The sequence below is a fragment of the Myxococcota bacterium genome (genome assembly GCA_039030075.1).
Classification (GTDB): Bacteria; Myxococcota_A; UBA9160; order UBA9160; family SMWR01; genus JAHEJV01.
The window spans coordinates 1-57,671 of record JBCCEW010000030.1 but is presented as its reverse complement, the minus strand read 5'-3'; the positions used below and the strand labels follow the sequence as shown (position 1 = coordinate 57,671).

General features: G+C 69.1%; 47 protein-coding genes. 25 read left to right on the top strand and 22 right to left on the bottom strand.

Translation table 11 applies throughout. The features are described from left to right. The first annotated feature begins 188 nt into the window (after window positions 1–188). Window positions 189–1,694, top strand: a complete 1,506-nt coding sequence (locus tag AAF430_23280; protein MEM7413172.1) for a lipopolysaccharide biosynthesis protein — start codon at window positions 189–191, stop codon at window positions 1,692–1,694. 15 nt (window positions 1,695–1,709) lie between these two features. Here the strand turns inward: AAF430_23280 and AAF430_23275 are convergent, their stop codons facing one another. After that, window positions 1,710–2,381, bottom strand: coding sequence for a class I SAM-dependent methyltransferase (locus tag AAF430_23275; GenBank protein ID MEM7413171.1), 672 nt, complete (start codon window positions 2,379–2,381; stop codon window positions 1,710–1,712). A gap of 10 nt (window positions 2,382–2,391) precedes the next feature. After that, complete coding sequence (locus AAF430_23270) at window positions 2,392–3,141, bottom strand: sulfotransferase (GenBank protein ID MEM7413170.1); 750 nt, start codon at window positions 3,139–3,141, stop codon at window positions 2,392–2,394. 80 nt (window positions 3,142–3,221) lie between these two features. Here AAF430_23270 and AAF430_23265 point away from each other — a divergent pair, with 80 nt between their 5' ends. Beyond that, window positions 3,222–4,232 (top strand): polysaccharide pyruvyl transferase family protein, encoded by a 1,011-nt coding sequence (locus tag AAF430_23265; GenBank protein MEM7413169.1) that lies wholly within the window; start codon window positions 3,222–3,224, stop codon window positions 4,230–4,232. On the opposite strand, the gene AAF430_23260 is transcribed toward AAF430_23265, so the two are convergent. Continuing rightward, a complete protein-coding gene (locus AAF430_23260; GenBank protein MEM7413168.1) occupies window positions 4,229–4,564 on the bottom strand; it encodes a hypothetical protein in 336 nt (111 codons plus the stop codon). The two genes, AAF430_23265 and AAF430_23260, sit on opposite strands and share 4 nt — an antisense overlap. A gap of 73 nt (window positions 4,565–4,637) precedes the next feature. On the opposite strand from AAF430_23260, the gene AAF430_23255 reads away from it, so the two are divergent. After that, window positions 4,638–4,970, top strand: coding sequence for a DUF4156 domain-containing protein (locus AAF430_23255; GenBank protein MEM7413167.1), 333 nt, complete (start codon window positions 4,638–4,640; stop codon window positions 4,968–4,970). Window positions 4,971–4,973: 3 nt separating this feature from the next. On the opposite strand, the gene AAF430_23250 is transcribed toward AAF430_23255, so the two are convergent. Beyond that, a complete protein-coding gene (locus AAF430_23250; GenBank protein ID MEM7413166.1) occupies window positions 4,974–5,900 on the bottom strand; it encodes a GNAT family N-acetyltransferase in 927 nt (308 codons plus the stop codon). Between the two features lie 111 nt (window positions 5,901–6,011). Here AAF430_23250 and AAF430_23245 point away from each other — a divergent pair, with 111 nt between their 5' ends. After that, a complete protein-coding gene (locus AAF430_23245; protein ID MEM7413165.1) occupies window positions 6,012–6,857 on the top strand; it encodes an SMP-30/gluconolactonase/LRE family protein in 846 nt (281 codons plus the stop codon). Here AAF430_23245 and AAF430_23240 read toward each other — a convergent pair. Together AAF430_23240 and AAF430_23235 are read right to left on the bottom strand one after the other, a co-directional pair. Continuing rightward, a complete protein-coding gene (locus AAF430_23240) occupies window positions 6,854–7,621 on the bottom strand; it encodes an HAD family hydrolase (GenBank protein MEM7413164.1) in 768 nt (255 codons plus the stop codon). The two genes, AAF430_23245 and AAF430_23240, sit on opposite strands and share 4 nt — an antisense overlap. 4 nt (window positions 7,622–7,625) lie before the next feature. After that, a complete protein-coding gene (locus AAF430_23235; protein ID MEM7413163.1) occupies window positions 7,626–8,528 on the bottom strand; it encodes an MBL fold metallo-hydrolase in 903 nt (300 codons plus the stop codon). 142 nt (window positions 8,529–8,670) lie between these two features. Between AAF430_23235 and AAF430_23230 the strand changes: the two genes are divergently transcribed. From AAF430_23230 to AAF430_23215, 4 genes are all read left to right on the top strand, one after another. Continuing rightward, the gene (locus tag AAF430_23230) at window positions 8,671–9,129 is read left to right on the top strand and encodes a PaaI family thioesterase (GenBank protein MEM7413162.1); all 459 of its coding nucleotides are present in this window, start codon (window positions 8,671–8,673) and stop codon (window positions 9,127–9,129) included. Next, window positions 9,126–9,632, top strand: coding sequence for a hypothetical protein (locus AAF430_23225; protein ID MEM7413161.1), 507 nt, complete (start codon window positions 9,126–9,128; stop codon window positions 9,630–9,632). The genes AAF430_23230 and AAF430_23225 overlap by 4 nt, the downstream gene beginning before the upstream one ends. 134 nt (window positions 9,633–9,766) lie before the next feature. Next, a complete protein-coding gene (locus tag AAF430_23220; GenBank protein MEM7413160.1) occupies window positions 9,767–10,882 on the top strand; it encodes an MBL fold metallo-hydrolase in 1,116 nt (371 codons plus the stop codon). Next, window positions 10,879–12,432, top strand: a complete 1,554-nt coding sequence (locus AAF430_23215) for a VCBS repeat-containing protein (GenBank protein MEM7413159.1) — start codon at window positions 10,879–10,881, stop codon at window positions 12,430–12,432. The genes AAF430_23220 and AAF430_23215 overlap by 4 nt, the downstream gene beginning before the upstream one ends. Before the next feature lie 169 nt (window positions 12,433–12,601). On the opposite strand, the gene AAF430_23210 is transcribed toward AAF430_23215, so the two are convergent. After that, window positions 12,602–13,663 (bottom strand): hypothetical protein, encoded by a 1,062-nt coding sequence (locus tag AAF430_23210; GenBank protein ID MEM7413158.1) that lies wholly within the window; start codon window positions 13,661–13,663, stop codon window positions 12,602–12,604. Between the two features lie 136 nt (window positions 13,664–13,799). Here AAF430_23210 and AAF430_23205 point away from each other — a divergent pair, with 136 nt between their 5' ends. Continuing rightward, window positions 13,800–14,396 (top strand): HD domain-containing protein, encoded by a 597-nt coding sequence (locus tag AAF430_23205; GenBank protein ID MEM7413157.1) that lies wholly within the window; start codon window positions 13,800–13,802, stop codon window positions 14,394–14,396. Between the two features lie 28 nt (window positions 14,397–14,424). Here AAF430_23205 and AAF430_23200 read toward each other — a convergent pair whose 3' ends face one another. The 4 genes from AAF430_23200 to AAF430_23185 all read right to left on the bottom strand — a co-directional run bounded on the left by AAF430_23200 (window position 14,425) and on the right by AAF430_23185 (window position 19,991). After that, the gene (locus AAF430_23200) at window positions 14,425–15,627 is read right to left on the bottom strand and encodes a sigma-70 family RNA polymerase sigma factor (GenBank protein ID MEM7413156.1); all 1,203 of its coding nucleotides are present in this window, start codon (window positions 15,625–15,627) and stop codon (window positions 14,425–14,427) included. Window positions 15,628–15,958: 331 nt separating this feature from the next. Continuing rightward, window positions 15,959–18,535 (bottom strand): FtsX-like permease family protein, encoded by a 2,577-nt coding sequence (locus AAF430_23195; protein MEM7413155.1) that lies wholly within the window; start codon window positions 18,533–18,535, stop codon window positions 15,959–15,961. Window positions 18,536–18,537: 2 nt separating this feature from the next. Further along, window positions 18,538–19,200, bottom strand: coding sequence for an ABC transporter ATP-binding protein (locus tag AAF430_23190; GenBank protein MEM7413154.1), 663 nt, complete (start codon window positions 19,198–19,200; stop codon window positions 18,538–18,540). After that, on the bottom strand, window positions 19,197–19,991 hold the full coding sequence (locus AAF430_23185) for an arylesterase (protein ID MEM7413153.1): 795 nt from the start codon (window positions 19,989–19,991) through the stop codon (window positions 19,197–19,199). The genes AAF430_23190 and AAF430_23185 overlap by 4 nt, the downstream gene beginning before the upstream one ends. Between AAF430_23185 and gcvP the strand changes: the two genes are divergently transcribed. Both gcvP and AAF430_23175 read left to right on the top strand, forming a co-directional pair. Then, window positions 19,990–22,893 (top strand): aminomethyl-transferring glycine dehydrogenase, encoded by a 2,904-nt coding sequence (gene gcvP / locus AAF430_23180; GenBank protein ID MEM7413152.1) that lies wholly within the window; start codon window positions 19,990–19,992, stop codon window positions 22,891–22,893. The genes AAF430_23185 and gcvP overlap by 2 nt on opposite strands. Window positions 22,894–23,304: 411 nt before the next feature. After that, window positions 23,305–24,441 (top strand): hypothetical protein, encoded by a 1,137-nt coding sequence (locus AAF430_23175; protein ID MEM7413151.1) that lies wholly within the window; start codon window positions 23,305–23,307, stop codon window positions 24,439–24,441. A 6-nt stretch (window positions 24,442–24,447) separates the two neighbouring features. Here AAF430_23175 and htpX read toward each other — a convergent pair whose 3' ends face one another. Together htpX and AAF430_23165 are read right to left on the bottom strand one after the other, a co-directional pair. Next, complete coding sequence (gene htpX, locus AAF430_23170; protein MEM7413150.1) at window positions 24,448–25,323, bottom strand: protease HtpX; 876 nt, start codon at window positions 25,321–25,323, stop codon at window positions 24,448–24,450. Window positions 25,324–25,541: 218 nt separating this feature from the next. Further along, window positions 25,542–26,132, bottom strand: coding sequence for a hypothetical protein (locus AAF430_23165; protein ID MEM7413149.1), 591 nt, complete (start codon window positions 26,130–26,132; stop codon window positions 25,542–25,544). Window positions 26,133–26,204: 72 nt separating this feature from the next. On the opposite strand from AAF430_23165, the gene AAF430_23160 reads away from it, so the two are divergent. From AAF430_23160 to AAF430_23115, 10 genes are all read left to right on the top strand, one after another. After that, window positions 26,205–27,344, top strand: a complete 1,140-nt coding sequence (locus AAF430_23160; GenBank protein ID MEM7413148.1) for an aldo/keto reductase — start codon at window positions 26,205–26,207, stop codon at window positions 27,342–27,344. A 118-nt stretch (window positions 27,345–27,462) separates the two neighbouring features. After that, complete coding sequence (msrP, locus tag AAF430_23155) at window positions 27,463–28,422, top strand: protein-methionine-sulfoxide reductase catalytic subunit MsrP (protein MEM7413147.1); 960 nt, start codon at window positions 27,463–27,465, stop codon at window positions 28,420–28,422. Between the two features lie 9 nt (window positions 28,423–28,431). Then, window positions 28,432–29,019: a protein-methionine-sulfoxide reductase heme-binding subunit MsrQ gene (locus AAF430_23150; protein ID MEM7413146.1), complete on the top strand. Its 588-nt coding sequence runs from the start codon at window positions 28,432–28,434 to the stop codon at window positions 29,017–29,019. A gap of 55 nt (window positions 29,020–29,074) precedes the next feature. Further along, complete coding sequence (locus tag AAF430_23145; protein ID MEM7413145.1) at window positions 29,075–30,286, top strand: TraB/GumN family protein; 1,212 nt, start codon at window positions 29,075–29,077, stop codon at window positions 30,284–30,286. Beyond that, the gene (hslO, locus tag AAF430_23140; protein ID MEM7413144.1) at window positions 30,178–31,200 is read left to right on the top strand and encodes an Hsp33 family molecular chaperone HslO; all 1,023 of its coding nucleotides are present in this window, start codon (window positions 30,178–30,180) and stop codon (window positions 31,198–31,200) included. Before AAF430_23145 ends, hslO begins: the two co-directional genes overlap by 109 nt. Before the next feature lie 4 nt (window positions 31,201–31,204). After that, window positions 31,205–32,323, top strand: coding sequence for a glycosyltransferase (locus AAF430_23135; GenBank protein MEM7413143.1), 1,119 nt, complete (start codon window positions 31,205–31,207; stop codon window positions 32,321–32,323). Then, the gene (locus tag AAF430_23130) at window positions 32,320–33,273 is read left to right on the top strand and encodes a Gfo/Idh/MocA family oxidoreductase (GenBank protein MEM7413142.1); all 954 of its coding nucleotides are present in this window, start codon (window positions 32,320–32,322) and stop codon (window positions 33,271–33,273) included. The genes AAF430_23135 and AAF430_23130 overlap by 4 nt, the downstream gene beginning before the upstream one ends. Further along, a complete protein-coding gene (locus tag AAF430_23125; GenBank protein ID MEM7413141.1) occupies window positions 33,270–34,490 on the top strand; it encodes a radical SAM protein in 1,221 nt (406 codons plus the stop codon). The genes AAF430_23130 and AAF430_23125 overlap by 4 nt, the downstream gene beginning before the upstream one ends. A 1-nt stretch (window position 34,491) precedes the next feature. Beyond that, complete coding sequence (gene waaF, locus AAF430_23120; protein ID MEM7413140.1) at window positions 34,492–35,556, top strand: lipopolysaccharide heptosyltransferase II; 1,065 nt, start codon at window positions 34,492–34,494, stop codon at window positions 35,554–35,556. Window positions 35,557–35,595: 39 nt separating this feature from the next. Further along, window positions 35,596–37,320, top strand: coding sequence for an ATP-binding protein (locus AAF430_23115; GenBank protein MEM7413139.1), 1,725 nt, complete (start codon window positions 35,596–35,598; stop codon window positions 37,318–37,320). A 64-nt stretch (window positions 37,321–37,384) separates the two neighbouring features. Here the strand turns inward: AAF430_23115 and AAF430_23110 are convergent, their stop codons facing one another. The 4 genes from AAF430_23110 to AAF430_23095 are packed head-to-tail and all read right to left on the bottom strand — an operon-like array spanning window position 37,385 to window position 40,700. After that, entirely contained in the window at window positions 37,385–38,116 is a 732-nt protein-coding gene (locus AAF430_23110) for a tyrosine-protein phosphatase (protein MEM7413138.1), read from the bottom strand. After that, entirely contained in the window at window positions 38,116–38,823 is a 708-nt protein-coding gene (locus tag AAF430_23105; GenBank protein MEM7413137.1) for a Crp/Fnr family transcriptional regulator, read from the bottom strand. The genes AAF430_23110 and AAF430_23105 overlap by 1 nt, the downstream gene beginning before the upstream one ends. Window positions 38,824–38,840: 17 nt before the next feature. Next, a complete protein-coding gene (locus AAF430_23100; GenBank protein ID MEM7413136.1) occupies window positions 38,841–39,761 on the bottom strand; it encodes an LLM class flavin-dependent oxidoreductase in 921 nt (306 codons plus the stop codon). An 18-nt stretch (window positions 39,762–39,779) separates the two neighbouring features. Then, window positions 39,780–40,700 carry an alpha/beta hydrolase gene (locus AAF430_23095; GenBank protein MEM7413135.1) on the bottom strand — a complete coding sequence of 307 codons (921 nt, stop codon included), beginning with the start codon at window positions 40,698–40,700 and terminating at the stop codon, window positions 39,780–39,782. A 60-nt stretch (window positions 40,701–40,760) separates the two neighbouring features. Between AAF430_23095 and AAF430_23090 the strand changes: the two genes are divergently transcribed. From AAF430_23090 to AAF430_23075, 4 genes are all read left to right on the top strand, one after another. Next, complete coding sequence (locus AAF430_23090) at window positions 40,761–42,521, top strand: gamma-glutamyltransferase (protein ID MEM7413134.1); 1,761 nt, start codon at window positions 40,761–40,763, stop codon at window positions 42,519–42,521. A 55-nt stretch (window positions 42,522–42,576) separates the two neighbouring features. Continuing rightward, window positions 42,577–45,429 (top strand): excinuclease ABC subunit UvrA, encoded by a 2,853-nt coding sequence (gene uvrA / locus AAF430_23085; protein MEM7413133.1) that lies wholly within the window; start codon window positions 42,577–42,579, stop codon window positions 45,427–45,429. Next, window positions 45,426–47,045 carry a glucose-6-phosphate isomerase gene (pgi, locus tag AAF430_23080; GenBank protein ID MEM7413132.1) on the top strand — a complete coding sequence of 540 codons (1,620 nt, stop codon included), beginning with the start codon at window positions 45,426–45,428 and terminating at the stop codon, window positions 47,043–47,045. Before uvrA ends, pgi begins: the two co-directional genes overlap by 4 nt. A gap of 125 nt (window positions 47,046–47,170) precedes the next feature. Further along, window positions 47,171–51,673, top strand: coding sequence for a protein kinase (locus tag AAF430_23075; protein ID MEM7413131.1), 4,503 nt, complete (start codon window positions 47,171–47,173; stop codon window positions 51,671–51,673). Between the two features lie 193 nt (window positions 51,674–51,866). Here AAF430_23075 and AAF430_23070 read toward each other — a convergent pair whose 3' ends face one another. The 5 genes from AAF430_23070 to AAF430_23050 all read right to left on the bottom strand — a co-directional run. Beyond that, on the bottom strand, window positions 51,867–52,493 hold the full coding sequence (locus AAF430_23070) for a PEP-CTERM sorting domain-containing protein (protein ID MEM7413130.1): 627 nt from the start codon (window positions 52,491–52,493) through the stop codon (window positions 51,867–51,869). Window positions 52,494–52,782: 289 nt separating this feature from the next. Further along, complete coding sequence (locus AAF430_23065; GenBank protein MEM7413129.1) at window positions 52,783–53,988, bottom strand: metallophosphoesterase; 1,206 nt, start codon at window positions 53,986–53,988, stop codon at window positions 52,783–52,785. 94 nt (window positions 53,989–54,082) lie between these two features. Next, complete coding sequence (locus AAF430_23060) at window positions 54,083–55,159, bottom strand: type IV pilus twitching motility protein PilT (GenBank protein MEM7413128.1); 1,077 nt, start codon at window positions 55,157–55,159, stop codon at window positions 54,083–54,085. A 15-nt stretch (window positions 55,160–55,174) separates the two neighbouring features. Next, the gene (locus AAF430_23055) at window positions 55,175–56,749 is read right to left on the bottom strand and encodes a PilT/PilU family type 4a pilus ATPase (GenBank protein ID MEM7413127.1); all 1,575 of its coding nucleotides are present in this window, start codon (window positions 56,747–56,749) and stop codon (window positions 55,175–55,177) included. 84 nt (window positions 56,750–56,833) lie between these two features. Beyond that, on the bottom strand, window positions 56,834–57,671 hold an 838-nt coding region (locus AAF430_23050), incomplete at its 5' end, for an alanine racemase (protein ID MEM7413126.1).

Below are 57,671 nucleotides of genomic sequence, written 5' to 3'. Positions count from 1 at the left end.
CTCCAGGGGCAGGAAGGCTAGCGCCGAGGCCCGACCCGGGCCGCTCTCTCCGCGGTCCGGCGTCAATGTGCCCCGCGGGGAAAACGAGTCGGCCGGGCCCGCTCAACCTCGGGTCCCTCGGCGTCGATCGGAACAATGCCGTCTTTCCCCCAGACGTCACCGGAGTTCCTGCCCCCCGGCGGAGAATCATGGCGCCGCGATCCGAGCCGCCGGCCAGCACGCTGCTGCCGACCCCTCGCGCCACCGAGTTGGCTTCCACCGCCTCGCGCGGCAGTGCCTGGGTGCTCGCTGCCCAGGGTGTGCGGGGCGTGGCACAGGTCGGATGCGTCATCGCACTCGCGCGCTGGGTCGAACCCGCGGAGTTCGGACGTTTCGCGATGGCTCTCGTCTGCGTGGGCGCGCTCGGGCTGTTCGCCCAGTCGGGCCTCGCATGGAAGACGCTGGAACGCGACGCCCTGTGCGAACGCGAAGCCTCCCATCTGTTCTGGATCAACGCCCTCTCCGGCCTCGGGCTCGGCGTCGCGTTGCTCGCGCTCGGTCCCACGCTCGCGCGCTTCTTCGGTGAGCCCGCGCTGGGAGATGCGCTCGCCGCGCTCAGCCTCGGTTTCCCACTGCAGGGGGTCGCGGTGCAACCGCTCGCGCTCCTGCGACGCGGCGGACGTTTCGGTCGGGCCAGCGCCGTCGAGACGGGTGCCGCGCTCGCGGGTTTCGCGGTAGCGATCGGAACGGCCCTGGCCGGTTTCGGCCTCTGGGCACTCGTCGCCGGCCACGTGACGACGGCCGCGACCACCGCGTGTGGCGCATTCGCCGCCAACCCGTGGCGACCGAGCCGCCCGGCCTTCGACATTGCGCCGGTGAACGCGCTCCGCTTCGGCGCGGAGCTGACCGGCGCGAGCTTCGTGAACTTCCTGGCGCGCAACCTCGACGATGTCCTGATCGGACGCGTCTTCGGTGCCGCTTCCCTCGGCTTCTACGGCCGCGCCTACGCCCTGCTCCTGCTCCCGCTGTCCCAGCTCGTGGCGCCCCTCGCCCAGGTCGCGATCCCGACGTTGGCGCGTCTTCGCGACGACCCCGAGCGCTTCGAACGGGTCTACCTGCGCTTCGTCCAGGCCATCGCTTACCTCTGCATGCCGGGTTGTGCCCTGCTGGTGGTGTGTGCGGAAGACGTCGTGGCGCTCGCACTCGGGCCCGGCTGGGAAGCGACGGCTCCTCTGTTGCGCTGGTTGGCGCTGGCGGGTTTCTGGCAGCCGATTGCGAGCACCGCTTCCTGGTTGCACCTCGCGTACGGCCGAAGCAGCCGCCTTCTGGGCTGGTCGGTGCGCGGCGGTAGCCTCGTGATCGCTTCGATCGTGCTTGGCTTGCCCTTTGGACCCCGCGGCATCGCCGCGAGCTACGCGATCGCCGTGTGGGCCCTGGTGGGGCCCCAGCTGCGAGCGGCCATCGCCGACACGCCCGTCGGAGCAGAGCGATTGCGATCGGTCGTGCTGCGGCCCGCGTTGCTCGCGCTCGCGGTGGCGCTCGCGGCGGCGGTAGCGCGCCAAGCGGTTCCTCTCCCGCCCAGCGTGGCGACCGCGGCGGCGGGTGCGGCGGCTGCGCTCGTGACGGGAGTGGTCCTGGTCTGGGCGTGGCCCGCGGGCCGGCGCGACGCCGCCTCGCTGTGGGCGAGCGCGCAGCTCCTCCGCCGTACTTCTTGAACGCGGGCGGATCCGCTAGCCGTGGGTCTCGCGCTTGCGGAAGATGCACGCGCGGTCGGGCTGATCGAGTCGCCGGTGCTCCCGATCGAACTGCGCGATCGTGCCGCTCGCCGCGATCGCAGGCGGCGTGACGTCGACGAAGTCTTCCGACGCGAGCGTGTCCTGGAAGCGGAAAGTCGTGTTGTAGAGCACGAGCAGGCCCCCGGGCGCCACCCAGTTCGCCAGTCGCGCTGCCGCTGTCTCGAAGCGCTCGAACGGATAGACCCGCGCACAGTTGTCGACGTGGCGCGTCTCTTGATGCCGGCACAGGACCGACAACGCGAAGACGATGTCGTAGGGACCGAACGCCGCGACCAGGTCGTCGCGGCTCGGAACGATTACGACGGCCGGGTTCTCGTCGGCGATGCGCTGGGCGCGCGCGCGCATCCGCGGGCTGATGTCCGTCCCGACGACGCGCGCTCCGGGGAACTGCTCGGAGAGTGACGCGCACTCTTCTCCCGAGGAGCATCCGAACGAGAGGATGTGCGGGCGCTCCAGGCGTTCCTGCTCTGCGACGCGGCGCACTTCGCGGAACAGCACCGGGTAGCGATGCCAACCCGTCACATGGGAGCGTTGGTGGACGCCGGGCCGCAGGCGATTGCGCAGCCGGTCGATCGACAGGCTCATGCGAAGCGGGAGTGCTCTCACGATCGCCGCCTCATTGACCTGCGGCGGCCGCGCCGTGCGCCACGCGTGCGATCGCGTCGCGTTCTTGATCCCCGAGCCTCGCGCGCCATTGGTGCAGCGATTCCCTTCGGGCCGGTCTCGGCCGCAGGGGGGATTCCAACTCCAAAAATTGGGAGAGGTCGGCGAGAACCGCAACTCCCGGTTCGTGCAGCGCCTCGTAGTCGATGGCGAAGAAGCGCGCGGGATCCTGGTGCTCCCAGTGGGCGATGCGCTCGGCGTGAGCGCGCCAGCGCAGGGCAAGCCGTTCCGCGATCGGAGCCCGCGCGTAGGTCGCGGCCGTCTCGCGCCGCACCCCGAGGAACCGGTTGGGGAGCGGGTAGCGCTGCCACTGCTCGCACCAGCGCCGCACGCCGGGGTGCTCGAGCATGCTGGAAACCGTGGCGTAGGGGTCCCGGCGGATCGCCACGAAGCGGGCGTCGGGGAAGGCGAAGCGCAGCCGATCGACGAGCCAGAGGTTCGGGTGGCATTTGTCGACCAGTCGCAGCGGCGCAAAGCGCCGAACCGCGTCTCGGTAGCGGCGCAGGAGCCGCGGGAGCAGATCGTTCTCGCGACGCGGGTCGAGCGCGAGCTGGGTCACGTCCCCGAAGACCGATGGATTTTCACCCCAGCTGTGGAGCTCCGGGTGGGCGTCCAGGGTCTCGGCGAGCCAGTGGGTGCCCGAGCGACCGCAGCCGACCACGAAGATCGGTGCGGGACTTCCGGTGTGAACGACTCCCTTCACGACACCCCCTGTATCGGCGGGCGGCTGGGCGGACTTTTGCGCGAAAGTGAGGGGCCACCGCGGCCGATGCAGCGAGCACGATGACGGGATTCGCCCTCCGCTCCGCGCTCGGACGGCCCTTGGCGCCGAGCGCCCGGCTCGAGCGGGGTTCGGCCTTCGATCGCCGCACCCGCTTCCGGGACGTGTCGCGGGTGCGCCCCACCGGCGCGCTGCGCGGCCCCGCCGTGCTGCAGTTCTATTCGGCCGTTCCGAACATCGGGAACTTCACGGCTGCGCTCGGAGTGCAGCACCTGCTCGGCCAGACCCTCGAGGTCTGGAACGCCCATCAGCGGCCCATCGATTGGGAATGGATCCACCGGCGCTACCGCGCCGTGATCGTGGGAGGCGCCGGGCTCCTCCACCCGGCCTTCGAACCCTTCTGGCAGGAGCTCGACCGCGCGTGCCGCTTGCCGCTGATCCTTTGGGGCATCGGAGGTTGTTGGCCCGATGCTGGCGCCGCATCTCCTCGCTGTCCCTCGGCGGTGAGCGTCGGTACACGCGCCGCGCTGGTGCACGTGCGCGACGAACGCAGCGCCGAGTTCCACGCCTGGTGTCATGCCGAAATCGGCGACTGTCCGACGGTGCCGTTCGTCCAACATTCGGTGCAGCGCGCCCCCTCGGATCGCACGCTCCTGGCCGTGCACCCCGAGCTGCTGAGCGCCGACGAGCAACACAAGCTGTTGCGATTGGTGAGTCGCGAGCAGCGTCCCTGGTCGACGGACCACACCGAGACGCGCTGGTGGGGACTGCGCGACCTGCTAGGTCGGCGCTACGCCCGCGCGGGACGCGTCGTCACCACGCGGCTGCACGGCGCGATCATCGCGGCGAGCCTCGGCATCCCGTGGATCGCGTTGGCACGCGACGAGAAGCTGCGGGCCTTCGCGGCGCGCAGTCGCACGGGCGTCTGCGTCGATGACTGGGATGCGCTGGGGGGTGCCCTCGACCAGGCACCGGTTCAGGCGCGGCGCATCGATGCGGCCCCACTCGTCGCCTTCGCGGAGCGCGCGCGCGACGCATTGCACCATTGGGGCGCCTGGGGCGAGGCGAGCTAGCGAAGCAGCGGCGCCGATGGCGCCGCGCCGTCCTCACATCGGCCCGGTTCTACCGCCATCACGGCGGAATCACTGCAGGCCGAGCATGCGTTCCCATAGGTCTTGCGCTGGGCTGCGGTACACGGCGGTGCCGCACACCGGTGACCGCAAGCCGGCCGGTAGTCGTGGGTGCAGGCTTCGGGACGCGGGTCTTCGCAGGCCGTGAGCGATGCGGGAAGCGGGGTCGGCTCGCCCGGTGCGCTCGCACAGCTGTTTCCGAGCATCAGCAGACCGGCGACCGCCAGGACGAGAACCTGCCCGCGTCGCCACGAAGTGTGCACGATCGATCGCATGCCCGAAGGCTACCACCCTTCCTGTCCGAAGCGGCTCTGGTACCCTGCGTCGCGTTGTAGGGGGGAAGACACGTTGCGCGTACCGCTCTCGAAGCTCACCACCGGACTCGCCATCACCATGCTCCTCGGCACGGCCGCGTGCACCTGGGTGCCCTTGACCGACGGCGGCGGCGGTGTGCGGTTGGCCCAGACCGCGGACGTGTCCGAATGCACGCAGCTCGGTGCGACCCACGCGAAGACCAGCGACCGCGTCTGGATCTTCGCACGCAGCCTCGAAACCGTGGACGACGAACTCGAAGCGCTTGCGCGCAACGAGGCGGCCGAGATGGGTGCCACCGCCATCGTGCCCCAGGGCCCGTCGGCTGGGGGGCGACGCTCGTTCGACGTCTACCGCTGCGACGGCTGAGGCCTAGCGCTCCGGCTCGAAGTCGCGTGAGCGCGTGCGGAACGCCTGCCAGGCGATTCCGAGCGCGCCGAAGCAGGCGACGCCCGCCAGGCTGTAGGCGAGATCGACGAGCGAGAAGCTGCGCAGCGGGATCCACTGCTGCACCGTCTCCTCCACGATCACCACCCCGACGACGAGGGTGAGCGCGCCGGTGGGCGTGAACTGGACGCTTCCGATGCGACGACCCGTGAGCGCCAACACCGCCACGAACGCCAGGCCGCCCATCAACAGGAAGTGCGCCGTCTTGTCCCGCCCGGGCAGGAGACCCACCGCCTCGATCAGCGCACGGGCGCGGCGGCTCGCCATCATGCTGAGTCCCACCATCGCCAGCAGCCAGAACCCCGCGAACCAGGCCAGCGCGTCCTTGCGCCAGCCGACCCGACGCCGCATGGCGACCCGGCGACCGGGATCGAGACCGCTCGCCGCCTCCTCTTCCATGTGCGCATCGAGCGCGGCAGTGCGCTCGCCCGTCGCGAGCACCCGGAACCCTCGGCTCGCGTAGAACGGTGCATTCCAGGGAATGTCGGAGAAGGTGGTCAGCGTGAGGTGGTCGTAGCCGCGATGCTTCGCGATCTGGCACGCGGCGTCGAGCAGCGCGGTGCCAACCCCGCGCCCGCCGTGTTCGGGGTCGACGTCGATCTCCTCGAGGTGCGCGCCCCACGCTTCTTCGGTCAGGAGGGCGAACCCGACCGGGTGGTCCTGGGCGTCCGCGGCGACGCAAAGCAGCCCCCGTTTCCAACCCGTACGCAAGTCGTCCGCGGACGTCGTCGACGCCAGGACTTCGGCCGACAGCCCCTGCCCTTCGAAACGGGTGCCTGCCCGCTTCTCGAGAGCCGGCAGCAGCGCCAACTCCTCTTCCTTCGCCGAGCGCAGCCGGTAGCCGGCCTGCATGGACTCTCGCAACCCCCCGATGAGCCGGTCGTCCGGCGGGGAGGGTAACGCGAACCGCGAAGTCGCGCGGGACCACTCGTCGCCGCCGGGCGTGAGGCGTATGGTGATCCCATGAGCGAATCACTCGAAGCGCGCGTCGATGGCCTGACTTTCGCCGAGGGGCCGCGCTGGTACGACGGCGCACTCTGGTTCTCGGACATGCACGACCATTGCGTGCGCCGGCTCGACGCGACCGGCACGTGTTCCGTGGTGCTCACGCTCGATGACGAGCCGTCGGGGCTGGGCTGGCTCCCCGACGGCACCCTGCTCGTCGTTTCGATGACGGCCCGCCAGATCCTGCGCTGGGACGGGAACCGCTTGTCGGTGCATGCGGACTTGTCGGCGTTCGGCGCGCAACCCTGCAACGACATGGTGACGGACGCGGCCGGGCGCTCCTACGTCGGGAACTTCGGGTTCGATCTCCACAAAGGTGAGAAGCCCCGCACGACCCACCTGACCCTCGTGACGCCGGACGGAGAGAGTCGCGTCGTCGCCGACGAACTCGCGTTTCCGAACGGTGCAGTGATCACTCCCGATGGGAACACCCTGATCGTCGGAGAGTCGTTCGGCGCCCGGCTCACCGCCTTCACGATCGCGGACGATGGCTCCCTCACCGACCGACGCGTGTGGGCGAGCCTAGAAGGGGCGGTTCCCGATGGCATCGGGCTCGATGCGGAGGGTGCGGTGTGGGTGGCTTCGCCGGTGAGCCACGAGGTGCTGCGGGTCCACGAGGGCGGCGAAGTCAGCGAGCGCATTCCCACCGGAGACCAGGCCATCGCCTGCGCACTCGGCGGTGACGACCGTCGCACCCTGTTCGTCTGCATCTCGCCGACCATCGACCCGGAGGCGTGTCAGCGGGATCGTGCCGCGCGCATCGTGTCCAAGCGCGTCGCGGTCCCCGGCGCAGGGTTTCCCTAGGACGCGCCCGCGAGCGACCGGACCAGAGTGGGAAGCTCGTCGAGGTCCTGGATCACGAAGTCGGGCTCGGGCCCCTCGTGTTCCCGGAGTGCCTTGTCGTGATCGGAGATCCGTCGCGTGATCCACACCGTTCGGATCCCCAGCGGGCTCGCTCCCCCGACGTCGGCGCGCAAACTGTCGCCGACGTGCAGAGTTTCTTCGGGCGCAACACCGAGTGGGTCGAGCGCGGCTTCGAAGATCTCCGCTCGCGGTTTTCGCAGGCCGAAAGCGTCGGACACGATGATCGATCCCGGGGAAAAGCGGTCCCGCAGGCCGGCGTTTTCGAGCACCGACAGTGCCGTCGGCGAATGACTGAAGTTCGAGCACACCGCGAGGGAGACGTGTTCTGCAAGCCGATCCAGCACGGCCGGGTGGTGCGGGAGGTTCTCGACGGCGCTCTGCAAGACCCCCATGTGGAGTTCGGTCAGTTCGTCGGCCAGGCCGGCCGCCTCGATCTCGAGCTCCCGGAGAAGTGCCCGGAAGCGGAGTGGGGTCGGTACTTCCTTGTCCTGCGCATAGTGGGACCGCGCGAACCCCTGGGCGTTCGCGCGCATCGCCTCCATGAACGCGTCCATCGGCAGGTCTTGTTCTCGCGCCACTCGCTCGTAGAGCACCTGGGACGAGCCCGGGATGCGCTTGCCGTCGTGCTCGACGACGGGAAGCCGTTCCCAGCGCAGATCGACCAGGGTGTCGAAGAGATCGAAGACGATGGCGCGTATGGTCAAGCGCTCACCGCCGTCTCGCGAGATCGGTCGCGACCGTGCGCGTGAACGCCTCGGCGTCGACGAAGCCCTGCCCCCAGCGTGGAGCGAGCTCGGCCAGAGGCGATGCCGCCACTGCGGCTTCGACGTCCTGCATCTTGTTGTAGGCCGCCTCTACGCGATTCTTCGCGTCCTGGAGCATGGCTGCGTACTCCTTCAGATCGGCCGCTTTCGAGAGGGGTCCGTGCCCGGGAATGATCGATGTCCTGGGGTTGGTCAGGGCGAGGACAGCTTCGAGACCGGCAATCAGGCCATCGATCGATCCGCCGCTCTCGAGGTCGATGAAGGGGAACCCGCCCGCAAAGAAGAGGTCGCCCGTGTGGATCACGTTCGCGCGTCGGAAGTGCACCACGGCGTCTCCGTCGGTGTGGGCGGCGGACAGGTGCAGCGCGTGAATCTCGTCCCCATTCCAGTGCAGCGTCACATCGTGCCCGAAGGTGACGACGGGCAACGCGTCCGGCGGTGAAGCCGGGATCTCGCGGCCCCGGATCCGCTGGAGCTGACTCATGCGCGCACGGACGTTGTCGTGGGCGAGGATCGTGGCGCCCATCCCTGCGAAGTTCTGATTGCCGCCGGTGTGGTCGAAGTGCCAATGGGTGTTGAGCAGAAAACGCGGAGCGCCTCCGCCGAGCGCTTCCACCGCCGCCCGGATCTTCGGAGTGAGCGGCGCGAACTGATCGTCGACCAACAGCACCCCGTCCGCCCCGGTCGACACGCCGATGTTGCCGCCGCGGCCGATCAGCATGTGAACGCCATCCGCGACGGGGAGGGTCCGGATCTCGACGGTGGCATCCTGCGCCCAACTCGGCAGGGCCATGGACAGAGCGAGCACGAGCCACGCTGCTCGCCCCCCGCCTGTGCGCTTTGCCATCCGCGACCCTCCCGTTGGCACGCTGCGGTGCGAAGTGTACACGCTGGGCTCAACGCCATCGGAGTCGATACCGTAGGGGCCTTATGTGGCTCTCGGCCGATCTCGTCTTACGCTCGCCGAATCCGACGCGGATCGCGGCTCCGTGTTGAAGGACGTCCCGCTCGAAGAATGGGCGAAGGCCTGGTCGACCGAGGACCCCGAGCGCCTGGTCGGCCGCGGCCACCCGGTGGGGGACTTCCTGGCCGCCGATCGCTGGGTCGTCCTCGAACGCGAACCCGGTCGGCTCCGGGTGCGCTGCGCGCTCGTCGAGGCGGTGCGCAATCCCAAAGGAGAGCTCTTCGGCGGGTTCACTCCGACCTATGTCGACTTCTTCGCGCTCTTCGTCTTCCACCAGTCCCGGGCGGCAGACGAGCCGCGCCAATGGCTGGCCACCACGCACCTTCGTGTCGACTACTTCGCGCCCGTGCAGGGTCCCGAGTTCGAGATGGCAGGCCACGTCGTCCACAAGCGGGACCGCAGCGCCCACGTGGAGATCCGCTTCGAAGCGGGCGAATCGCTGTGCGCGCTCGCCCATGCGACGCTGCTCGAAAGGAAGTCGTGAACGCCCCGACCGCCCTGCCCCCTCCCTGGACGCCCGGCGACCTGCGGCGCTTCCTCGACACGTTCTTGTACCGGGACGAGATCTTCTTGATCGACGAGATCTCGCGCCTGGACGCCGATGCGGGGCGCATCGAGGCCCGGCTCGACACGACCCAGGAGCTTCCCATCGCGCGCTTTCAGCGGGTCGATCGAGGCCATCCGGCCCATGTGTCCGCGGCAGACATGCTCATTCTGACGGGAAACCTCGGTTGCCTGCACGCCTGGTTCTTTCACGGCTGCAAGTGGGACGAAGGATGGTCGGGGTTCGGGAACCGGATCCACCGCGCCGACTTCAAGCGGCTGGCACGACTCGGGCCACCGCTCCACCTCGAGAGCCAGGAGACCCGCAAGCGCATCGGTCCGAAGCGCGTGGTGCTCCGCTACGAGTTCCACTTCCTCCAGGAGGGCGACCTGGTCTACCAGGGCGACCAGTCCGCCATGTTCTTCAAGGACGCGGAACTGTGACGGATCCCGCTCCTCGCCCCAGCGCGGACGGGCAATCTCGGCGCCCAGCGTTAGTCTCCATGCCCGCCGGGGCTTCGTCTGCTTTGCCAGGCAGCCCCCCTCCCCACGGCGCGCCCCGGAGGAGACCGTTGCCCTTGCGAATCGGAGCCTGGGGGCTCGCCTTCGCCGCCGGTTGGCTCTTCGCGGCCCACGCCGCGCCTTCGAAACCGGTGGGTGTGCCGATCGGCACCCCGGTCGAGGCGCAGTCGCTCTACCTCGCCCATGGCGACCCGGAGGACGGGTTCTTCGTTCCGTGGTCGGAGGATCCGAAGACGACCTGGCGTCTCGTGCAGTGGCTCTTCAGCCCGAACGAGTTCGACACCAGCCGCCCCCTCGAGATTCCGATCGTCGAGAACGACGGGGCCTACCTCGCGGGTCACGCCGCCGACCCCACGATCACCTGGGTCGGCCATTCCACGTTCGCGATTCACGACGGGGACGACGTGATCCTGACGGACCCCCACTGGGGGCCGCGAGCACTGATCCCTGGGCGCGAGTCGCCGCCGGGGATCCCGCTCGAAGCCGTGCCCGACGACGCGTTCGCCGTGCTGTCCCACAACCACTACGACCACCTCGACGTCGACACGGTCGAGCGTCTTCCCGCGAGCGTGCGCTGGTTCGTCCCCCTTGGGCTGGCCGATTGGTTTCGCGAGCGCGAGCGCCCCAACGTCATCGAACTCGACTGGTGGGAGAGCGCGCGCTTCGGCCGCTGGACCATCACCTGTCTTCCATCGCAGCACTGGTCGCGCCGGATCGAACAGGGCACCAACGAATCGCTCTGGTGCACCTGGTTGATGGCTTCCGGTGAACGGAGCTACTTCTTCGGCGGCGACACGGGCTACTTTCACGGCTTCGCCGAGTTTGGCCGGCGCTTCGGACCGATCGACGTGGCGATGCTGCCGATCGGCGCGTATGCACCACGTTGGTTCATGAAGTGGCAGCACATGGACCCGGAGGAGGCCGTGCAGGCACATCTCGACCTGGGCTCCCGCGCGATGCTCGGAATGCACTGGGGCACCTTCGACCTCACCGACGAACCCGTCGACCACCCGCCCGTCGAACTGGCGAACGTGATCGCGCGGACGGGCGTCGATTCGGACCGCGTTCGGGCACTCGCGGTCGGGGAGCGCTGGCCGGTTCCGTCCTCCACCCAGCCGAAACCGGCCCCGCCGGTGCGCGAGGCGCGGTCGCGGCCGAGGGAACGCGAGTGAAAAAGCTGTTCGCGCGTGCGCGGGCCCAGGTGGCCCGAGCCACCGGAATGGGCGTGGCGCTCTGCTTCGGCGTCTCGGCGGCGCTTGCCGATGACGACCCTTTCTTCGTGCAGGATCTCCGGCTCGAAGGCCGAGTGGTGCAAGCCGATCTCGCGGATCTCGATGGAGATTCGCGCGGGGATCTGCTCTGCGTCGTAACCAGCGGACTTCCGCCGAACGAACGCCGCGAGATCCATGTCTTCTTCCAGGGAGACGATGGGAGCTTCGCCGCCAAGCCCGATTGGAAGGGCCCATTGCCGTCGGGTGCGGCCGCCTACGACCTCGCCAACCTGGATGACTCGCCCGCTACCGAACTCGTACTGCTGCGGCGCGATCGCCTGACCCTCTTCTCGATGCCGGGACGCAGTCCGTCCTTCCGCGATCTTCCGCTCGGGATCGAACCCAGCATTGCCGTGGTCGTCGACGAGCGTGGCCTCGACCGGATGATGCTGGTGCGCGAAGGCCTCGGGGACGGCCCGCGCCTGGTGGCGCCGGGCATGAGCTGGACCGCGGTGTTGGATCCCGGCGGCGAAGTGCTCGGCCTGCTCGAGGTCGGCGCCCGAGCCAACTACTACCTGCCCCAGCGTCCCGGACCCCTCGTGTCCGAGAGTGAGGTCGAGATCTATCTGGACCACCCGCGGCTCTCGATCGGCGACGTGAACGGAGACGGCCGTGGCGACGTCATCAGCGCCAACCGCCATGAGCTGAAGGTCTTCCTCCAGAACGCGCAGGGTCGTTTTCCGGCGAAGCCGAGTCGCAGCATCGCCTTGGGCCGTGTGACGCCGGAGGACCACGTCCGCAACTCGGGCCTCGTCCGCGTAGACGGCTCCGACCTGAACGGGGATGGCCTGGTCGACCTGCTCGTGTCGACCTCGTCCGGGAGCGTGTTCGACGCCACGACGGTGGTCGGCTTCCACTTGAACCAGGGCGGTCAGTGGAACCTGGACGCGCCGGACCAGGTCTTCCGAACGGTCGGCGGCATGAACGCCAACATGCTCGTCGACATCGACGGCGACGGCGCCGTAGAGCTGATGGAAGTGCGCGTCCCGACGGGCGTCCTGGAGATCGTCGAAGTGCTGGTGACGCGCGCCATCGATGCGAACGTCACGCTGCACCGACGCGCGGATTCCGGACTCTTCGAGACCGAACCCTGGCACTCGCGCAAGCTCGGCGTGGCGTGGGATTTCGAGACGTTCCGGTCGAAGGGCTTCGTGCCGACCCTCTCGGCGGACTTCAACGGGGACGGCATGCTCGACATGCTGAACTCGGGGGACGGAGACCAGCTCGAGGTCCACCTCGGCAGCAACACCGATGGCTACGGCGCGCGCCACGCGACCCAGACCCTCGACACCAGCGGTCGTATCCGCTTCGGGGACCTCGATGCGGATGGGCTCTCGGACTTCGTGCTCTACTCGCCGCGCCGGCCCGAGCTCCCGGTGCGCGTGGGAACGAACCGCGGCGTGCTGCCGGGTACCCGTCGCGAGACCACCCTCGAGGCGTCTGGCGGCTGACGCGCGCCATCCTCACGGAAGCCCGCGTCGAGACGCGAGTCGCCGCCCGGGCGTCTCACCGATCGATTCGACCTTGGGGGGCCACGGCAGCGAGAGCGCGGGGGGCCGACGCCTGGGGGGCGAGCGGCGACTCACCCCGGAGGCTACGGCCTGGCTGTGACGGATCCGGTCACGCGGAGCGTTCGTGAATCAGAACGCTCTGCCGCTCCTCGTCGAACCGGACCCGGATCTTGCCCGGCCCCGCGATCCCCTGAACGACGCCGGTGCCAAGCTTCGGGTGATCGATGCGATCGCCAGCGCTGTAGCTGTCTCCGAAGTTGTAGGTGCGCACCGGCCGTGAGAGGTCGGCTTCGACGACGGTCTCGACCGGTTCCGTGCGAGCGCGCGCGCGCGGACGCGGCTTCGGCTTGATCTTTCCGGCACCAGGCTCCCACGCAGGCAGGAGCCGAGGCATGCCGTCCAGCAGCGGACCGGTCTCATCGTATTCCCAGCCCGGGTCCGAGTTGAGACGGAGCCCGAGGAAGCGCACGGTCACGCCGAACGACTCCTGGGCCTCCTGGGTGATGCGCTCGAGCTCGCGAATCCAGGCAGCGCCTTTCTGGGTCGAGCGCTTCCGACACAACTCCCAATAGCGCTGCGTGGCGCACATGATCAGATGCGGCGGTTCCGTGCTGAGCGTGCGGCCGAATCGCTCCTCGACTTCCTTCGCCAGCGCGTCGTGGTTGGACTGGGCGATCGCGGCATACGCGAAGCCTTCGAGCAGCTGTCGGAGCGGGGTATCGCCCACACGGCATCGCGTGTCGGACGGCGCTGCGTAGCGCAGACAAATCACCGCGAGGCGATCGTCGGGTCCGATCGCCAACAGATCGAAACGCGTGATCCCCTTGGTCGCAGGGTCATCCGCGGGACCGGTCTTCGCGCGCACCTGGTAGTCGAGGAGATGCAAGAACCCCTCGTCGTCGGGCAGCTCGAGGCCCTTCTCACCCTGAACGCGCAGGAGCGCCGCGCCGAGATGCTCCTCATCGCGGTTCTTCTTCCGCTCATTTGCCGGCTTCCCGGTGCGCTTGACGAAATAGGTGCGGCCCGCGTCGTGAACACTCGGTGCGTTGGCGCGCTCGGTCTCGAAGGCTGCCGCGAGACGCTCGGCCGTAATCTCCGCGGCCGCGTTCTTGAACTCGGCGGCCTGCTTCACGGCACGATCGTTCGAGAGCTCGATCAGCGGTTGGCTCAAGAATTCATACCCCCCACAAAGCGCCATCCGGGCCGGCCCGGCGCTTGTGTGACGTTTCGAAGGGGAAGACGGCGACCCGCGGGAAAGCTATCACATCCCTCGGCAGGCGGCGGTGGGGCACAGCGTGGGAGAAAGCGTGACAGCAGCGGATCAAGCGCGGTTGGTCGAGGCACTTCGTTTCGCGCTCGCGGCCCACGGAGACCAGACCCGCAAGGGTTCCAGCATCCCCTACGCGAGTCATCTGTTGGGCGTAGCAGCGCTCGTCTACGAAGCAGGCGGTGACATCGTGCAAGCGGTCGCAGCGCTGCTCCACGACACCCTGGAGGATTGCCCGAGCGTCGACCTCGCCAGCATTCGCACCCAGTTCGGTGGCGAGGTCGCCGAGATCGTCGAGACCTGCAGCGATCTCCTACCAGGAGACCGACCCGGCGCCAAAGCCCCGTGGGGTGAACGCAAGACGCGTTACCTCGATCGCCTGGCCAGCGCGGCCCCGCGAACCCAGCTGGTCGCCGCCTGCGACAAGCTGCACAATCTCCGCGGCCTGGTCGTCGACCTGGAATCCGAGGGCCCCGAAACCCTCGAGCGCTTCACCGCCGAACCGGCGAAGACGCGCTGGTACTACGAGTCGGCGGCGGCGCGGTTCGCGGCGGCCCTGCCCGAGGGCTTGCGACGCGACTTCGAACACCAGCTGCGCCGTCTCGCGGTACACGTCCCGCGCGCCGAGGCCCCCTAGCAGCGACCCTGTCTCGCCGTCGCCCTACTCAGGCGGCGTCGTCGAAGGTCCCGAGGTCCCGGTCTTCGCGTGCGCCCACCCGAAGCCGCGCGAGCGCGTTGGCCTCGATCTGCCGCACACGCTCGCGAGACAGACCCAGTCGCTTTCCGATCTCGCCCAGCGTGGACGGCTCACCCGACTCCGACAGTCCGAAGCGCCAATCGATCACCTGACGCTCGCGGCTCGGGAGCGACGACAAGAGCTTCGAGAGCGCCTGTCCCAGCTCGCCGTCCGCGAGCCCCTCGATGGGATCCGCCACGGACTCGTCGGGGATCAGATCGCCGAAGTCGACGTCCTCGAGGCCCTGGGCCGGAGACTGCAGTGACCGGATCGGCGCGAGTGTCGAGACCAGATCATCGACCGCCGAAGGCTCGATGCCGAGCTCCGGTGCGATCTCCTCTTGCGTGGGCTCCCGTCCCAGCCGCCGTTCGAGATCGGCTTCGATGCGACGGTACTTCAGCTGGAGCTCGCAGACGTGGGACGGCACGCGGACCGTGCGACGCTGATTTTGGATCGCGCGGATCATCGCCTGCTGGATCCACCAGACCGCATAGGTCGAGAACATGAAGCCGCGCTCGGGCTCGAACTTCTCGATCGCGCGGATCAGGCCGAGGTTGCCCTCCTGAACCAGATCCATGAACGCAACACCGAGGTTCTTGTAGCGGTGCGCGCACTTCGCGACGAGCCGAAGGTTGTGGTGCGCCAGCACCTGGACGACACGGTGGTACTCGTCGAGGGCGCGTGCCGCCGATGCGAGTTCGCGCCGGGCTGCGGCCGTGTCCAGTCCGAGCTCCACTCGGGCGCTGCGGTCAGTGGCTTCGGGCGACGCGGCTTCGATCAGTGCGTCGTGCACTTCGATCAGCAGGTCGAACGCGAATTCCGTCGCTCGCAAGGTGGCAGCCACGCGGGGCCAGGCGATCGGGTTGCGCGAAAGCTGCCGCCGCGCCCGTGCGAGATGGGTGTCGACGTGCTCACCCCAGTTCTTTCCGCTGCCGTCGCGCGCGTGTCGACACAGGACGGCGGTCACGAGTCCGCGCTGACGGCGCGATTCCCAGCGCTCGACCAGCATGCGTGCGGTCCCGGGGATCGCGAAGAGTGCGCTCTCGAAGCGCTCCTGCTGCTCGCGCATGCGACCACAGAGCTCGGCCACGGCTTCGCGACCCAGCACCGGGACGTCCTGGATCTGGCTCATGTAGAGCTGACGGGCGTCCAGCGGACCCGCGTCGTCGTCGCGACCCCGCCGTGCCTTCGCACGCGGCGTCGATCGAGGAGAACGGTTCGACGCCTCTTCCCAACCGGGAAGGGCTCTGGAGGCCGATCGTTCCCAGTCTCCCGGGGTCGTCTCGGCCCACGATGCATCCGCAGAAGTCTCAGCGTCTCGATCCCACACCCTCGAAACACCTCCCAATGGCTCTGTCCGCACGGATTCTTGGACGCCGGAAACGCGAAAAGCGTTCACATGGCGCCTCAGAAAGGCGGAAGGCGCAGCGGAGCGGCTGCGGGGACGAGGATTCCCCCGGCGCCTAGGTGGCTTCTGCGGCCTGGAGGAGCGCCAGGGGCCGCTCCTGGAGTACCCCGCGGGCTGCCGCCCTTGCACTCCAGATGCAGATCAGTGGGATTCCGACACAGGGGAGAAGGAGAGATCGCCACTCGGGAGCCCAGGGCACCTCGACTACCCAGGTACTGAAGGCGCCGGCCACGATCACGGAGAGTCCAGCGCCGATCAATCCGGCGCAGAACCCGAGCAGACCGAACTCGACGTCGAGGGCGCGCCGGATCGCCGGAAGCTCGGCCCCCAACACCTTGAGCAGGTTCGTCTCCCAGCGCCGCGCCCTTGCTGCGTCGCGCGCCAACGAGGTGACAAGGAGCCAGCCGACGGCCAGAGACAGCCAGGCTGAGCCGGCCAGGGCCCACTGCAGCTGGTCGATCAGGCCCAGCATGCGCGCCACGGCGCGGGTGACGTCGATGCTCGATACGTTGGGAAACGCGTTCTGGATCGATGCCTGGAGGGCATCGAGTCGCTCGGGCTCGAGTTTCGGCACCGAGGCGAGGAACACCGAAGGGGCCTCTTCGAGCACACCCGGCTGAAAGAGCACGAAGAAATTCGGCTGCAGGCTGTTCCAGCGAACCTCGCGCAGATTGACGACCTCCCCTTCGACCGAAACGCCTTGCACGTCGAAGGTCAGCGTGTCTCCCAACCCAACTCCGAGACGCTCGGCGAAATCGGCCTCGAGTGACATCTCGGGCGGGCGGTCACCCGTGAGATCGAATGCTCCCGAGAACCGTCGTCCTTCGACCATGCGCTCCGAGTCGGTGAGAGCTTCGCGATAGGTCAGGTTGTAGCGACGCGCTCGGAGTCGACGCGCCTCGGTTTCGGCGTCCCGGTTCGCCCGCAACCCCGGTGGGCGCGCCTCGCCCGGAGCCGCCCGCACCGACTCGCCGTTGATGCGATCGAGGCGTGCACGAATCATCGGGGACAAGCGCTGGAGCTCGGTCCCCTCCCCGGCCACGTGACTGCGCAGGGCATCTCGCTGATCGGGCTGGATGTCGAAGAGGAAGAGACCGGGCAGCTGCGTGCCCTGCGGCGTCTCGAGGTCCCGATCGAGGACCGCGCGCATCTGGGGCACGACACTCACGAGCAACGCGCACAGCGCCAGCGACACGAAGCTCGAGATCGCGCGAACCCGCCCGCGCGCCAGTTCGCGGATGGCCAGCCGCCAGGACAGGTTCCGACGTGGCGGGAGATTGCCGAGCAGGGTCAGCGCAACCAGACCCAGCAGTCCGAAGGTGATCGCCGAGGCCGCGAACGCACCGCTGAACGCCGTGCCCACGAACAGGCTCTGCGCGCGCCAACACGCCAGGGCCCAGAATGCAGCGGCGGCCGGCAGCCACCACCAGGCGTCGCGGGGGGAGGCGGCCAGGCTGGGCGTCGCCTGTTCTGCGAACAACTCGCTGGCGCGTAATCGACGCAAGCGCGCGATCAGAGGCAAGCAGGCCAGGCTGCTGCCGACCGTGGCGAGCGCGGTCACGACGAACACACTGCGAAGACCCACGCTCGGCGCGAAACCGATGGGCATCGCGTCCGCCACGATCGCCGTGAGCAACGGCAGCAGGGCCGCCCCGAGCGCCGACGCCAACAGGGCCGCGAACCCTCCCAGCAGGCACAGCTGTGCCAGGAAGATCGCCTGCGCGCGGGCCCGCGTCGCGCCCAGGCTCACCAGGATCGCGAGGTCCCGAACGCGGCGCGTGAGATGCGCCCGGAAGAGATGCGCCGCTCCCAGCCCTGCGAGAAAGATGGCTACCAGGGCGACGAGCCCGAGGTAGCGCGTGACCGCTCCGTAGCTCCGTGCGAGGTCCTGAGTGGCTTCGTCGTGAGAGCGCGCGTTGGTACGCGGGTCTTCGAGGGCGAAGCGCATGCTCTGGGCCACGGCGGACGCGTCGCGGCCCGGGGGCAGGCGATAGAGGCGTTGGAAGTCGAGTCGACTCCCGGTCGCCACGAGGCCGGTGGCGTCGAGGGACCCGAGGTCGATGTAGACGCGCGGCGCGATCGAGAACCCGCTGCTCGCCCTTCCCCCGTCCCGGCCGATCACGGCCTGGACGAGGAACGTCTCCTGTCCGATGCGCAAACCGTCGCCAGGAGCGAGGCCGAGCTGGGCCAGCAACGGCGGGTCGATCCAGGCACCCGGTGCGTCGCGGAAGGCGCCCCGGACGTCCGGCGCGCTCCCCAGGCTGCCGTCGTCGAGCGCGATCTCCCCGTACAGCGGGAATGCCGTGTCGATGGCCCGAAGCTCGACGAGTCGCGCGCGCTCGCCATTGCCGGCCATCGAGAAGAGCACGACGGCCCGGGCGATGCTCGCCCCTTCACCGGCAGCGGCATCGAGTTCTTCCACTTCCGCATCGGAGAAGGGCCGCGATCCGTTGACCGCGACATCGGCTCCCAGGAACGCCTGGGAGCGTGCTTCGAGGGCGCGCGATACCGAACTCTCGAACGCGTCGAGCGCCACGAAGCCCGCGAAACCGAGCGCGAGGTTCAGCGTGAAGAAGAGGGAGAAACGCGGATGGTTGCGAATCTCGCGCAACGCGAGCCGGAGCAGCAGCATGGCTAGCCGTCCAGCTTGCCGTCGACGAGGCGGAGGCAGCGATCGCACGCCGCCGCGAGCCGATCGCTGTGGGTCACCAGGACGAGCGTCGCGCCGCGGCGTTCCACCAGATCGAAGAGCAAGCGGTCGATGGCGGCGCCGGTCTTCGCATCGAGGCTGCCCGACGGCTCGTCGGCGAGCAGCAGGCTCGGCTCCACCACCAGAGCGCGCGCGATCGCCACGCGCTGACACTCGCCGCCGGAGAGCCGGGACGGCAGGTGGTCCGCGCGGTGGCCGAGGCCCACCTGTTCGAGCACTTCGCCCGCGCGCTGGGTGGCCTCTGCGACTCCCTGCAGCTCGAGCGGGAGGCTGACGTTCTCGAGGGCGGAAAGGCCACTCATCAGGTGGAACTGCTGAAACACGATGCCAAGTTTGCGGGCGCGAAAGCGCGCGAGGTCGGCTTCGCCGAGCGCGGCGAGATTCTCCCCGTCGACGCGTACTTCACCCTGCGTCGGTACGTCGAGCCCCGCAAGCAGGGAGAGCAGGGTCGACTTGCCGCTTCCCGACTCACCGACGATCGCCACCGTCTCACCCGCCTGCACCGACAGGTCGACGCCGCGCAGGACCTCGATGGTCCCGGCCGGCGATGTGAACTCCTTGCGAACCCGATCGACGGACAGGATCAAGAGCCCGCCTCCTGGGCGAGCATGGGAAGCAGAGCGGACAGCACGTTCTGGGTCATGATCTCGGTTCCGCGGGCGTTCGGGTGGATTCCATCCGGAAGGTTCAGCTTCGGATCGGCTGCGACTCCCTCGAGGAGGAATGGGATGAGCGGGACGCTGTGTTTCTCCGCGAGGTCGGGAAACAAGGCCTCGAAGTCGCGCGTGTACTCGGGACCATAGTTCGGCGGCATCTTCATGCCGGCCAGGAGCACCCGGACGCCACGATCGGTCGCGAGGCGGATCGCTTCCGAGAGGTGCTTGCGCGTTGCCGTCACGTCGACGCCGCGAAGTCCGTCGTTGCCGCCGAGCGCCAGGATCACGATGTCGGGCTCGCTCCGCAGCTGCCAGCGCAGGCGGCCCACGGCGCTGGCCGACGTCGAACCGCTGATACCCGCGTTGACGACGCGCGCCGGGTGCCCCTGTTCTCGAAGCGCCGCCTCCAGCAAGTACGGGTACGCCAGCTCGGGCGCGAGTCCGTAGCCCTCGGTGAGCGAGTCTCCGAGACACACGATGCGCAGCTCGGGCTTCTCGTCGGCTGCGACGGCAGCGTCGCCCCCCAGGGCAACGCCAACACACGCCAATGCGATGGCGAGACTGCGAACGAGCGGGTATCCCTTCGGTGCTCCCGCGTTCGAGGCCTCCCCCAGGCGTCGCGCAAACGTCGTTCGGCCCCGCGTACCGCGTTCCTGCCCTGCTCCATTCGGAACCCGCGGCTCCCGTCCTCCGCCGAGCCCGCAGCGAAAGAAGACCTTCATGGCCAAGTCGCCTCCCCGTGACGCGCAATCGATCCTGGCGCCCTCGGACGACTTCGCTCGACGCCACCTCGGCCCGAATCCCTCGGACGTCGAGGCCATGTTGCGTGAGATCGGAGTCGATTCCCTCGACGCGTTGGTGGACCAGACCATACCCGAGGGCATCCGAAGCCGAAGCGCGCTGACCCTCTCCGGGCTGCCGGAGCCGCTGGGAGAATCGGCCGTCCTCGAGCGCCTGCGGGGCCATGCCCATCGAAACCGGGTGCTCCGCAGCTGCATCGGGATGGGGTACTCGGACACGATCGTTCCGCCGATCCTCCAGCGTAACGTGCTCGAGAATCCTGGCTGGTACACCCAGTACACCCCCTACCAGGCGGAGATCTCCCAGGGGCGGCTCGAAGCCCTGCTGAACTTCCAGACGATGGTGGCCGATCTGACCGGCCTGCCCCTGGCGAACGCCTCCCTGCTCGACGAGGCCACCTCCGCAGCCGAGGCGATGGCGCTCTGTTTCGCGGTGGGACGCCAGAAGAAGCCCGGCTTCTTCGTGTCGCGGGATTGCCACCCCCAGACGATCGGGGTGGTGCGGACGCGGGCAGAGTCGATGGGCCTCGAGCTCCATGTCGGCGACGTCGCGGACGCCGATCCGGAGGCGATGAACCTGTGCGGGGTCCTGCTGCAGTACCCCACCACCGACGGGCGACTCGTCGACCCCCGGCCCATCGTCGAGCGCTTCCACGCCCACGACGCCCTGGTCGTGATGGCCACGGACCTGTTGGCCCTGAGCATCCTGACGCCGCCTGGCGACTTCGGTGCCGATGTCGCGATCGGTTCGAGCCAGCGTCTCGGAGTGCCGCTGGGTTTCGGGGGCCCCCACGCGGGCTTCCTCGCCACGCGCTCCGCCCACGCGCGGCGCCTGCCGGGCCGCCTCGTCGGTGTCTCGAAGGACGCCGAGGGACGGCTGGCCTACCGGCTCGCGATCCAGACGCGCGAGCAACACATCCGTCGCGACAAGGCGACCAGCAACATCTGCACGGCCCAGGTGCTGCTCGCAATTCTCGCGAGCATGTATGCCGTCTACCACGGCCCGGACGGGCTGCGACGCATCGCCCGCCGCACCCGGGGCTTCACGTGCGTGCTCGCCGATGCGCTGCGCGCCCGCGGCCACGAACTCGCCGACGCGCCGTTCTTCGACACGCTCCGGGTCCGTCCCGAGGGCATCTCCGCGAAGGATGTCATCGCGGGCGCAGCCGAGCGCGGCTACAACCTGCGGGCCTTCGACGACGGCGCGGTCGGTGTGTCTCTCGACGAGACCACGACGCGCGAGGATGTCGAAGCGCTGCTCGCCGCCTTCGACCCGAACGGCAACCCGAGCCTCGAGCCCCATCTCGAGCACGCCAGCACGCCGATTCCGCGCCCCTACGAGCGCGAGGGAGAGATCCTCGAGCACCCCGTGTTCCACGCCCACCACGGCGAACACGAGATGCTCCGCTACCTGCACCGGCTCGAGGCGAAGGACCTCTCGCTCACGACATCGATGATCCCGCTGGGCTCCTGCACGATGAAGCTCAACGCCACGACCGAGATGTTGCCGGTCACCTGGCCCGAGCTCTCGCGGCTGCACCCCTATGCGCCGTCGGACCAGGTCGCGGGTTCTGCGGCGATGCTGCAGGAGCTCGAGACCTGGCTCGCCGAGATCACCGGGCTGCCGGCGGTCTCGCTGCAGCCCAACGCGGGATCCCAGGGCGAATACGCGGGTCTGCTGGCGATCAAGCGCTACCACGGCTCGCGCGGCGACGACGCGCGGGACGTCTGCCTGATCCCGGTCTCTGCCCACGGTACCAACGCTGCCAGCGCCGTCATCGCGGGTTTCCGCGTGGTGGCTGTCGCCTGCGACGACGCGGGCAACATCGATGTCGAGAACCTGCGCGCCCGCTGCGAGGAGCACGCGGATCAGCTGGCCGCGTTGATGATCACCTACCCGTCCACCCACGGCGTATTCGAGACGCGTGTTCAGGAAGTCTGCGAGCTCGTGCACCAACACGGCGGGCAGGTCTATCTCGACGGCGCGAACATGAACGCCCAGGTGGGACTGACGTCACCAGCCGCCATCGGCGCCGACGTCTGCCACCTCAACCTGCACAAGACCTTCTGCATCCCGCACGGGGGTGGGGGCCCAGGCATGGGCCCGATCGCCGCGGCGAAGCACCTCTCCCCGTTCCTGCCGGGCGATCCCGTCAGCGGCGAGGCTCCGGTGTCGGCGGCACCCTACGGCAGCCCGAGCATCCTTCCCATCAGCTGGGTCTACATCGCGATGATGGGAGGCGCAGGTCTCACGGAAGCGACGCGCATCGCGATCCTGAACGCCAACTACATGTCCGCCCGTTTATCTCCCCACTTCGATGTGCTCTACACCGGGCCGGGCGGTCGGGTGGCGCACGAGTTCATCATCGATTGCCGCGACTTCGAACGCAGCGCAGACGTACGCGTCGAAGACATCGCGAAACGACTGATGGACTACGGCTTCCACGCGCCGACGATGAGCTTCCCGGTTCCGGGAACGCTGATGATCGAGCCCACCGAGAGCGAACCTCGAGCCGAACTCGATCGTCTCTGCGACGCCTTGATCGCGATTCGCGGAGAGATCCGTCGGATCGAGAACGGGGACTGGTCGGGCGAAGACAGCCCGCTTCGGAATGCCCCCCACACTGCGCAGGCGGTGGCGTCGGACGACTGGGCGCATCCCTATTCGCGGCAGGAAGCGGCCTGGCCCGCCGCGTGGCTGACCGAGCACAAGTACTGGCCGCCGGTCGCGCGCATCGACAACGCGTATGGCGATCGGAACCTGCTGTGCACGTGCCCGCCGCTCGAAGCCCTCGCCGAGGACGATCCAGGTCGAACGGGATAGCTGGCCAGACTGGAAAGCGCTGAAGCAGCCGAGGCTTAGCGACGCCTCGGGTTTCGGGGAAACTCCCCCCATTTGGGGGAAGATGGCGCTTCGGCCATCCGTCATGCTCGTTTCAGGCGGACCTGGAGAGGCCGGTGGTGCCGACGGATGAGGGACCGGCGGCGCCACACGAGCCCACACGGCCTTTCCGGTTTCTCCTCGGTAGAGGAACAATCACAACTCCAACGACTTGCGCACACTGATGGTTCCTCGAGGCCCGCTCTTCGGAGCGGGCCTCATTTTTTGGGGCCTCTCGCGCGCGGAGGGCCCCTTGTCGAGCCTCCGATCCCCCTGGGGACGCGCCGACCTTCCTGATTGTTCCGCGATCCCGGCCCGGGATATCCTGGGTCTCCCTCCAACCGCGAGTCGCCGGTGGACCCCGCAGCCGTCCTGCCGCTGATCGAGCAGATCTACGACGCCTCCCTCGAGACGTCGCGCTGGCAGGGCTTCGTCGACGCCCTGTCCGAGGCCTACGGCGGAGCTCCCACCGGGTACGCGCTCCAGCTACCGGGGGCGCCCCTCTCCGGCGTCTTCTTCGCGAGCACCGGGGGCTTCGCGGACGAGTTCCAGCCCACCTTCGCCCACTACGTGACCCGCGGCCTGCCCTGGGAGGAGGCGCGGCGCAACCAGTTCGTGGGTCGCTTCGGCCTGGCGAGCGAGGTGGTCTCGGCCGAGCGCATCGCCGAGAGCGACTTCTACCTGCAGTGGATGAAGCCCCAGGGACTCGCCGACCACGGACCGATCGGACACACCGTCGCACTCGACGGGGGCCGCCCGGTGGCCGGCATCGCGATCTTCCCGCAGGAGGGCCGCGCTCCGTTCACGATGCAGGACCTGGGGTTCGCCGATCAGCTCGTGCCGCACCTGGCGCGCGCTTACGCGATCCACGCCACGACGCGACGCCAGCACGCCCTGAGCAAGGCGATCGATCGTTTCCCGACGGGTCTCGTCCTGCTGGACGCCCGCGGCCAGGTACTGCATGCAAACCGCCTCGCCGTCTCCCTACTCGCGGACGGCGACGGCTTGTCCCTGCACGAGGGCGCATTGCGCGCGAGCGACCCGGACGACCAGCGCTTGCTCCAGCGCTACATCCAGTTCGCGATCAGCGCCGCTGCCGACGGGGAAGCCCGCAACAGCGACGTGCTCGCGATCCGGCGACGTTCCGAGGGTCGCGCCTACCCCGCAATGGTGGCACCTCTGCGTCCCGACGAAGGCGATGCCACGCTCCCCGACGCCGTCGCGGTGATCTACTTCTCGGACCTCGACGAGGGCACGCTCCGCAGGCGAGAAGCCCTGAATGCGCTCTACGGGCTCACCGAAGCCGAGACCCACCTGGTAGAGCTCTTGTGCCAGGGATGCTCGCTGGATGAAGCGGCCGAGGCCCGCGGCGTCACCGTCAACACCGCGCGCAGCCAGCTCAAGCAGGTGTTCGCGAAGACCCATACGGGTCGACAGAGTGAGCTGGTCCGGCTGGTGCTCTCGGGCGTCGCCTCGATCGGCGGTCCGTAGGAGCCGTCAGACGGTCCCGCGTTCGAGGGCCGCGATCCGCTCGTCGAGCGGCGGGTGCGACATGAACAGCCGCGAGAACGCGCTGCCACCCGAGATTCCGAAGGCGCGCATCTGCTCGGGCAACGGCTCCGGGTCGGTCTCTGCTTTCAAGCGGCGCAGCGCGTTGATCATCTCGGTCCGGCCCGCCAGTCGAGCACCGCCGGCATCGGCGCTGAACTCGCGGCGTCGCGAGAACCACATCACCAGGATGCTCGCGAGAATCCCGAGCACGATCTGGGCGAAGATCACGGACACGAAGTAGCCGATCCCGTAGCCCTCCTCGTTGCGGAAGACGACGCGGTCGATGAACCCGCCGATCAGGCGGGAGAGGAAGAAGACGAAGGTGTTCACCACGCCCTGAATGAGCGTGAGCGTGATCATGTCGCCATTCGCGACGTGGCTGACCTCGTGGCCCAGCACCGCTTCGACTTCGCCCTTGTCCATGCGCTGAAGCAGGCCGGTGCTCACGGCGACCAGGGACTTGTCGCGGCGCGCGCCCGTGGCGAACGCATTGGGAGAATCGGACGGAAAGATCGCCACCTGGGGCATGCCGATCCCGGCGGCCTGCGCCTGGTGGGCAACGGTCTGAACGAGCCACGACTCGGTGCTGTTGCTGGGCTCCTCGATGACATGGGCGCCGGTGGAGCGAATCGCCATCCACTTCGACATCCAGAGGGAAATGAAGCTGCCGCCCATGCCGAAGACGAACGCAAAGACCAACAGCTGGCTGTTCTGGAAGACGATGCCCTGGGAGGCGAGGAACCCTTCGAGCAGGTTCGCCGCGATGAACAGCACGAGCATGATCGCGAAGTTCGTCGCGAGGAAGAGGGCGATGCGCTTCATGTGGGCTCCTTCTCCGCCTTCGGCGTAGGCGGGGATTGCGAAATCGGGATGACCGATCTTCCGATGTCGCGAGGGAGCCTAGCGTTCCCCGCCCGCGACCCGGCGGCAGGTCCGAGCGCGCGCATCCAGGTGCTCACGCTCGCGTCCAAGGAAGCTAGGGACGCGTGGACCCGGTGCAAACGGGCGGACAGGCCCGCGGGGAACTCGGGTCGGCCCGGTCAGGGCCGGGATGCGGGAGCTGCGGCTCCGGGGGTGGGCGCCGGGCGCGGCGCCGCAGCCGGCGGTGCCGGGGTGCGAGCGGGTGCGCGGGCGGCATCCGCGACCTGGCGCGCGGCAGCCAGCGCCGCCGCACTCTGCTCTTCGACCCTTTGCATGCGCTGTGCGAGCGCATCGATGCGTTGGGTCGCAGCCGCCTTCTCGAACGCCGACTCGAGCTTCTTCACCCGCTCGTTTGCGCGACGTGCGTCGCGCTGGGTCGAAGCCCAGTCCTGCGACGATGCCTGGCCTCGCTTCTCCTCCAGAGCCGTCAATCGCTGGGTGCTTCCTGCGAGATCCGACTTCACCTGGTCCATGCGTTCCCCGAGCGTCGGCAGACTTCCCTCGAGCGTGGCCAGGCGTTCTTCGAGTGCGGTGATTGTCGCCTCATCGACGCCGGACCCGGCATCCGAGCCGTCTTGCGAGAGCATGACCACACCGACCAGCGCGAGTGCGCCGAGGGCGTAGGGCATGGCGAAGCGGTGGAAGGTGCGGCGCAGGAACTTTCGCTCCTCCGCGGACACGTTGATTCCGTTGTTGGTGTGATCGGGCATCGTGGTCCCCGAATCGGCAAGTCGCGCGCAGGTCTGAAGTGCCGGCCCGGGCCGAGCTACGCTCGCGACGCGATGAGCGAACCGACGCCGGGCCGAGCCACACCCGAGGGGACTGCGCGGTTTGCTGCACGTTTCTCGGGTCTCGAGGGGCACTTCCGGGCACCCGACCGGCTCTCTCTGAGTTCGCTTGCACTGGGCACCCGGAATGGAGAGCCCGGCGGCGTCGACGACCTCCTCTACCGCTCCGCGGTTCCGCTCCTGCTGGAAGGCGGGGTGAACGTCTTCGTCACAGCGCTCTCGGATCGCAGCTTCCATAGCGAGCGCTGCCTGGGAGCGGCTCTGGAGCGCGCATTCGAAGAGGAGCTGGCGCAGCGCGACGAGGTCGTGGTCGTGTCACGCGGCGGCTATCTGACCGCGGACCCCGACTCCCTCGACCGCCATCCCCAGCCTCGTCGGTACCTGCGGGAGACCTACGTCGAGACGGGCCTCCTCGACCCGATGGACCTCGCCCAGGGCGTACACTCCCTCGCTCCGGCGTTCCTGCGCGACCAGCTGCGTCGCAGTCGCGAGAACCTCCGGCTCGACACCCTGGACGCCTACCTGATCGAGGAGCCCGAGCTGCACCTCGAGGGGGCCACGGCCGACGAGTTTCGAAACAAGCTATGCGCCGCCTTCGAAGCCCTGGAAGGCGCCGTCTCGGACGGCGAGATCTCGGCCTATGGCATCTGCACGTGGGACGGCTTCCTCCAGCCCCATACCGAGCGGGATCATCTCGCGATCCTGGACGTCTTCGACTGGGCATTGGAGGTGGGCGGCGGCGACCATCACCTGCGGTACCTGCAGCTCCCGTACAGCGTCGCGATGTCGCAGGCCTTCCGTCTCGACTCCCAGATCGGGCCCGAGGGTCACACCGCGGCGGTGCTCGAGACCCTGCGCGGTACCGGTACCGTCGTCCTGGCCAGCGCCCCCCTCGTCCAGGGTCGGGTCCTCGGACGGCTCCCGGACAGCCTGACCGACGCCTTCCCCGAGGCCCACAGCGACGCGCAGCGCTGCCTGCAGTTCGTGCGGAGCACGCCCCAGATCACGAGCGCAGTGGTGGGGATGCGCGAAGAGCCGCACGTCCGCGAAAACCTCGCTCTGGCCCGCGAGACTCCGGCCCCTGCCGAGACGCTCGAGCGGCTCTTCAAGGCGGCCGCCCGCGAACGCCCCTGACACCCCGAGCCGCCTCGGGCATCCAACCCCACGTTCCGCGCCCGTCCCCCGGGATCGGACCGATTCCACGCCCCGCGATCCGCTACCCCTAGTCCGGGAACCATCCGATGAGGACCGTATGACGCGCCACCGCCAGCCCGAGCCGCCCTCCCGTGAGATCACCTCCGAGGCGCAGTACCTGCGACGCCGCGAATTCCTGCGCCACTCGGCCTGGCTCGGCGCCGGTCTGTCGATCGGCTGCGGCATGGAAGAGGCCGGCGCGGCCGCGACGGCTCCGACCGGCGAGAAGCTCCAGGGCGTCGTCAAGAGCCCCCTCAGCGTGGCCGAGGCCCCGACCCCGTTTGCGGACGCGGCCAGCTACAACAACTTCTACGAGTTCGGGACCGGCAAGGACGACCCGGCGCGCTACGCACACACCCTGCGGACGCGGCCCTGGAACGTCCGCATCGATGGCGAGGTCGGAAAACCCGGTGAGATCGGCATCGAAGACCTGATCCGCCCGCACACGCTCGAGGAACGGGTCTACCGGTTTCGCTGCGTCGAGGCCTGGTCGATGGTGATTCCCTGGGTCGGCTTCTCGCTCGGAGATCTCCTGAAGCGCTTCGAGCCCACCTCGAACGCGAAGTACGTCGCGTTCGAGACGCTGCACGATCCCGCGCAGATGCCCGGTCAGCGCCGTTCGGTCCTCGAGTGGCCCTATGTCGAGGGGCTGCGGATCGACGAAGCGATGCATCCGTTGACGCTGCTCGCGGTCGGCATGTACGGGCAGGTGTTGCCCAACCAGAACGGCGCGCCCCTGCGCCTCGTGGTGCCGTGGAAGTACGGCTTCAAGAGCATCAAGTCGATCGTGCGGATCCGTCTGACGAAGACCCTGCCGCCCACGAGCTGGAACATCTCTGCGCCGCGCGAGTACGGCTTCTACTCGAACGTGAACCCGGCCGTCGATCATCCGCGGTGGAGCCAGAAGCGCGAACGCCGCATCGGCGAGTTCCGGCGCCGCGAGACGTTGCCGTTCAACGGCTACGCCGAGCAGGTAGCGTCCCTCTATCAAGGGATGGATCTGCGCGCCAACTACTAGGTCGCCTCGTTGCTTCGCCCTCGGCAACGCATTCAGGCGATCGCGATCGGCGTCGCCTGCCTCCCGCTGATCGGACTCGGTGTCGCCGCCCTGCGCGACGATCTGGGTGCGAACCCGATCGAGACCCTGACGCATGTGACGGGCGAGTGGGCCCTGCGCTGGTTGCTCGTGAGTCTCGCCGTGACGCCGGCGCGACGTTGGCTCGACTGGCAGTGGGCGGCGCCCCTGCGTCGCACCTTCGGGCTCGCGGCGTTCGGCTACGCCTCGCTCCACCTCGGCGTCTGGGCGGGACTCGACTGGTTCTTCGACCTCGGCGCGATGTGGGAAGACGTCGTCGAGCGCCGTTACATCACCATGGGGTTCGCCGGTTTTCTCTGCATGCTGCCCCTCGCGATCACGTCCACGCGGGGCTGGATCCGTCGCCTCGGCAAGCGCTGGGTCACGCTGCACCGGCTGGCCTACCTCGCCGGCATCGCCGCCGTGGTGCATTACCTCTGGTTGGTAAAGGCGGACCTGCTCGCACCGCTGGTGCACGCCGCGCTCCTCGCCAGCCTGTTCGGCCTGCGCTGGCTGGGACATCGGCGCAGTCGGGCCTAGGGCGTCCCCCAGGCGTTCGCCGAGGCCGAGGCCTCCCTGCTAGCGTGGCCCGCGCATGGACGACGCGCGCCCCACCGAACCGACCCCGGAAGCCGCCGCCGACTGGCCCTCCGACGTCCAGACCGTGCGACTCGATGACCGCGAGTTCCTGCTCGTGGGCACGGCTCACGTGTCGCGCGAGTCCGCCGACCTCGTCCGGGAGGTCATCGAGAAGGAGCGACCCGACACGGTCTGCATCGAGCTCGACACCCAGCGCTTCGAAGCACTCTCCCAGCGCCGCCGCTGGGAAGACCTCGATCTTCGACAGGTCATTCGGGAACGGCAGCTCGCTCCGCTCCTCGCGAACCTGATCCTCGCCTCGTACCAGAAGAAGCTGGGCGGGGCGCTGGGCGTCGCGCCCGGGACCGAGCTGCTCGAGGCGTCGAAGGCCGCCGAAGAGTTCGAGATCCCCGTCGAACTCTGCGACCGCGACGTGCGCGTGACGCTGCGCCGCGCCTGGGGCGCGATGACGCTCTGGAACAAGGCGAAGCTGCTGGCTGCGCTGCTGGGCAGCGTCGTCGACCGGCCCGAGCTCGACGAGGCCGAGCTGCGTCGCATCCGCGACCAGGACGTGCTCTCCGAGCTGATGCGCGAACTCGGCGACGAGCTGCCGGCGGTGAAGACCACGCTCATCGACGAGCGCGACCAGTTCCTCGCCGAGAAGATCCGCAGCGCGGCTGGGCGGCGGGTGGTCGCCGTGGTCGGTGCAGGTCACGTCCAGGGCATCCGGCGCTCGATCGAGTCGCGCAGCCCGGTCGACCTCGCGGCGTTGAACGTGATCCCACCCGTCGGGAAGCTGTGGAAGTGGATCGGTTGGGGCGTACCCGCCGCGATCATCGGCGCCCTCATCGCGATCGGCGTCCAGCAGGGAGCCCGCGTGGCCGGCGAGAACCTGCTGTTCTGGATCCTCGCGAACGGCATCCCCGCCTCGCTGGGAGCGCTGATCGCCCTCGCCCACCCGCTCGTCATCATCGGGGCCTTCGCCGCAGCACCCGTCACCAGCCTGATCCCGGTGATCGGCGCGGGCTACGTCTGCGCGTTCCTGCAGGCCTATCTGCAACCGCCAACGGTGCGCGAGTTCGAGACCGTGGGGGATGACTTCGGCGAGTGGAAGCACTGGTGGCAGAGCCGCTTGCTGCGCATCTTCCTGGTATTCGTGCTGACCACCTTTGGCAGTTTCATCGGCACGTACGTCGGCGGCGTCGAGATCTTCACGAATCTCTTCTGAGGCATCGCGTGAACCAGCCCCCGGACCGTCTCGTTCGTTGTGTCTCCGAAGAGGGAGGCATTGCCGTGCGCGCCATCGTCGGGACCGAGCTCGTCCGCGAGGGCGCCGCCCGGCATCGCACCTCTCCCACGGCGACGACTGCGCTCGGCCGCACCCTGCTCGGGGCCCTGCTGCTGGCGGCCAGCGGGAAGGAAGACGACGAGAGCGTGCAGGTGCAGTTCCGCGGGGATGGCCCCTTGAAGGGCGTGGTCGCCGGCGCCGACGCCCTCGGGAATGCCCGCGGCTACGTCGGCAGCCCGCGGGCACACCCGCCTCGGGTGGACGGTCAGCTCGACGTGCATGCCGCGGTGGGGGCCGGGGTGCTCACGGTCGTACGCATGCGCGCCGGCCAACAGCCGTACACCGGCATCGTGCAGATCGTGCACGGAACGATTGCGCAAGACCTCACCCACTACCTGTCCGAGAGCGAGCAGAGCCAGACGGCGCTCGCGTTGGGCGTGCAAGAGGATCCGCCGCGTGGGGTCCGCTCCGCGGCCGGCTACCTGGTGCACGCCCTGCCCGGTGCGAGCGAAGCCGAGATCGACCGGGTCGAAGAGAACGTGCGGGCCACCCCGAACCCGTCCCAGCTGGTGGCCGAGGGGCTCGATGCGCACGGCCTGCTCGCGCGCCTGCTCGAGGGCCTGGGCATGCGCGACGCCCACGAACTCCCTGTGGCCTTCCATTGTGGGTGCAACGAGGAGCGGGTGTCCCGCGCGCTGCAGACGCTGGGGCGCGAGGAGCTCGAACGCGCCATCGAAGAAGCGGAACCGATCGGCGTGGAGTGTCACTTCTGCGCGGCCTCCTACCAGGTCGGCCCGGACCGGCTGCGCGTCCTGATCGAGGCGGGGGAGGAGTCCTCCGCGCCGCCCTCCTGATCGCGTGGCCAGGAGCGAATCCGGCCTGCGGATCGCCCATGTATCGGGCGAGACGGGTTTCTCGGGCGGCGAGGTACAGGTCTTCCTGCTGATGGAAGGCCTCCGCGACGCGGGCCACGAGAACCTGCTGATCTGCCCGCCCGACAGTCGGGCTCGCGCCGAGGCCGAGAAGCGCGGTATCGCGACGGCGAGCGTGGCCATGCGCAACGACCTCTCGCTTCCCGCCAGCTGGCGCACGACCCGGATCCTCCGCGAACAGCGCCCGCATTTGGTGCACTGCCATACCGGTCGCGCCAACTGGGTGGGAGGCCTGGCTGCCTGGCGCGCGGGAATTCCCGCCCTGACCACGCGGCGGATGGACCGACGCGTGAAGCGCGGACCGCGCACGCGCTGGCTGTATGGACGCGTGATGCGCCGGGCGGCAGCGATCTCGCCTGCGGTTGCCACGCGACTCGAGGAAGGCGGCGTCGCCGCGGACCGCATTCGTCTGATCTGGAGTTCCGTCGACCCCGCCACCCTCACCCCCAGCGCCGACCGCGCGCAGTTGCGCAGCGAACGCGACGTTCGGGACGACGACGTCGTGCTGCTGGTGACGGCGAACCTGGTCCGACGCAAGGGCATCGACCTGCTGATCGAGGCACTGGCGCGCTGCGCGGAAGCCCCCGGCCTGCGGCTCTGGGTGGTCGGAGACGGCGTCGAGAAGGAGGCGCTCGAAGCGCTGGCGCGCGAACGCGGCGTCACCGCGCGCGCCACATTCTTCGGCCGACGCGACGACATCGCCGACTGGCTCGAGGCCTGCGACGTCTTCGTCCTGCCGTCGCGGCTCGAGGGGCTCGGCGTCGCTGCGCTCGAGGCGATGGCACGTGCGCGCCCGGTGGTCGCCAGTGCGGTCGGCGGGCTCGCCGAGGTCGTCCTGCACGAAGAGACGGGTCTGCTGGTGCAGCCCGAGGACGCAGATGCCCTCGCGGCAGCGCTGCAGCGCATGCACGCCGACGCCGTGCTCCGCGATCGCCTCGGGCACGCCGGCGCCCAGCGCATCCGCGATACCTTCACCGCGTCGAAGATGGTCGAGCAGTACGTGGCGCTGTACCGCGAGATCCTGGCCGAGACGGAGACGACATGACGCTGCGTGTCGGGTTGATCGGCGCACGCCGCACGCGCCAGGGTCTCGGCCCCTTCGTGGCACGCGACCTCCGCGCGCTCGGCGTGGAAGTTCCGGTCTTCCTCGCGACCCGAGAGAGCTCGATCGCACCGACCCAAGCCGCGCTGCGGGAGATCGCGGAGATCGAGGCGGCGGGGTTCACCGAGTCCGACGCCTTCTTCGCCGAAGCACTCGACGCGGTGGCGATCCTCTCGCCCTCCGAGACCCACGAGGCGCATCTCGCGCGCGCGGCCGAGGCCGGCGTGTCGGTCCTCTGCGAGAAGCCACTCGTGTGGGGAGGGACCGGCCTCGCCGAACGCAGCCGTGAGCTGGTGGAACGCTTCGCGGGCCAGGGGCTCTGGCTCTACGAGAACTGCCAATGGCCGTTCACGCTGCCGGGCTTCGAAGCCCTCTACCCCGGGGCCTTCGAGAGCCCCCCGAAGCAGTTCCGGATGCAGCTCCAGCCGGTTTCCGAAGGGCTCCAGGCCCTTGGGGACGCCCTGTCCCATCCGATCTCGGTGCTCCAGCGGGCCTTGCCCGGTCCCACGACCCTCCGAAATGTGGTTTTTTCAACCCGCTCACATCCGGACGTGCCGCTTCAGGTGCGATTCGACTACGATTCCGGCGCGGGGAGCTGCGCGGTCCAGATCGATCTGGCTCGCGAGGACACCATCCCGCGCCGAGCCAGCCTGGCCTTCGATGGTCGGGAAGCCCGGCGTGTGGTGGAGCCCGAGAGCTACCGGCTATCCTTCGCCGGCTCCGAGCGAACCGTTCCCCTGGACGACCCCCTGACCTTGCTGATCGCTGATTTCGTGCGCTGTTTGGGCAGCGGGGACGAAACCGAACGAAGCGCCCACGCACGCCAGATCGTGCAGCGGATGGAGCTCCTCGAAGAGCTCATCGCTGCCTATGCCCGAGAGGAGGGCCTGTGACGGAGGCCATTCACGATTTCACCGGGAAGTTGCGCCAGCCTTCGCTGCGCGAACATCTCGACACCTACATCGGGTGGCGGAAGGCATTGGCTCGCGCGCGCGCCGCGGGTGAGCCCGATCCCGAGCCGCCGCCGATCGCGCCGATCTCGATCAATCTGGATCTGACGACGGCCTGCAACTATCGCTGCGACCACTGCATCGATTGGGACATCCTGAACACGAAGCACCGCCACGAAGAGGAGACGCTGCGCTCGTCGATCGTCACCATGGCCGAGCGGGGGCTGCGTTCGGTGATCCTGATCGGTGGCGGCGAGCCCACGATCTACAAGGGCTTCGTCGACTTCGTGAAGTTCTTGAAGGACCTGAAACTCCAGATCGCGGTGGTTTCCAATGGCAGCCAGGGCGACAAACTGCTCGACATCGCCGAGTACCTGGACGAGCGGGACTGGGTACGGCTCTCCCTCGACTCGGGTAGCAACGAGCTGTTCCGCACGATGCACAAGCCCGTCCGGAAGTCGCTGACGCTCGACGAGATCTGCGAGTGGATCCCGAAGATCAAGGAGCGCAACCCGCGTTTCCAGCTCGGCTTCTCCTACATCATCGTGTGGGGTGGCGCGACCCGCGACGACGTCGAGATCCACGAGAACATCGACGAAGTCGTGATGGCGACCGAACGGGCCCGCAAGTACGGCTTCGACTACATCGCGCTGAAGCCGGTGCTCGAGCGCGGCGACGACGGTGCCGAGGTGATGGATCCCCAGGCCGCGCAGAACCGCGACGCCGTCATCGCGCGGATCCGGGCCGAGGTCGACAAGGCCCGCGAACTCGCGACGGATACGTTCTCGGTGCGGGTGAGTACCAACCTCCGTGTGCTCGAAGAAGGCAGCTGGCAGGACTACACCCACCAGCCGAAGGTCTGCCACATGCAGGCGCTGCGGCAGGTCTTGACGCCGATGGGCACCTTCAACTGCCCGGCCCATCGCGGCGTCGAGAAGGCGCGCGTCGGCGGACTCGATGCCTACGGCGACAAGACGATGGCCCAGATCACCGGCGGACAGTTGGCCGACCTGATGGACGACTTCGACGCGAGCCACGAGTGCCGCGAGGTCACCTGCCTGTACAACGGCGTGAACTGGTGGCTCGAGAAGATGATCGAAGACCCGCGCGACGAGATCGAGATCGAGCCCGGCGACGAGCGCCTCGACTTCTTCCTCTAGGTTGGAATCCCTCCGCCGCGTCCTGGTGCGGCTGCCCAACCCATTGGGCGACGCCGTGATGGCCACACCGGCGCTGCGCGCGCTGCGGCGGGGCCTTCCGGACGCGGAGATCCACGCGCTTGGCCCTCCCCAGCACGAGCCCTTGCTGGCGGGGGTCGAGGGCTTCGACGTCTACCACCCCTATCGCGGGCGCAGCTTCGCGGCGCTGCGCGAACGCGCGCGCGCGCTCCAGGATCTCGCGTTCGACGTAGCGGTGATCCTGCCCGACTCGCCGCGGGCGGCCCTCGATGCCGTCGTTGCACGCATTCCGCGCCGGATCGGCTACGGGCGTGACTGGCTGCGGCGGGCGCTCCTCACCCAGTCGATCGACGCACCGCGCGAACATGGCCAGCGCGTTCCGTTCTCGATGATCGAGCGCTACCTGCGGATTCCCCGCCTGCTGGGGATTCCCGACGCCGGAGATCGCCTGACACTGGTCGTCTCCGAGGCAGACAAAGACGCGGCTGACGCGGCCCTCTCCGCGGTCGGCGTCGCGCGCGACGACGCGATGCTGCTCGTTTCGCCCGGCGCCGCCTTCGGGCGCAGCAAACTCTGGCCTCCTCGACACTTCGCCCAGGCGTGCGACGAGATCACGCGTCGCTTCGGTCTGCGCGTGGTGCTCGCGCCCGCGCCCAATCCCGAAGAGGAGGCGATCGCCGCCCAGGTGGCGCAGGCGATGCAAGAGGCGTGCGTCGTGCTCCCGCCCACGGATGGGCTCGGCACCTTCAAGGCCGTCGTGGCCCGCGCCACCCTCGTTCTCACCAACGACACGGGGCCGCGTCATCTCGCGGTCGCGCTGGATCGCCCGGTAGTCACCCTGATGGGTCCGACGGACCCCCGCCACACGGCGCACCACCTCGAACGCCAGCGGGTCCTCTTCCTCGATCTCGCCTGCCGACCCTGCCACGCGAAGGAGTGTCCGCTGGGCCACCAGCGCTGCCTGGTCGACCTGCCGCCGGAGCAGGCGGTCGAGGCGGCCGCCCAGCTGCTCTCCCGACAGGCGGAGGCGCCGCGTCAAGCCCACTAGCGCGCACGCCGATACACCGAGCGGGAGCGAAGCCCTCGCGTGCACCCGCTACACGTCGCCGTCGCCCTCTCCACTCTGGCCTGCGCCGCCTGCGCGGGAGGGATCTTCGTGCACGCGCGCCGCGGAAGCGGCGAGGACCTGCGTCGCGCGGTGCTACTGCTGGGCTTCGCCTACCTCGGGGTCTGTCAGCTGATGGCCCACCTCCAACCCTCGCCCGAGGCGGCCGCCTGGCTCGCCCGCGCTTCCGCGCCGGGTTGGGTCTTCCTCGGGCCGCTGGCGCTGCAGGTCTTCTCCGAGCGGTTCCACGTGCGCGCACGCTGGCTCTCCGCGCCGCTTCGCTTGGGCTATGGGCTGGCGTTCGTCGCGCTCGTCGCCGCCGTGACGACCCCCTGGGTCGTCGCGAGCATGCGCCCGGCGCCCTGGGGCTATTCGATCGAACCCGGACCGCTCTACGGACCCATCTTCGTCTACAACCTGTTGGGGACGCTGATCGGCGTCGGGATCGCGGGCCGCGCGACCGGCGAATTGCCCGAGGATCGACGCCGACCCGCGCGGTGGTTGCTCGCCGGCGTCAGCGTTCCCACGGCCATCCTGGTCGGAACGGATTTCGTGATGCCGCTGGCGGGTCGCGAGTTCCCGCCGCTGATCCCTTCCGTGTTCGCGCCGGTGGCGCTCTTGTCGCTCTACCTGCATGCGCGCTTCGGCCAGTCTCCGCTCACCCCGTCACGCGCCGCCGAGGAGATCCTGGCCAGCCTTCCGGACGGTGTCGCGCTTCACCGCTCGGACGGACGGATCCGCTTCGCCAACCCCGCTCTGGCGCGTCTTGCAGGGACCTCGGTCGAGGCGCTCGAAGGGAAGCCGATGGACGCGCTGCTTCAGCCGGGAGACGCGCACGATCGCTTCGAACTGATCTTTGGCGATGGCCCCCGCATCCCTGTCGCGGCGCGCTCCCACACGCTCCACACCGAACGGGGAATCCAGCTCGGCGAGGTGACCGTCGTGCGGGACCTGCGGGAAGTCTCGGACCTCCGACACCAGCTCCTCACCTCGGCGCGACTCGCCGCCGTGGGTGAACTCGCAGCCGGGATCGCACACGAGATCAACAACCCGCTCGCGTTCGTCCGCTCGAACCTCTCCCAGCTCGAGGCTCGCTGGAAGCAGCTGCGGGATCGGCGTCGGGACCTCGGGCCCGAGTTCGCCTCGGCCTTCTCCGACACGGGAGAGCTGCTCGAAGAATCCCTCGAAGGCATCGACCGGGCCGTCGAGATCGTCCGGAGTGTGAACCGCTTTGCGCATTCCGGCTCGGATGCCCGGGAGAGCGTCGACGTTCGTCAGCTACTGGAGGACTCGCTGAGGATCGCGTCGATCCAGCTGCGCGACCGCGTCGAGGTGTGGTCCGAGTTCGAGAGCGATCTGCCGCCCGTGCGCGGAGCCGCCCAACAACTGCGCCAGGTCTTCCTCAACCTGGTCGTGAACGCCGCGCAGGCCGTCGACGATGGCGGCACGGTCTTCCTGGCCACCCGCGTGGAGCAGGACGAAGTCGTGGTGGCCGTGGCCGACGACGGCTGCGGCATCCCGCGCGACGTCGTCGACCGGATCTTCGACCCGTTCTTCACGACCAAGGCCGTGGGCGTGGGCACGGGCCTCGGGCTCGGAATCGCGCACCGCATCGTCGAGAGCCACGGCGGCACGATCGAAGTGGAGACCGCGGACGGACGCGGCAGCGTGTTCCGGGTGCGACTCCCGGTCGACCACGCGTCTTGATCGACCCACGCGAGCGGAGTGGCTCGCGGCATCGGGACCGGCACGCCCGCACCCAGCGCGATCTTCAGGCTTCGACCACCCGCTCACGCAGGCGCGCGATGTCGTCCGGAGCGACGCCGATGTCCGCCACGTAGTCAGCGGCCGATCCGTACTTCGCGCGAATCTGCTCGAGGAAGGAGCGCATCGTCTCGGGCTCGGCATGGAGCGTGTCCGGCGGTAGTTCCTTCCACATGTCCTTGTAGCCTTCGCTCGACATCAGGCGCTCGACGATCGCATCGAGGGAATCGCGGGTCGCGGCGTAGTCCACCACGATCACCTCGTCCCGCACGCCGAGCAGGGCCAGGAGCAGCGCCGAGACGACCCCGGTGCGATCCTTTCCCGCGGCGCAGTGGAAGACGACCGGATCGTCCGTGCGCGCGATCGTCGTGATCACGCGCGCGAGCGGCCCCCGCGCGAACTCGATCATGCCGAAGTACAGATCGGCGAGACTCGCCATCGGCGGGCGCTCGGTGGAGCCGGGCCCGTCGAAGAGCGGCAGGTGATGAAAGCGCATGGCCTCGCGCTGCAGCGGACCGCGACCGTCAAGCTCGAGCTCGGCGGTCGAACGCAGATCGATGATGTCACCGAGCTGGATCTCGTCGCGCAGTGTGGCGACGCCCCCCGCCTCGAGTGCGTGCAGGCCGTCGGCGCGAAAGATCTGGCGCCAGCGCAGCTGGCCTCCCGACTCGGTCGGATACCCGCCGAGATCCCGGAAGTTGTGGCATCCCGCCACTTCGACGCGTCGGGGCGGTGCCATCAGAAGGTCGAGAACGCCAGTCGCTCGATGGCGTCCGGGTCGAGCAAGGTCACGTAGCCGGCGTCGACGCGGATCAGCCCCTCGTCGCTCCAGCTACGCATCTGCTTGTTGATGCTCTCGCGGGTCGCGCCCACCAGATCTCCCCATTCTTCCTGCGAGAGCTTGATGTCGATCTTCAACTCGCTGCCGTTCTCCTTGCCGTAGCGATCGGCGAAGTGCATGAACTTCTTGGCCAGGCGTACGGGCAGGTTGAGAAACTGCACGTCTTCGACGAACTCGCTCGCGCTCTTCAGTCGCTCCACGAGGACGGACAGCATGCGAACCGCGACGTCGGGCGTGCGCTTCAGGAACGCCAGGAAGTCACGGCGGTCCAACACGAGGAGCTGGCACTTGTCGATCGCGCGCACCGTGGCGGTACGCGGGCTCTCGGAGAGCAACGCGACCTCACCGAAGACTTCGCCGGGTCCCATGACGCTGAAGACGACATCGTCTCCCTCGAACGACGTCGTCAGGGCCTTCAGACGTCCCTCGATCACGATGTAGAGCTGGGAGCCGCTATCGCCCTTGTGAAACAGCTCCTCGCGGACCTTCGCCGAAACGGCCCGGGCCGCGGGCACGAGGGCGTCGATCTCCTTCGGAGAGAAACCCTGGAAGAGCGGCACGCGGGCGAGCAGATCGCGCTTCTGCTCGTCGGAGAGAGAGGCCATGCGAGAAAGATACCCGTTCAGCCGTGAATCGCCGCGAGCACTTCCGCCACCAGGCGCTCGGTCTGGGCGAGGAGATCCTTCGCGTCTTCGGCCACCGGTCGCAGCACGAACTTGGTCATGCCGGCGCGACGGTATTCCTCGATCCGTGCGAGAACCGTGGCCGCATCTCCGACCGCGAGATAGGCATCCAGGTCGAAGTCGGGCCGGAAGCGCTGGAACCCGCGCGCGGTCTGCTGCACCGCCGCATCGTCCTGGCTTCCGAAGCGGAAGGGGAAACCGGCACCGTAGTGCTCCGCGTCCACGGGACGACCGGCTTCGGCCGACGCATCCCGGATCGCCGCGACCACCGGTGCCGCCTCGGCAGGCGTCTGGATCCCCGCGAGCCAACCGGTGCCCAGGCGGGCCGTGCGCCGAATCGCCGCCGGGCTGCTTCCGCCGATCCACAGCGGCAGCGGTTGCTGGACCGGGCGCGGCGCGATGGTCACGCCCTCGTAGCGATAGAACTCGCCCTCGAAGTCCACCGACTCCTCGGACCAGAGGCGCGCCAACAGCGTGAGCGCCTCGTCGGCCCGCGCCCCGCGACGCTTCTCCGAGATACCCAAGGCGCGCCACTCCGGCGCCCCCCCGGTCCCCACACCAAACGCGGGGAGCAGTCGCCCGTTCGAGAGGTAGTCGATCGTCGCGCACTCCTTTGCGAGCACGAGCGGGTCGCGAAAGCTGACGACGGTGACGCTCATCCCGAACTTGAGCCGCGACGTCCCGCCCGCGAGGGCGCCCATCGTCGCGATCGAGTCGAGTCCCGGCGCCCGCGAGATCAGCCGATCGCTCTGCCAGAACGAGTCGACGTCCGACGCTTCGCACAACTCGATCCAGCGCCAGAAGTCCGCCGGTCCTTCGAAGGGAAACCCGGCGAGACCAACGCCGATACGCACCGCCATCGTGGGGCCTCCCTGCCGCTAGGCGAGCGCTTCGCGCAGCGCCTTCGCGGCCTCCTGCAGGGCCTGACGAGAAGCGTCGAAGGGCATGCTGAAGAAGCCGTGGATCATTCCGTCGTAGCGCGACACGGGGCAGGCCACTCCCGCGTCCACGAGGCGCTTCGCGTACGCCTCGCCCTCGTCGCGCAGCGGATCGTAGCCCGCGGTGATGCAGATCCCGGGCGGAAGTCCGGCCACGTCTTGCGCGCGCAGCGGGGAAGCAATCGCCTGTTCGGCCTCGGCCGGTTCCGCGAGGTACTGGTCCCAGAACCAACGCATCAGGCTTCGCGTGAGGAAGTACCCGGTCGCGTTCTCCTCGTAGGACGCGGTGTCGAATGCGCAGTCGGTCACCGGGTAGACCAGCAGCTGGAACCGCAGCTTCGGGCCGCCCCGTTCGCGGGCCAGCAGGGTAGTGGCCGCCGTCAGATTCCCACCCGCGCTGTCGCCTCCCACGGCGAGTCGCGACGTGTCGATGCCCAGCGCAGCGCCCTCCTTCGCCACCCACGCCGTCGCCGCGTAGCAGTCCTCCGGAGCGGCGGGAAAGCGATGCTCCGGAGCGAGCCGGTAGTCGACCGAGACCACCGCACATCCCGCACCGTTCGCGAGCTGACGACACACACCGTCGTGGGTGTCGAGGTTGCCCACCACGAAGCCACCGCCGTGAAAGTAGACGAGCCCGGGGAACGGGCCGTCGCCCTCGGGCAGATAGACCCGAACGGGAATCTCGCCGGCAGGTCCGGGAATCGTGCGATCGATCACCTTTGCGACGGGCTCGGGCTCGGCATCGCCGAGGGCGCCCTGGTTCATCCCCTCGCGCATGGCGACGGCATCGATCCCGGAGAGATCGTCGGGCATCGGCGGGAACTGATCGAGCACGGCCTGGGCCTGGGGGTCGACGGGCATCGGGTCCTCCTCGGAGTCGGCGCATGATACCCGCTCGCGGCTTCGGGCATACTGCGCTCCATGACGACAACGCGCGCACCGGTGCGCAGCTTCGGGGGCACGGTCGCCGCCGGCCACTACCTCGCCACCCAGATCGGGGCCCAGATGCTCGCCTCGGGCGGCAACGCCGCCGACGCCGCCTGTGCCATGGGCGCGGCGCTCTGGGTATTGGAACCCACCCAGAACGGACCCGGCGGTGAAGTTCCGATCCTCGTGCGTGACCCGCGCGAGGACCGGGTGGTGGTGATCTCGGGCCAGGGTCCGGCCCCGGCGGCCGCGACGATCGAGCACTTCGAACAGCTCGGGCTGTCTCTGATCCCGCCCGACGGGCTGCTCTCCGCCGCCATCCCCGGCGCCCTCGACGCCTGGTGCCAGCTGCTCGAGCGCTATGGCACGCGTCGCCTCTCCGAGGTGTTCGCGCCCGCTCGTGCGCTCGCCGAGCGCGGCTTCCCGATGTACCCGTTCCTGCGTGTGCTGCTCGAGTTGATCGCGCCGCGCTTCGAACGCGAGTGGCCGAGCAGCGCCGCGATCTACACGCCCGTACCGCCGATCGGCGGTCGCCAGACCAACCCCGCGATGGCGGCGTGGCTCAAACGTCTCTGCGACGCAGACCGTCAGGCGTCGGGGCGCGAAGCGGGGATCCGCGCTGCACGCGCCGTCTTCTACGAGGGTCCCGACGCCGAGGCGATCGAGCGCTTCCTCACCCAGCCGGTGAAGGACGCCAGTGGCGAAGCCCATGCCGGCTTGCTCACCGCCCACGACCTCGCGACCTACACGGGAGCGTGTGAGGAACCCGCCCACCTCGCCTCCCGCGGGTCGCGTGTGTGGAAGGCGGGAGCCTGGAGTCAGGGGCCCGTGTTCCTCCAGCAGCTCGCGCTCCTGGGCGCCACGCCGCTCGGCGACCTGTCGACGGCCGATGCCCTGCATCGTTGGATCGAAGTCGCGAAGCTCGCCTTCGCCGACCGGGACGCCTGCTACGGCGATCCCGCGTTCGTGAAGGTGCCGCTCGACCGCCTGCTCTCGGCGGAGTACGCCGCCGAACGCGCGCGCCGCATCGACCCGAAGCAGGCCTCCCGCGAACTCGTGCCCGGCATGGGCCGCTTGCCGAAGGGCTGGCCGCTGGGCGCCGCCGCGCCCCAGGCACCGGTGGAGCCCGGTGCCCTCGCCGCTTCGCGCGGCCGCACGGATACGACGATGTGCGTCGCCTCCGACGCGTCCGGACTCGTCATCGCTGCGACCCCGAGTGGCGGCTGGATCCCCACGTCCCCCGTCGTCCCCGAACTCGGCTTCCCCGTCGGTACCCGGCTCCAGATGGCGGTGCTCGACCCCGAGCACCCGAATGCCCTCGCGCCGGGGAAGCGCCCCCGCACGACGCTCTCGCCTTCGCTCGCCGAGCTTCCCGATGGACGCTGGCTCGCGTTCGGAACGCCCGGCGGCGACCAGCAGGACCAGTGGACCTCCCAGTTCTTCCTGCGCGTCCTGGATCAGATCGCGCGCGGCGAGAACGACCTGCAAGCCGCGATCGACGCCCCGACCGTGCACTCGGACCACATGCCGAGCTCCTTCTACCCGCGCCACGCGAAGCCGGCCGCGATCTCTGCTGAAACGCGGTTCGCCGACGGTGTGCTGGAAGACCTGGAGGGGCGCGGCCACGACGTACTGCGAGCGGGTCCTTGGGCCCACGGGCGGGTGCTCGCCGCGAGCCACGACCCGGCGACGGGTGTGCAGGAAGCGGCGGCATCGCCCCGTTTCGCCGTCGCCGACGCGATCGCCGTCCCCTAGCACGACGCGCTGCGGGGCGAGAAGCGCAGCGGGCGGGTATCCTCGCCCTCCCCTCATGGAACTCGATCACGTTCGGATTCGCGGCGCGCGGGAACACAACCTGCGCGGGATCGACGTCAAGATCCCGAAGAAGCAGTTGGTGGTGCTGACCGGCGTCTCGGGCTCCGGGAAGTCGTCGCTGGCCTTCGACACGCTCTACGCCGAGGGACAGCGACGCTACGTCGAGTCCCTCTCGGCGTATGCGCGGCAGTTCCTCGGTCAGATGGAGAAGCCGCGCTACGAGACCATCCGCGGCCTGTCTCCGACGATTTCGATCGAGCAGAAGACGACCGGGACCAACCCGCGCTCGACGGTCGGGACGATCACCGAGATCTCCGACTACCTGCGCGTGCTCTTCGCGCGCGTGGGAACCCAGCACTGCCACCAGTGCGGAAAGCCCGTACGCGGACAGACGGCTGAACAGATCAGCCGTGAGCTCGCGACCCTGCCCAAGGGCACGCGCCTCGTCCTGATGGCGCCCATCCTGGTGAACCGCAAGGGCGAGCACCGCGAGCTGTTGGCCGAGGTACGCCGCTCGGGCTTCGTCCGCCTGCGCGTCAACGGCGAGATGAAGCTCAGCGAAGAGGTCGAGGCCCTCGACAAGCGGCGGAAGCACACGGTCGAGGCCGTCGTCGATCGAATCGTCGTGAAGCCCGACGCGTTCTCGCGTCTCACGGATTCGGTGGAGACCGCGCTACGCGTGGGCGAGGGGCTGCTGATCGCGAACACGGACGACGGCGACCGCGTCTTCTCCGAGAAGATGGCCTGCGCCGACTGCGGCCTCTCGTTCCCCGAGCTGACGCCCCAGAGCTTCTCCTTCAACAGCCCCCAGGGCATGTGCGTCGAGTGCAACGGCCTCGGCACCCGCACCGACATCGACCTGCGACTCGTGATCCCCGACGAATCGCTCTCCCTCGACGAGGGTGCGGTGAAGTCGTGGGGTCCAAAGGTGTCGGAGAAGGTGGGCTGGAGCAGCGGCTTCCGGGCGCAGATCGTCTCGCAGCTGAAGATCGATTTCGATCGACCCTTCGCGAAGCTGCCGAAGAAGCAGCGCGAGCAGCTGCTCTACGGCACGGCCGACCGAACCTACCCGGTCAAGTGGAAGGGGAAGAGCGGCGGCGCCGGCTCCTTCGAGACCACCTGGGAGGGCATCGTCCCGCGCCTCGAGCGGCGCTTCAAACAAGCGAGCTCCGAGCGCGCGAAGCGTTGGTACGCCCAGTTCATCGGGGATGCGGAATGCTCGAGCTGCCAGGGGTCGCGGCTGCGCCCCGAGAGCGCGGCGGTTCGCGTGGGCGGCGGCACGATCGTGGACATCTCGTCGTTCACCGTCGACGCCGCGCGCGACTTCTTCGGCGGCCTCGCGCTGAAGGGCTCTGCGAAGCAGATCGCGGCCGAGGTCTTGAAGGAGATCAAGAGTCGGCTCGACTTCCTGGCGGCGGTGGGCCTCGGCTACCTGTCCCTCGACCGCGCCGGGCCGACCCTTTCGGGCGGTGAAGCCCAGCGCATCCGGCTCGCCAGTCAGGTCGGTTCGGAGCTCACCGGCGTCATCTACATCCTCGACGAACCGTCGATCGGGCTGCACCAGCGCGACAACAAGCGCCTCCTCCAAACCCTGCTGCGCATGCGCGACATCGGGAACACGGTCGTCGTCGTCGAGCACGACGAGGAGACGATCCGGGCGGCCGATCACGTCATCGACTTCGGTCCCGGAGCGGGCGTGCTGGGCGGAAAGATCGTCCATGCCGGCACGCCGAAGAGCCTCGAACGCCACGCGAAGTCGCTGACCGGCGCCTATCTCTCGGGCCGCATGGAAGTCGCGGTCCCCAAGGAGCGACGCGCTGCGACGGGCAGCCTGAAGATCGCCGGCGCCCACGAGAACAACCTTCGCGACGTCGACGTCGAGTTCCCGCTCGGCGTGCTGACCGCAGTCACGGGGGTTTCGGGCGCGGGGAAGTCGACCCTCGTCAACGACATCCTGTACCCGGCGCTGGCCCGCGAGCTCCATCAGTCCACCCGTCGCGTCGGTCGCTACCGGGCGCTGCACGGCCTCGATCAGATCGACAAGGTGATCCGGATCGACCAGCGCCCGATCGGACGCACGCCCCGCAGCAACCCGGTCACCTACATCAAGGTCTTCGACGAGATCCGCCGGCTGTTCACGAACCTCCCCGAGTCGCGGCTCCACGGCTACAAGCCCGGACGCTTCTCCTTCAACGTGAAGGGCGGTCGCTGCGAGGCCTGCGAAGGCGACGGCGTGCGCAAGATCGAGATGCACTTCCTGCCCGACGTCTACGTGCGGTGCGAGGAGTGCCAGGGGAAACGCTTCAACGAGGCGACCCTGCGGGTTCGCTACAAGGGGCGATCGATCGCGGACGTCCTCGAGCTGACGGTCCGCGAAGCCGCCGAGCTCTTCAGCGCGCACAAGGCCATCTGCCAACCCCTCGAGCTCCTGATGGACGTGGGTCTCGACTACCTGCACCTGGGACAGCCTTCGCCCACCCTCTCGGGCGGCGAGGCCCAGCGCATCAAGCTGGCCCGTGAGCTGGCGAAGCGCGCCACCGGGCGGACGCTCTACCTGCTCGACGAGCCGACGACCGGCCTGCACTTCGACGACGTCCGCAAGCTCCTGGACGTGCTGCAGCGCCTGGTCGACGCCGGGAACAGCATCGTCGTGATCGAGCACAACCTCGACGTCATCAAGGCCGCCGACTGGATCATCGACGTCGGACCCGAAGGCGGGCCGAGCGGCGGCGAGGTCGTTGCCTGCGGAACACCCGAGACCGTGGCGCGCACGAAGGGATCGAGTACGGGCCGCTATCTCGTCCCGCTTCTGCGCAAGAAGCGGGCCCCGCGAAAGAAGCGCTCGTGAGCGACGCCAGCGCGGAAGCCTGGCGCGCCCTGGAGTCACTCCGGGAACACGGCGCCGGGCTCGAGCTAAGCGGCCTCTTCGAGGCCGACCCCACACGCGGCGAAACCTGGGTGGCCGAGGGCGCGGGCTGGACCCTCGACTACGCGAAGAACCGGATCGACGCGCGCGGCCGCGATGCCCTGCTCGCGCTGGCGCGCGCCTGCGGCGTCGCCGCGCACGCCCGCGCGATGTTCGCAGGCGAGCCGATCAACCACACCGAAGGGCGGGCGGTCTTGCACACGGCGCTGCGCGCGCCCCGCGACACCGACCTTGCTCTGGAGGGGCAGCGCGTCGGCGAGGATGTCCACGCCGTCCTGGACCGCTTCACCGCGTTCGCCGACGAGGTCCGTGGAGGCGAGGTGAAGGGCTTCAGCGGGAAGCGCTTCCGGAACGTGGTGAACCTGGGCATCGGCGGATCCGACCTGGGGCCTCGGATGGTCGTCGAGGCATTGCGTGGGCAGCCGAGCGAGGCGCTCGACGTGCGCTTCGTGGCGAACGTCGACCCCAACGACTTCGCCCTCGTGACCCGCGACCTCGATCCGGCCGAGACCCTGTGCATCGTCTGCTCGAAGACGTTCACGACCCTCGAGACGCTCGCCAACGCGCGCGCCGCTCGCCGTTGGATCGTCGATGCCCTGGGCGACGAGGCGGCCGTGGCCGACCACTTCGCCGCCGTGTCGACGAACCTGACGGCCGTCGCCGAGTTCGGGATCGACACCGACCGCACCTTCGGCTTCTGGGACTGGGTGGGCGGGCGCTACTCGCTGTGGTCGTCGGTGGGACTCTCGATCGCGCTCGCCGTCGGCGGAGACGCCTTCCGCTCGCTTCTCGCGGGCGCGCGCGCCATGGACGAGCACTTCCGCGACGCACCGCTCGAGACGAACCTGCCGGTCCTACTCGCGCTGATCGGCGTCTGGTACCGCAACGTCCTCGGCTGGGAGAGCACCGCGGTTCTTCCCTACGACCAGCGCCTCGCGCGACTCCCCGAGTTCCTGCAGCAGCTCGACATGGAGAGCAACGGGAAGCGCGTCGACCACGACGGCCGGCCGGTGTCGCAGGCCACGGGGCCGATCGTCTGGGGCCAGGCGGGCACGAATGGGCAGCACGCCTTTTTCCAGCTGCTCCACCAGGGGGAGGCACTCGTCGCCTGCGACTTCCTCGGGTTTCTGGAGAGCGGCCACCCGCAAGGCGATCAGCACACCCAGCTCCTGGCCAACCTGTTCGCGCAAACCGAAGCCCTCGCCTTCGGAAAGAGCGCCGCCGAGGTCGAAGCCGAGGGCACGGCACCCGGCCTCGTGCCGCACCGCACCTTCCCGGGGAACCGGCCGAGCAACCTCCTGGTGGCCCCGGCCCTCACGCCCCACAGCCTGGGTGCCCTCCTCGCCCTCTACGAGCACAAGGTGTTCGTGCAGGGCGTGCTCTGGCGGATCAACTCCTTCGACCAGTGGGGCGTCGAACTCGGTAAGCAGCTGGCCCGGCGGATCGCCGAAGAGCTGACGGGCGCGGGCGCGCCGCAGCACGACAGCTCGACGAACGCCTGGATCGAGCGTTTCCGCCGACATCGCCAGAAAAGCTAGAAGCGCTTCCAGATCAACGGGTTGAGCGGATTTTTTGCCGGCTCCTGGTGGCCCGCCACGAGACTCCGCGGCGAGGATGAAAACGCGCTCAGCCAGAGCCCCAGGAGCGCCGATGCGCAGGTGCGATGCAGAGCGCCCTCGCACCTTTCCACGTCCGCACCGCCCGGGTGATCGCGTTGGCCGCGATCCTCGGATGCGCGTTCGCTCCGCGGATCGGAGCCGAGGACGCTCGCCCCGTCGCCGTGGCTCCGGCTTCGGTCGTCGGAGATCTGGCGCCGATCGCGCGCGGCTTCGATGCGTGGGTGGCCGAGTCGCTGCGCCGCGGCGGCCTCCAGCCCCGGCCCCTCACCGCTTCGGGCATGGCGGGCGTCGACGAGGCGGCCGCGCGAGGCGCCCACCACGCACTGCTCACCGAACTCTCCGAGCATCGCGGTGCCGTCGAGCTCCGTGTCGTTCTCTACGCACCGGGAACCCGCCAGATCCTCGCGACGGGCGTGGGTACTGCGACCCTGCACCAACTCGGAAGCGCCTGCGCGACCGCGCTCGAACAGGTGGCGCCCGCTCTCGGGCTCTCGGCGTCGGCGATCACGCCGCCGCTCCTCGATGAGCTCGCCAGCGCCACCCGAGCCCTCGACCTGCGGGACGCCGGTGAACCCTACGCCGCCTGGCGGGCCGTGGAGGGCAAGCTCGCGCCGGTCGCGATGCGCGCCCGCGAAGAGATCGTGGCTGCGGCGCGCCGCAACCAGGGCGACAAGGTCGAACGGGCGCGGGTGCTCGCGGCGAGCGGAGACCTGCTGGGCGCTTGGCGACTGGTGGGAAACGACGCCAACCGGTCGGCGCAGTCCCAGCAACCGAACGGTCATCTGCTCCTCGCCGCCGCCGAAGTCCAGCTGGCGCGCGACAACCCGAAGACCGCGCTGCGCTACCTCGACCCGGTGCTCACCGAGCGCGCCGAAGACCCGCACGCCTGGATCGCGATGGGTCGCGCGCGCTTTCAGCAGGGAGACCGCGAAGCCGCACGCGAGGCGCTCGACCGTGCCGCGAGTCTCGACGAGCAGGATGGCCTCGCCCTGCGCTGGCTCCTGAAGGTCGACGCCGACGTCCCGGGGCGCGCAGCATCCCACGCGCTTCGCGCGGGGCAGCGTGCAGCCCACCGACTCGAAACCGATCGCGCCCGCACCCACTTCGGACGCGTCGCTTCGCTCGACCCGAACCGGCAGGGTGTGGCGGCGGCCGCGCTCGGCCGCCTGGAGGCCCGTCTGGGCCGTCCCGCCGAGGCGCGCGCCGCATTCCAGGAAGCGCTGGACGCCGGGCACTCCGAGGCGGAGACGTGGAGCGGGCTGGGCACCGCGGCCGCGCGCGCGGGCGATCTCGCCGCGGCCGAACCGGCCCTGCGCAAGGCCATCGAACTCGACACGTCCCAGCCCGACGCCGTCGTCGAACTCGCCGTGATCCTCGTCGAGAGCGATCGCGCGAGCGAGGCGCAACCGCTCCTGGCGAAGGCACAGGAGCTCGCGCCCACCCGGGTCCCGACCCAGCTGCGTCTGGCCCGCAGCCTGCGCCTCGTCGGCTCCCACAGCGACGCGGCCGTCGTGTTGTCGAGCGGAGGCTCGATCGAAGACGTACGGCTGCTGCGCGAGGCCGCGCGCAACGAAACTGCACGGGGCGACAGCGAAGCAGCTCGTGCGCATCTCACGCGTGCCGCCGAACTGAAGCCCCACGACCCGGTGCTGCAGGAGGAACTCGCCGACGCCCTCGAAGCCACGGGCCACTCGAGCGGCGCCATCGAAGCGCGCCAACTCGCGGCGGTGCTCACGCGCGGCCCGTCCGAGGCGACCGAAGGCGGCGAATCGCTCGCCGAGTTCCACGACTTCGACTCGATGATCCTGAGCTTCTCCTCGAGCCTTTCCCAGGCGAGCCGCCACCAGGTGGTCCATCTCGGGCTGCGGGAGCCGTCCGACTGGAAGACCTGGCTGCGGCGAGCCGTGCGACCGAAGAATCCGGACGCCGCGCGACTCGAGGACGGAATCCGGGAAGCGGTCGGCGCACGGTTCCGACTCGGCTCGGTGCCCGCCGAACACTCCGAGACGCTCTCCCGCTACATCGACCAGCTGTACCGCTTCGAGCGCGAAGACGCGCTCGCCGCCGACGTCATTGCAGCAGTCAACGGCTCACTCGACACCGACGGGGTGTTCGTGGCTCGGCTGTTCGCGCACCCCGGCGATCACGCGAGCGTGGAATGCGACGCAGGCTCGTTCGCCTTCGAGACGCGCTTCTTGCGCGGGCGCTCTCCGGAAACGGTGAAGGTCCTCTCTGCCACGCACTGCGTAGGCGGCGGCCTGGCCGTCTACGGCGCGTGGAACCCCTGGGCCCTGGCCGCGCTCGGCGTGCTCCTGCTCGGCTGCGCCTTCCCGATGTTCCGGGGTTGGGGAACCATCGACATCCGGATCAAGCTCCCCGAGAAGACGAAGGGCTTCTTCAGCATCCACGTCACGACGCGACCGGACCAGGTCAAGCAGAAGACGATCGACAAGCGGACCGGCCGCGAGAAGATGAAGGGCAACCGGCGCTTCGACTTCCTCCGTCGCTTCGAGCGACACATGGCCGCGCGGGAAACGACCTTCAAGTGGATCCCGGCGCGCCGAACCCCCTACACCGTGACGGTGAGCGGGCCCCTGCTCGACGCCAAGGGCGAAGAAGTCATCGGCCACTTCCTCGAAGAGCAGCGCGTCCTGGTGAAGCGGCGCGGCCGCTCGGATCTTTGTTTCGACTTCCGACCGAAGGAATGCGCCGTCGAAGTGGAGATCCTGCGCGGTGGCCAGCCGGCGAAGAACGCCCGCGTCGCGATCCGCGGCGACCGATCCTCGCTGCGCTACGCCCGCGACGGTCGCGCCTATCTGTACCTGCAGAAGGGGGAGTACACCGTGCTCCTCGGGGACAAGGACGCCGCGGGCGAGTTCCAGATCTACATCGAGAACCTCGACAAGGCGGTGCCGCTCCACGTCGACCTCGAAGAGTGCGAGCTGGTCTTCCGCGGCTGCCCGGAAGCCGTCGAGCCGTTCCTCACCGGTGACCTCGACACCGCCTCTGAAGCGCTCGCGCGGGCCGGCGACGAGACGGCCGCCGCGCGTCTGCGCGGTGAGCTGCTCGAGCGCCAGGGCCGCTCCGAGGATGCCTCCATCGAACTCGAAGCCGCGGGCCGCCTCGACCATGCGGCGGAGCTGCGTGCAGACTCGGACGCCGAGGGCTCGGCGCAGCTCTTCGAGCAGGCCGGCGACCACGCGCGAGCCGGAGCAGCCTACCGCGAAGCGGGCCAGTTCGAGGAGGCCGCCCGTTGTTTCGAGGAAGTCTACGACTACGGCAACGCGATCGAGTGCTGGCGCGAGGCGGGCAACGAGGAGCGTGAGCTCGCCCTCCTAGAGCGACTGGGCGAATACACCGACGCCGCCGAGCTAGCCCGCAGCATGGGCGACATCGATCGGGCGATCCAGAACCTCCAGCAGATCGACCAGCGTCACCCGAACTACGGGCATACCTGCCGTGTGATCGCCGAGATCGTCAGCGAACGCGGCGATCACGAACTCGCCGTCCAGAAGTTCGAAGAGGCGCTCTCGGGCGTGGGCGCCGAGAACGCTTCGATCGACATCCTGGAGAGTTACGCCACCGTCCTCGAGAAAGCGGGGAAGACGAGCCAGGCCCTCGAGACCTGCGAGATCATCCGGCGCCGCGACGTCGCACGCGGCGACATCACCGAACGCATCGAGCGGCTCCGCACGCGGGTCGAGGCACGCTCCCCGAGCGCTGCTGGCCCCGAGGCGAGCACCGAGCCGATCGAGAGCCGCTACGAGACCCTCGAAGAGATCGGGCGCGGTGGCATGGGGGTCGTCTACAAGGCGCGCGACAAGCGACTCGGCAGGATCGTCGCCTTGAAGCGCCTGCCCGAGAATCTGCGCGAGCACCCCAATGCAGTCGAGCTCTTCGAGCGCGAAGCGCGTGCAGCGGCGGCGTTGAACCACCCCAACATCGTCACCCTCTTCGACGCAGGCGAAGAGAACGGCAACTACTTCCTCTCCATGGAGCTCCTCGAGGGACGCCCGCTCAACGAGATCGTCCGGAAGCACCGCCGCATCTCCGTCCGGGATACCGCCCGCATCGGCATGCAGATCGCCGCGGGGCTCCACTACGCCCACCAGCAGCGCATCGTCCACCGCGACATCAAGACCGCGAACGTCTTCTTCACGAACGACCAGGTCGTGAAGATCATGGACTTCGGCATCGCGAAATCACTCGAGGAGGTGCGACGCTCGACCACGATCGTCGGCGGCACGCCCTACTACATGGCGCCCGAGCAGGCGACGGGTGCGGGCGTCGATCACCGCGCCGATCTCTATGCCTTCGGCGTCACGCTCTACCAGCTGGCGACGGGCAGCCTGCCCTTCAGTGACGGAGACGTCACCTACCAGCACGCCCACGAGGCCCCGCCGGATCCCCGCGAGATCCAGATGGACATTCCGGCGGACTTCGCGGCCCTGCTCCTGCAGCTGCTCGAGAAGGACCCGGACGCACGCCCGCCCCACGCGGTGGCCGTGGCGCAGTCGCTCCGCGCCTGCGTCGAATCGATGGCCTGAGGGACGCGAGCCCCGCAGTTCGGGACCGCTCGCGTGCCTGGTCTTCCGACGCTTCCGGCGCGCCTCCACACCTCGCGCCGGCGAACCGGCTGGCCGCCGTCACGATCCCGAACGCTCCGATCCCGGGCATCACCGCGCTCCCGGACGGCAGCGGGAACGGAGCGATCGGCTGCGCAACGCCGGAGCGTGGGACCTAGGACGAGCGGCGGCGGCGTGCGGCGAGGGCCGCGAGGCCGGCGGTGAGCAGCGCGAAGGTCCCCGGCTCGGGAACGATGGGCGGCGGCGGTGGTCCCGGATCGCCGGTGGGCGGATCCGGACTTCCGCTGAAGTTGTTGAACTGCTCGAAACCGAAGCCGCCACCGGGCGGCGGAATGATGTCGAAGAGCTCCGGATCCCAGAGCGGCGTCACGTCGACGCGCAGCTCGTCGACGGCGTCCGCGAACAAGGCGGCGGATGCGTACTCGGCTTCGTCGAGGACGATGCTGTCGCCCTGGCTGCGCGGGAAGCTCGGCAGCCCTGCGACGAGGACCCCTTGGCGTCCGCGATAGCGACTGCTCTTGAACAGCGCCTCGATGTCGACCGGACGCGAAGCGGTTCCCTTCGTGAAATCGTTGGGACCGATCAGAGGGCGCTTCGAAGACCGAATGCGGCGGAAGGTGGCGGACGCGTAGTCTTCCTCCTCCTCCTCGTACTCCACGGTGACCGCACCCGGCGCCAGAATCCCGAGGAACATGAACGCCGGCAACAGCAGGATCAGGAAAGCGGCCAGGCTGTGCCGCTTCTTGCCGTGCTGCTTCTGTGCCGGAGCCCGTTCGGCCATCACTCTCCCAAGAGCGCAACCGCGCGCAAGGATGCACGCGGGAGTACTTGCTCTTGGCGTTATCGGAGCGACGACGACCACCCTTGACGGGAAGTCGGGAAACGACGTGGATTCCCGAGACGTTGCGCGTTGCTGAAACACACGAATGCGTCATTCGTGCGGCTCCAGCGCACGCGTCGCATGTCAGCGCAATCCGTTGCCGATCGACGAACGCTCGCGAGTGGTACGAGAGCGGGCGCTTCCGCTGCCGCGCGAATCGACGCTCAGCGCGTCGTCGGGTAGTCGGGGATCAGGAGGCCGCAGCCGGTGCGCAACGCAGTGTGATCTCGGTGATCTCTGCCGGAGCCCCGAAGCGGATCGGCGGACCCCAGAACCCGGTGCCGCGGCTCACGTAGAGGTGCGCGCGGCCCTCCCGATAGCGGCCAGCGACGTAGCGGGTGGCGAGACGCACGAAGTAGACGAAGGGCCAGAGTTGACCGCCGTGCGTGTGGCCAGAGAGTTGGAGATCGAGGGCTTCGTGGCGCGCGGCCTTGTAGGTGGCGGGATCGTGGGCGAGCAGCACGGCGGCGCGATCGGGATCGCGCCCTTCGAGCGCCCGCATGAGGTCCTCGCGCCCATCCCCGACGAAGTGGGCATGATGATCGTCGACTCCCACGAGATCGAAGCTCGCCGCGTCCGTGCCGATCTCGACGCGTTCGTTTCGCAGGGGACGCATGCCCAATGCTTCGACCTCGTCGACCCAGGCCTGGGCGCCCGAGTAGTGATCGTGATTCCCCGTCACGAAGAAGACCCCGTGACGCCCGCGCAGCCCGGCGAAGGGAGCCACTTCTTCCGCGAGCCAGCGAGCGCTGCCGTCGACGAGATCCCCCGTGACGGCGACGAGATCCGGATCCAAGGCGTTCACGCGCGTGGTGAGTGACGCGGAGAAGCGTCGATCGAGGATCGGGCCGATGTGGATGTCCGAGATCTGGACGATCCGGAACCCATCCAGTGCGGCCGGCCAGGCCTCGATCTCGAAGGTCTCGCGACGCAGCTCCGGGCCGCCGAGTCCGGAACGCAGGCCGAAGCCCAGTGCCACCGCGGTCACCCCACCGACGAACACCGCCCGCCACAGCGCGCCGTTCGAAACGACGCTCGCCTGGCTGGCCGCATGGGCCTCGCTGCCCACCACCCAGAGCGCTGCGTCGGTCGCGAACAAGAGCAGCAGGAGCCAGAACCCCGCTCCCATCCACACCGAGGCGGGCCAAGCGATGAAGCGCCCGAGCCGATGGGGCAAGGTGCGCTCGGCGATCGGCTGCAGCACGAGCAGCGCGCCCAACCCGGTGACGATCAGAGCCCCCCAGGTTTCCCAGGAACCGCCCCAACCCGGATCGACGACGAGCCGCTGGTAGAGATAGCGGTGCGTCAGATGGAGAAAGCCCACACCGAGCACGGCGAAGACGCCCATGGCCAGGGCGCGGATGCGCTTTGCGCGAGTGGCGTCGGGCTCGCTCATGGGCTGGGACCATAGCCAGCTTCGCACCGCGGGCCCGGGGGCTCTACACGACCGCCCGGCCTGCGCGCCGGAGTGGTGCGCGACCCGCGGAGGGTCAGGCGGCGCGCTCCTCGGAGCCCGCCATGCTCTCGAAGCGCTGCTTGTTCGTCGCCTTCATGTAGGCGTCGGCGCCGCTGATGCGCCCTTCCTTGGCGTAGGCAAAGAGCACGTCATCCATCGCCTGCATGCCCTGGGCCTTCCCGGACTCGATGATCGAGTTGAGCATCGTGATCTTGCCCTCGCGAATCACGTTGGGCAGGCCCTGGGTGCGCAGCAGGATCTCCTGGGCCGCGCACCGACCCTTGCCGTCTGCGGTCGGCAGCAGGATCTGCGAGACGACGGCCGCCAGCGATTCGGAGAGCGAGATCCGCACCTGGTTCTGCTCCTTCGCGGGGAAGGCGTCGATGATGCGGTCGATCGTCTTGGCGGCGCTGTTCGTGTGGAGCGTCCCGAAGACGAGCAACCCCATCTCGGCGGCGGAGATCGCCAGCCCGATCGTCTCGCGGTCGCGCATCTCGCCCACCAGCACGACGTCCGCGTCCTGACGGATCGCGGCGCGCAGCGCCGGCCCGAAGCCCTGGGTGTGGGATCCCACCTCCCGGTGTGACAGGACGGACTGCTTGTTCGGATGCACGAACTCGACCGGGTCTTCGATCGTGACGATGTGGCGGCACTGGTTCGTGTTGATGTGATTGATGATCGCGGCCAGTGTCGTCGACTTACCGGAACCGGTCGGGCCGGTCACCAGGACCAATCCTTTCTCGAGCTCGGCCAGCTTCACCACCGCCTCGGGCAGCTTCAGCTGCTCGGCGGTCAGGATTTCCTCGGGAATGATCCGGAATACCGCGCCAGCGCCGTTCTCCTGAACCAGGTAGTTCGCGCGAAAGCGCGCGACGCCAGGCAGGCCGTAGGCGAAGTCGAGGTCGCCATCGCGCAGGTACTCTTCCCACTGCTCCGGCGTGGCGATCTCCTGCATCATCGCGCGCAGGGCGGCGTCGTCGAGTTCGCACTGCCCCTCGATGACGTCGAGGGCCCCCTTCACGCGCATGCGCGGAGCCACGCCCGATGCGAGGTGCAGGTCCGAGCCCTTCCGGTCCTTGAGAGCGATCAACAGAGTGTCGAGTGCAGCCATGGGTTCGTCTCCGCGCTAGGCCGCGAGGGCCTTGCCGTCTTCGAGGTGCCGCGCCGCCTCTTCCGCCGTCACGTCGCCGCTCTGGACGAGTTCGCGGATCGCGTTGTCGAGCAGCGCCATGCCCTGGGATCCACCGGTCTGGAGGATCGAGTGGATCTGGAAGGTCTTGTTCTCACGGATGAGGTTCGAGACGGCGCGGTTGACCACGAGGGTCTCGAGCGCCGGCACCCGACCGCTCCCATCCGCCTTCGGCAACAGTCGCTGTGAGATCACCGCGCGCAGCGACTCAGAGAGCATCGTGCGCACCTGGTCCTGCTGGTCGGCCGGGAACGATCCGACCAGGCGGTTGATGGTGCGGATCGAGTTGTCCGTGTGCAGCGTGGCGATCACGAAGTGGCCGGTTTCGGCCGCCGAGAGCGCCAGCGAGATCGTCTCGAGGTCGCGCAGCTCGCCGATCGCGATCACGTCCGGGTCCTCGCGCAACGCGCCACGCAGCGCGCGCGCGAACGACTCGGTGTGCAGATTCACACTGCGTTGGTTCACGAGGCAGCGCTTCGAAGGGTGCACGTACTCGATCGGATCCTCGATCGTCAGGATGTGCTCCCGCCGTTCCTCGTTGATCAGATTCACGAGCGCGGCCATCGTCGACGACTTGCCGCAGCCCGAAGGCCCCGTCACGACCACCATGCCCTGGTGGTAGGTGGTGAACTTCGCGAGCCGGGCCGGCAGCCCGAGCTGCTCGAGGGTCGGCGGCTCGGCCGAGATGTAGCGCAAGACGCCGTCGAGGCCGCGCTGCTCCCGGTAGAAGTTCGCGCGGAAACGGCCGATCCCCTCGAAGGTGTGGCACACGTCGAGCTCGCCGCGGGCGGCGAGCATGCGACGCTGGGAGTCGTCGAGGGCCGAGAGCAGCATGCGCTCGGCCACCTGCGTGTCGAGAGCGCTGCTCCCTGCCGGCTGCAGGCATCCGCCGACGCGGATCTGCACCGGCGAACCCGGATGCAGGTGCACGTCGCTGGCGCCGCGACCGACCGCGTCGCGCAGCACATCGAGGAAGGCCTCGCGGTCGCTGGCACTCGGTTCGGCGAAGTCTTCGACGCGACCGATCGCCGAGTCCTCGTCGGGCTCGGCTTGCGCCCGCGTGGGCGTGACGGGCTTCTTCGACGGCGTCGCCGGCTTCGCGGGCGGCGCCTCTGCGACCGGGGGGGCGGTCGGCTCGGCCTGGGGTGCCGCTCCCGGGGTGGGCGCCGCGGGGGTCGCCGCTTCGGGCGCCGACTCGGCAGCGGGAGTCTCGGGGGCGGGCTCGACCGCGCGCAGCGGTGCGGCGTCCTCGTTCCGCGGCTTCGGCGGCGCATCGACCAGCCCCTTGTTCTGCTTCGCGCGGTGCTTCGCGATCACCTGCTGCTGGGCGGCGGCGAGCTTCGCGAGCTGGGCCTGATCGATGTAGCCCTGGTCGACGAGTAACTGCCCGAGCCGGGGCTCTCCCCCTTGCTGGCTCTGGAGGCGCGTCACCTCCACCAGCTGGTCCATCGTGATCATTTTGAGGTGGACGGCGAGGCGTCCCAGCAGCGGCATCGACTTCGCGTTGGACATCGGCCGGCGTATCGGCCTGCCCTGCCCCGGTCTGGACCCCGTCGGTGTTTTCTTCCTCGCGTCTCCGCAGGATCGCCGGGAGCGCTACCAGCCGCGTAGGTCGATCGGCCAACGGTCGACGACCGTATCCCCTTCAACGATGTGCAAGTGTTCGTGATAGGCCAGCGTGGGATCGACGTGTGCGGGCCGGAAGCGCAGCCGGTCGCCAACGGCGACGGGGGACTCCGGCGCGAAGGTCACGTGTTCGTCGGAGCAGAACCAGACCTGGGCGCCCTCCAGGCTCGGGTTGCCGTGGTCCATGCCCTGGGCCTTCAAGCCCGCGTCGGCCACGGCGAAGCCCTCGGAGACCGAGAGTACGGTCGAGAGCAGCGAGAGCGCCGGACGGAAGGGAAGCCCGACCGCATCGTAGGCGGTGTCCATCAGCACGTAGGAGCCCGCCTGGATCTCGGTGGCGATCTCGTGCTCGGCATAGGTGCCCGTCCCGCCGGCCGACACGACGTCGCCTCCCACGTCGGCGTGGGCGCGCGCCAGCTTCTCCATGGCGGTCGCCACGCCGGCCGCCCGCTCGGTGACGTCGGCTTGCAGCATCAGGTGTCCCTCGTAGCCCATCACCCCGCGTACGTTGAGCCCGTGCCCGCGCGCGCGCTCGGCGAGCGCTCCCGCCGCCTCGGGCGCGCAGCCACAGCGCGGCAGCCCGACGTTCACGTCGATCAGCACCTCGCGGACGCCACCCTTTGCGGCGGCGTCGACGGTCTCGTTCGAATCGACGGCGAGCGTGACCCGCGCATCGACGCGGCCCAACCGGCTGGCGTCGACGACTTCATTGGCGAGCAGCAGGTCGTCGCCGAGTCCGGCGGCGGCCATGCCCTCGACCTCCCGCACCGTCGCGCAGGTGAAGGTGCGATGGCCGTGGGCGGCCTGG

Coding starts and splice junctions, on each gene's coding strand:
- AAF430_23280 (MEM7413172.1), top strand. CDS start 189: ATGGCGCCGCGATCCGAGCCGCCGGCCAGCACGCTGCTGCCGACCCCT.
- AAF430_23265 (MEM7413169.1), top strand. CDS start 3,222: ATGACGGGATTCGCCCTCCGCTCCGCGCTCGGACGGCCCTTGGCGCCG.
- AAF430_23260 (MEM7413168.1), bottom strand. CDS start 4,564: ATGCGATCGATCGTGCACACTTCGTGGCGACGCGGGCAGGTTCTCGTC.
- AAF430_23250 (MEM7413166.1), bottom strand. CDS start 5,900: ATGCAGGCCGGCTACCGGCTGCGCTCGGCGAAGGAAGAGGAGTTGGCG.
- AAF430_23245 (MEM7413165.1), top strand. CDS start 6,012: ATGAGCGAATCACTCGAAGCGCGCGTCGATGGCCTGACTTTCGCCGAG.
- AAF430_23235 (MEM7413163.1), bottom strand. CDS start 8,528: ATGGCAAAGCGCACAGGCGGGGGGCGAGCAGCGTGGCTCGTGCTCGCT.
- AAF430_23200 (MEM7413156.1), bottom strand. CDS start 15,627: ATGAGCCAGATCCAGGACGTCCCGGTGCTGGGTCGCGAAGCCGTGGCC.
- AAF430_23195 (MEM7413155.1), bottom strand. CDS start 18,535: ATGCTGCTGCTCCGGCTCGCGTTGCGCGAGATTCGCAACCATCCGCGT.
- gcvP (MEM7413152.1), top strand. CDS start 19,990: ATGGCCAAGTCGCCTCCCCGTGACGCGCAATCGATCCTGGCGCCCTCG.
- AAF430_23185 (MEM7413153.1), bottom strand. CDS start 19,991: ATGAAGGTCTTCTTTCGCTGCGGGCTCGGCGGAGGACGGGAGCCGCGG.
- htpX (MEM7413150.1), bottom strand. CDS start 25,323: ATGAAGCGCATCGCCCTCTTCCTCGCGACGAACTTCGCGATCATGCTC.
- AAF430_23165 (MEM7413149.1), bottom strand. CDS start 26,132: ATGCCCGATCACACCAACAACGGAATCAACGTGTCCGCGGAGGAGCGA.
- AAF430_23160 (MEM7413148.1), top strand. CDS start 26,205: ATGAGCGAACCGACGCCGGGCCGAGCCACACCCGAGGGGACTGCGCGG.
- msrP (MEM7413147.1), top strand. CDS start 27,463: ATGACGCGCCACCGCCAGCCCGAGCCGCCCTCCCGTGAGATCACCTCC.
- AAF430_23145 (MEM7413145.1), top strand. CDS start 29,075: ATGGACGACGCGCGCCCCACCGAACCGACCCCGGAAGCCGCCGCCGAC.
- AAF430_23130 (MEM7413142.1), top strand. CDS start 32,320: ATGACGCTGCGTGTCGGGTTGATCGGCGCACGCCGCACGCGCCAGGGT.
- AAF430_23110 (MEM7413138.1), bottom strand. CDS start 38,116: ATGGCACCGCCCCGACGCGTCGAAGTGGCGGGATGCCACAACTTCCGG.
- AAF430_23105 (MEM7413137.1), bottom strand. CDS start 38,823: ATGGCCTCTCTCTCCGACGAGCAGAAGCGCGATCTGCTCGCCCGCGTG.
- AAF430_23100 (MEM7413136.1), bottom strand. CDS start 39,761: ATGGCGGTGCGTATCGGCGTTGGTCTCGCCGGGTTTCCCTTCGAAGGA.
- AAF430_23095 (MEM7413135.1), bottom strand. CDS start 40,700: ATGCCCGTCGACCCCCAGGCCCAGGCCGTGCTCGATCAGTTCCCGCCG.
- AAF430_23090 (MEM7413134.1), top strand. CDS start 40,761: ATGACGACAACGCGCGCACCGGTGCGCAGCTTCGGGGGCACGGTCGCC.
- uvrA (MEM7413133.1), top strand. CDS start 42,577: ATGGAACTCGATCACGTTCGGATTCGCGGCGCGCGGGAACACAACCTG.
- AAF430_23075 (MEM7413131.1), top strand. CDS start 47,171: ATGCAGAGCGCCCTCGCACCTTTCCACGTCCGCACCGCCCGGGTGATC.
- AAF430_23070 (MEM7413130.1), bottom strand. CDS start 52,493: ATGGCCGAACGGGCTCCGGCACAGAAGCAGCACGGCAAGAAGCGGCAC.
- AAF430_23065 (MEM7413129.1), bottom strand. CDS start 53,988: ATGAGCGAGCCCGACGCCACTCGCGCAAAGCGCATCCGCGCCCTGGCC.
- AAF430_23060 (MEM7413128.1), bottom strand. CDS start 55,159: ATGGCTGCACTCGACACTCTGTTGATCGCTCTCAAGGACCGGAAGGGC.
- AAF430_23055 (MEM7413127.1), bottom strand. CDS start 56,749: ATGTCCAACGCGAAGTCGATGCCGCTGCTGGGACGCCTCGCCGTCCAC.